The organism is Corynebacterium sp. MSK047 (assembly GCF_030232285.1).
GTDB lineage: Bacteria > Actinomycetota > Actinomycetes > Mycobacteriales > Mycobacteriaceae > Corynebacterium > Corynebacterium jeikeium_D.
The window spans coordinates 1-57,671 of sequence record NZ_JASPJI010000014.1; the positions used below are offsets into that span (position 1 = coordinate 1).

A 57,671-nucleotide genomic window follows, 5' to 3' on the forward strand; every position below is an offset into this window, starting at 1 on the left:
AGTCCACCAGCGCCGATGGTACTGCACTCGGGAGGGTGTGGGAGAGTAGGTCGCCGCCGGCATAAAAAGTTTATTGTTGTGGGTCGTGGTAGCCAGTTCCCGTGTGGGGTGGGCTGCTGCGGCCCACTTTTGTTTTCCCCACGAGTAAACAGAATTAACTAGCGTTTTAGTGCTGCATTTTGCTGTTCGTATGCTTATTCCTATGCGGCGCGCTACGTCGTCGCCGTTTTAATTGCTCCTCCCAGTCAGCTGTATCTTGGAATTCATGCGAGTGGGAATCGTGACTGGAGCATCTCGGGGCATAGGCGCCGTCTTCGCCGATAAACTCGGGCAGCTACGTCCGGACCTAGATGAAATTTGGTGTGTTTCTCGTAGCTACAACGATGATTCTTCCAGCGAGGACTCTGAGCGCTCTAGGAGCCAAGGTCCTCGTCTTCGCCATCTTCGTCTAGACCAGTCCGATGATGATTTTGGCGATAAAATCCGGAATTATGTCGAGCGCCATCACGCGACGATAGTTTACTTAATCCTCAATGCCGCGTATGCGAATTATGGCGATGTTAAAACCCAGGACTTTTCGCAGGCTGATCAAATGATACAGACGAATATTCGCGGTACGGTCGCAGCGGTTTACTCGCTAAACGATCTATTCGGAAAGAACGGCCACATCATTCTCATTTCATCGATCTCAGCTGTAGCACCAACTCCAGGATTAGCGGTATACACGGCATCGAAAGCGTTTATTCGGCATTGGGGTAACAGCCTTAGGGAGGAATTAAAACCTAATGGTGTAACTGTCACTATTTGCTACCCGGGAAAGGTTAAGACCACCGCTCTCCGGGACGTCGTTAAGCAGGCGAAGTCGGTGAAGTTGCGTCTTATGCCGGAGCAGAATCTCAATTATTTAGTGGTGCGCACGTTACGTGCAGCAGAGGTCGGTCGGGCGGAGGTAGCGCCCGGCCTATATGGCCTGGTGATGGCCCTATTCAAAACTGTGCCCGAACGTGTGTTGGCTCGATTCGCGCGGTTAGTTTGAGGCCGTCTAGATTCGCGGAATCAAACTTTCGTTTAACCCCCTGGGTTTAGTCTGTTTAGAAGCCAGTGTTATCTGAGTAGGCTACGAAGTATGCGTAAGTTATTCACAGCTGCTTCGGTCTATCTTGGTCTTGGTCTGTTTTCTGGCGTTTTCTATCGTGAATTTACCCGTGCGATGGATTTTGGGGATAAAACGCAGCTCAATACGCTGCACACGCATTTCCTTGTTCTTGGCATGATTTTCTTCTTGGTTGCGCTGGCATTGGATGGGCAATTCAATATTTCAGCTGTCAAGGGCTTTGATCGCTGGTTCATCGTTCAGAATGTCGGCATTGTTTGGACGATTGGCATGATGGTGGCTAACGGTATCGTGCACGTTGTTTCAGGCCCGGAGGCCTGGGGTGCGATGTACTCGGGAATTGCAGGGCTCGGCCACATAATCCTGACGGTCGGCTTTGTGTGGTTCTTTATGCTTCTCAATAAGGCGCTGAAGAATCGAGAACGCGAGGTTCGCAAGGCCAACGCGGCCGTATAAATTGCCAGCGGAAATGCGTGAGCCGGATAGCTGATTCAGCGTAGGCGATAAGGCGAAATAGAAACCCCGTGCAGAAACAATATCTGCACGGGGCGCTTTCAGGGTTAAACGACAGAAAGTGTGTCTGGATTCGGTGATTTGTAGTGGTTGACCTCTAGGTTTCAGAGAAATATATGCTCCGGGAGCATATATTTGGCTCCGGGACGGTAAATCCGCGGTGTGGCAGCAGTGATGTGCTACACGCGGCGTGGTGTGGTGTCGCAATGTCAAAGAACCAACCACGCTGCCACTGCGGCGATGAGATGAAACGCAACGGCACTACCAGCAAAGGAACTACGAGGTGGCGATGCAAACACTGCGGCGCGTCGAGTGTGAAGCGCCGCAGCGACATCACCAATTCCACGGTTTTTGCCGCCTTCATTGACCACCTGACCACTGGCGCCAGCCTCGATACCGTTGCCAGTCGTGTGGGATGCTCACCGCGCACACTGCAACGCCGCTTCGAACCCTTCTGGCTCGTTGACGTACCAGATCCCACCATCGGACATATCGGGCGGGTTTACGACCAGGTGTTTCTAGACGGCACATATACCGCCGGCGGCTGTTTGATCATTGCCGCAACTATCGACCATGTCATCGCCTGGCACTGGTGCAAACACGAAACCACGCGCGACTACCAACGACTTCTCGAGCGCATCGAAGCCCCACTTATCGCCGTTATCGATGGCGGCCAGGGAGCGTTTAGCGCGATCAAAAAGTGCTGGCCCACCACGAAAATCCAGCGTTGCCTCGTCCACGCCCAACGCGTTGTACGCCGCTACACCACCTCACGGCCCCGGACTGATGCCGGGCGCACCATCTACCGACTGGCGCTGAAACTGACCCGGATCACCACCCTGGACCAAGCAGCAGCATGGGGTGCACAACTGCACGAATTCTCCACGATCTACCGTTCCTGGATGGACGAGAAAACCACGGTCAAAGACCCTAAAACAGGTACATGGACCCGCACGTGGACACATCACAACGTGCGCAAGGCCTACAACAGCCTCAACCACCTCTGGCGCTCCGAACTGCTGTTTGTCTACCTCACCCCACCAGAAGGTGTGCTGGAGAAAAACCGGATTAAATCCACCACCAACAGCCTTGAAGGCGGCATCAACTCCCAGATCAAACTACTTGCCAGAACACACCGCGGCAGATCAGGCGAACGACAACGCCGCATGCTGGATTGGTGGCTCTACTTAAAAACCGAACTGCCCGACGATCCAGCACGAATCGCCAGGCAGTCCAACTGGGGCCAGGACCAACTCGCCAAAGTTTCCACCCTGACCCAACACGAGAACCAAGCCGACCACGAAACAGGACGACCAGCCCTCTACGACAACGCTATCGACACCGACTACACCCACTCAATCGGCATCCAGAAAGGCCAAATCTAACCCCCGCGCGACACGCCGAGCCAGACACACATTTTGTCGTTTAACCCCGCTTTCATATAACGGCGACTATTCGTCTGCGATAGCGGCCAGGGGCGGTGTCTTCGCGGCCTTCTGACCAGGGCCGAGAGCAGCAATAATGCCCACAAGCGCAGACCCAAGCAGCATGAGAACGATCTGCAGCCACGGTACCGCGATAGTATTCAGGCCCTCATCCTTCAGCACGGTCAGAAGTGACCAGCCGAGGAACAAGCCGAGGACAATACCTACAACCGCGCCGAAAATGGAGATTTCCACAGATTCCAGGCGAATCATCCGGCGAATCCCCGAGCGTTGCAGGCCGACGGCCCGAAGCATGCCAATCTCCTGGCGGCGCTCGACAACCGAGAGCGCGACAGTATTGATAATTCCCAGAATCGAAATGATGACCGCCAGGGCCAGCAGCGCGTAGACGATTCCCAGCATGACATCGATAGAGGCATTCGCCAGACCCGCAAACTCCTTAGCAGTCATCACCTGTACTACGAGGTAGTCCGCAACTGCGTCGCTAAGCTTTTGCTTCATTTCATCCATGGAGCCGCTGTCTGCCGCGATGGAATCAGAAATATCGACGTAGGTCTGGAAAGGCAACAGGTGGCTGCTTTTGACATATTTATGGGCGGCTTCGTCGGAGACCATAATCGACTGGCCTGGATCATTCGTGTCAGCAAAAATGCCGGTGACGGGGAGCCGTGTTATGCCGCCTTTGGAAACCACTGCGAGCTCAGTGCCAACGTTCCAACCATTCTTTTTCGCTGTTGATTCGCTGATGACAATTCCCGCATCCGGCTTGGCCAGATCGAGGGAGCCCTGTATGGCGCGAGTGCCGTACCATTTGCCGACGTTGGAGTTGAAAACTGACGCATTACTAGATTCCGGTCCGACTTCAGTTTGTTCGCCGTCGGAAGCTATCATCGTGCCGGCTTCTTCAGGCGGGATCACCAGCAGCGCGCCAATCGACAAGGTTGCGGTGTCGTCGACACCATCGATATCCTTCACCGCATCCTCGACCCCAAGCGGCAGGGCCGAATGTGCGGTCAGAGGTGGCGAGAGCACGAAGTCAGCCGTCAGATTGGTCTCTGACCACTCATTGACCGCCTCCTTCATGGACACACCGAACATGCCAATCACAGTCACCAGCGCAAGCCCGAGCGTCAGTGCAAACGATGTGGTTCCCGTTCTGCGCGGATTGCGGTGGGAGTTCGTCGCCGCAAGCTTGCCGACGGTTCCAAAAGGCGCACCTACGACGCGCCCCAGTCCTCCGATCAGAGGCATGGACAGCGCGGGGCCGACAAGCCAGACGGAGGCTACGGCCATCACTGCACCGACACCAACGAAGACGGCACGAATCTTGGTTTCTGCGTCGTTCCACTGCAATGCCCAGGCAATGATTGCGATCGCGGCGGACGCCAGCACAGTACCGGTCCACGTCCTAGCACTGAGGCTATTGCTGGTTGTTTGATCCCCAGAGCGCATGGCTTCTACAGGAGGGACCGCGCCAGCGCGGGCGGCCGGCGTCCAGGCGGCGATCATGGTGATGGCCACGCCGACAAGGAGAGGAACGATGACTGCCACCGGTTCGAATGTCAGGCCATCGCCGGGCATGGAGATACTCATGGCATCGAGAAGCATGAATAGCCCCTGGCTCAGCCCAAATCCCGTGATGACACCTAGTGCGGAACCGATGAGGCCAACAATGAATGCCTCCAAGAGGACGGACGCAGTGAGCTGTCGTCGTGAAGCACCGAGGGCGCGGAGGAGAGCGAACTCCTTCATGCGCTGAGTGACCAGCATGGTGAAAGTATTGGAGATGATGAAGATGCCCACAAGCAGCCCGATGAGCCCGAAAGCGATGAGGAAGTAGTTGACAAAGCTTAAGGCAGAGGAGACACGTTCGGAGGCCTCCTCGGCGAGCTTAGAGCCTGCCTCTACCTTGAGCTCGGGGAATGCTTCTGCGACATCACGGGTAAGCGTGGCAGCGTCAGTGGTGGAATCGGCGGCGAGGGTGAACATGTCCATATGGCTGTCTGCGCCGTAGAGCTCCCGCCACTGATTCTGGGTGAAAAAGACCGCGAGGTAGCCGGTTTCGTCGATGGAGGTATCAGCGATGCCGACAACCTTCACCGTCGCCCGCTCGAGACGGGTGGCCACCTTGATTTCAGTGCCGACGTGGAGGTTGCCGAGTTCGGCGGTGGTGGAGTTGACGACCACCTCACCTGGTGTTTCAGGCGCGTGCCCCTCGGTAACCGTGACCTTGTTGCCCACCGCTTCGGCCGCTGGATAGTAGGGAAGACCCATCGATGGCGAACCATTGGTTTGAATCGGCTTGCCGTCGGCTCCTGTGGCCGTAATGCTGTTGTTGGGATCGCCAATGTTGAGGGCTCGGACCCCGGGGAAGCTTTCGATTTCCTGCGCGGTTTCTTCGGTGAGAGCACCGGGATTGTCAGCTGGGGCCGTCACCACCACGTCGACACCGTCATAAGCGGTACTCATTGCGCCCTTAAAGGCCTTGTCCAGCGATGATGTGAACACAAATGCGCCGGTGATGAAGGCTGTGCCCAGCACGACCGAAATAATTGTGAGCACGAGGCGCAACTTGTGCGAGGTGATATTACGCCAGGCGACGCGGCTTAGCGTGGAAGACGATGATGCCATGGGGAGAGATGACCTGCCTTCCTAAAGATTCTCAATATCTGCCATGCGCGCCAAAATATCGGCGGGCGTGGGGTTGCGAAGCTCGTCAACCACACGGCCATCCGCGAGGAACACAACACGGTCTGCGTAGGACGCGGCGGTGGCATCATGCGTCACAATGACAACGGTCTGGCCGATGTCATCAACCGCATCGCGGAGAATCGTCAACACCTCACGGGATGAGTTCGAGTCCAAGTTTCCCGTCGGCTCATCGCCAAAGATGATCTCCGGCCGGCTGACAATGGCACGCGCACAGGCGACACGCTGCTGCTGGCCACCGGACAGTTCCGAGGGGCGGTGCGTAAGCCGTTCCTTAAGCCCGAGGCGCGTAGTGATTTCCTCGAACCACTGCTTATCCACCTTACGACCAGCGATATTGATAGGCAGGGTAATGTTCTCCGCCGCCGTCAACGTCGGCACCAGGTTGAAGGACTGGAACACAAAGCCCAGGCGGTCACGCCGCAGCGCCGTAATCTCCTTGTCCGACAGCTTCGACAGTTCCGTCGTGCCGATGTACGCGCTTCCCGACGTCGCGGAGTCCAAGCCGGCCATGCAGTGCATCAATGTCGACTTACCCGACCCGGACGGCCCCATAATCGCGGTGAACTCACCAGCGGCAAAAGAGATATCGACATGGTCCAGTGCAGTAACAGCGGCATTGCCGACACCGTACTTCTTGGTGAGCCCCTCAGCGTAGGCCGCCGCTGGTGGGGCGGAATGCTTCAAAGAAGACTCAGCGGATGATTTGGTGGGGCGTTTTGCATGCTTGGCAGACATGGGGGAGGGGCTCTCTTCTAATTAGATTTGATCAACGGCGAATTAATATCCGGCAGCGAAAGCGGATTGAAAACGCTGCGACGGGAATGGAACGTTCGTTGTTCCCCAGTCACGGGGTCAGCGAAACTCATTTCAACACAGACCAGGTGCAGGGGCTCCGAGGTATTCTCGGCCTCCAGCGGCAGAATCTCCGGGTAGTACTGGTCACCCAGGATGGGAAAGCCCAGTTCACTCAAGTGCAGCCGCAGCTGATGAGTGCGTCCGGTGATGGGCTTCAATTGCCACAGCGCAACGCGACCACTGTCGGCAGCGAGACCGTCGGCGTCCGAAGGCACGTCGACAAGCGAAATGCGCTCGATGATGGTGTGGGCGTTTGGCTCGCCCTCGAGAGTATAAGCCTGCATCTGGCCAGCAATTTTGTGCTGTCGTGTGCGCAATTCCAGTGGGGTCTCGGGCAGGGCTTCGCTGGCCGCGCCAGCGATGGGTGTAGGCGACGTCAGTGCGTGGTAGCGCTTAGTGACTTCCCCCGATGCGAAAAGCCCCTGGTAGGCGCCGCGAACCTCGCGCCGGGCGGTAAAGATGAGCAACCCCGACGTCAGCCTGTCGAGGCGATGCGCGGGAACCAACTCCGGATTACCCAGCTCCCGCCGCAGGCGAACCACAGCAGTTTCCGTAATGTGTCGGCCGCGCGGCATCGTTGCCAAAAACGACGGCTTGTCGACGACCACAAGGTTGTCATCTTGAAAGACAATCGGCATCGGCCCCGCGATTGTGCGCTCCGGTGCCGGGGTGCGGTAAAACCACATTTCCGCGCCGGGCTTCACCATGTCATCTGGACTGTAGGGCACTGAGTTGGCGCGAACGACGAGCCCATCTGCAAAACGCTTGGCCACAGCCGCGTCATCATCGTCTGGGTGGCGGTAGGTTTGACCTGCGATAGCGCCTGCGAGCAGATCCCACGCACGGGTGGGGGCATCGCCACGACGCCCGGGAGCGGCGATGCGGGAGGGGTTGAGCCCATCGCGAATGGGCAGTGGCATGCGACGCATACGGCTGACTTTAACAGGTGCCCCGGATTCACCCGGCGGGCAAGCGGAGCTGCTGGCGCAGGGCTGTGTTGGTACCGCCCCTAATGGCGTAGGTGGACAACATTCTGCCCTGTCGGTCGCAACATAATGGGGGTAGGGTGGAGGTGAAAGTAATAAAAGGGTTGGCTCGGAAGAGTTGACTAAATAGCAAAGCTTGTCCATTAAAATGGCGTCCAAGCAGGTGCGATAGGTGTAGCTGCGTTGCGGTCGGGCCGCGGAGAGCCAATTTTTATGGATCGCATAATAAGGAGGCAATCAATGCCAAGGCAGAACATCATTGTGTGCGCGGTCGATGGCTCGGAGGCATCCAAGACCGCCGTCAAGTGGGCCGCTAACACCGCAGTGAAGCGCGGTGAGCCGCTCCGTCTGGTCAGCAGCTACTCCATGCCGCAGTTCCTCTACGCAGAGGGCATGGTTCCGCCGCAGGAGCTTTACGACGATCTTGAGGCCGAGACCCTGGAGAAGATTAACGAGGCCAAGAAGATTGCCCTCGACTTCGCACCGTCGGTAGATGTCAGCCACCAGATTGAAGAGGGCAGCCCGATTGACATGCTGCTCGACCTGTCTGAGCAGGCAACCATGGTGGTTATGGGCTCTCGCGGCCTGGGCGGGCTCTCTGGCATGGTCATGGGTTCGGTTTCCGCCGCTGTTGTTTCCCACGCATCGTGCCCGGTTGTTGTTGTCCGCGAGGATAACCTGGTAACCGATGAGACCAAGTACGGCCCTGTCGTTGTCGGCGTCGATGGCTCCGACATTTCCGAGAAGGCAACCGAGTACGCATTCCGTGAGGCCGATGCTCGTGGTGCCGAACTGATTGCGGTTCACACCTGGATGGACATGCAGGTACAGGCTTCTTTGGCTGGCCTTTCTGCAGCTCAGAGCCAGTGGCAGGTTGTGGAAGAGGAGCAGAAGGCTCTGCTCGGCCACCGTCTGGAGAAGTACGCTAAGAAGTACCCGGAAGTGGCCATCAAGAAGGTTGTTACCCGCGACCGCCCGGTTCGTGCTCTGGCTGATGCCTCGGAAGGCTCGCAGCTGCTGGTCGTCGGCAGCCACGGCCGCGGAGGCTTCAAGGGCATGCTGCTCGGCTCCACCTCGCGTGCACTCCTGCAGGCGGCTGCTTGCCCGATGATGGTCGTCCGCCCGGAGACTGACGCCTAAAGCGCTCTTCGAGGAGACTGAGAAAAGACGCCGGTGCCGGTCGTCGAGGCGCTTTTAGCGCCGAGTGCAGAAACCGTTACCGAATATTTATAAGTAGAACCTAGCCGGTTTCCGACAGGCGTCGGGGGCCGGCTTTGGCTTATCCAAATGAGGGCTCTCGTCTGCATAAACCCCGTTTTCATGCAGAAAGTACAGATTTTATAAGAGTTTTCCTGTGGTTATCCGACTGTTATCTCGCTAGTTTCCCAGTGGCCGAAATGGCCTGATAGTGCTTGCAGTGTATGCAAGATTTTTCGGAAAGACTTATAGTTGAGTCAGAACGATTTCGGGAAAGGAATATCTATCATGAACGAGATTCTTCTTGCTGCCTCCTTTAGTCCTACTCTGGGCTTCGTTGGTTGGATTATCATCGGTGGTCTTGCCGGCTGGATCGGCTCTAAGATCATGAACACCGATGAACAGATGGGCGTCGTCCTGAATATCGTCGTTGGTATCGTCGGTGGTTTCTTGGGCGGTTGGCTGCTCACCCTGTTCGGTGTTGATGTCGCCGGTGGCGGAAAGTTCTTCAGCTTCCTCACCTGTCTGCTCGGCGCCGTGATCCTGTTGTGGATTGTCGGCATGATCCAGAAGCGCAAGTAAGCCAAGCAAAACAGCGCGACTATGCACGAAGCGTCGTAACGCTGCTATCTACTGGATAGTGAGCTAGAGCGCGGGGCATCTCATCAACACTGAGATGCCCTTTTTTTGTTGTGCGGTTGTCGTGACGTTGGCGTTCTGCGATTGTCGCGACATCTGTTGGGGGCGGCAATCATCGCACGCTAAAGTAGGACTAGAGGCTGAAAGACTGACTAGTTTGTTCTTTTACAAAATCACAGTCGCAGATACGCCTACAATGGAATATCACAGACTATGAACGCCCTGTTCAGTGCTCTGAAAGCAATGGCGCTAATGCCGGTGTTTGCGAGTAAGCAGCTGTTAGAACGGGGTGTGACTTTGGAAGGACGAGAGGTACTGCCGTGGCAGAAGCGACAACGGGCAAGGGCGCAAAAGGCGGCCGCGCTTCCTCTCGCCGTCGTAACCGCCCCAGTCCGCGGGAGCGCCTCCTGGCATCAGCGACAACTCTGTTTACAACGGAGGGTATCCGCGTTGTCGGCATTGACCGCATCCTGCGGGAAGCTGATGTGGCCAAAGCCAGCCTGTATTCGTTGTTTGGATCCAAGGACAAGCTAGTCATTGCATATCTGCAAGACCTCGACGCCAAATGGCGGGAGGCTTGGGAGCAGCGAGTGGCCTCTTTGGATACCCCGGCGGAGAAGATTCTCGCTTTCTTTGATCAGTGTATTGCGGAGCAGCCGGCAATCGACTTCCGTGGTTCACACTTCCAGAATGCGGCTAGTGAATATCCGCGGCCGGAAACGGAGTCGGAGCAGGACATCCGTCAGGCCGCAGCCGATCACCGTTCCTGGGTTTGGCAACAGCTACACACGCTGCTGACTGAAAATGAATCTAGTATGCCGTCTGCTCACGCAAATATGCTGTTGCTCTACCTCGACGGCGGCCTCGCGGGTGCCAAGATGTCCAAGGACCTGAACCCGCTGCAGATGGCGCGCGACCTGGCCCGTGACCTGGTCACGTAAATACTTAATTCTCGTTTTTAAACGCGCCCTAGTTCTCGCCTTTAACTCACGGGCTAATCTCGGAAGCGTTTCCAGTCCGACTCCTTTGAGCCGGTGGCCTTCTTAACCATATTCTTCGTATTCTGGCCGAGCAGCATTCCCAGGTTCTTTGCAATCAGAATTGGCTTCGGCCGCTTCTGCGCCTTTTGCGCTTTCTCGGCTTGTCGTTTCATGTCGTCCCGCACTTTAGCCAGGCCGGGAAGCGGCGGAACTATACCCGAGGAAATCTTCATATCCTGCGTCAGGGACGGCAAATTGTCCTGAGCACCAGGCCGCATCTGGGTCACCATGTAGCGAACCTTCGCAATTTTCAAAGCCTGGGCATATTCTTCTTCCTGCTTTGCTTTACGACGGTCCCGCGATTCCTTCTCAATAGCGGCATATTCGCTCTTATGCTGCTTTATCTTCCACGGAGCGAATGCGGATTTGATATAAAAGTGACGCTTGGCCTGCTTTAACTTCTTCTTTTCCTCCCGCTCCGATTCGTATTCACCCTTTTGGTGGTTTTGAAGAGTTCGGAAATCGTCCGTGAGCGGGTAGGTCTTTTCCACATAGCGGGTGAGAATAATATTTTGGGTCAGTGTCCAGAAGTTATTGGTGACCCAGTAGACAATTAGAGCCACAGGTGTTGGGCCAAAGAAACCCGCGAAGAGGATCATCAGCGGTGCGTAGATAAGCATTACGCGCATGAATTTGCTGAGGAATACACTGACGCTATTGGAATAGTCGAGAGTGCGCTGCAACCGGCGGTAGGAAATGACCAAGTTAAAACCGGTGAAAAAGGCCGCTGCCACGATGCCGATAATGCAGAAAGTTAACAGCGAATCATGATTGCCCCCGAGGATTTGCAGTTGCGCCGGGTCCATGCGCAGATATGCGGGTAGAGGCTGTCCCAAGAATGTCGCGCTCAGAAAGTCGGAGATCTCATCCTTAGAGATGAATCCGACATTATGAGACGCAGGCAGCCCAGGCCCCTCAGACGCCCGCAGCATGTGCCTCAGCATGCGAACAAGGCCCATAATCACGGGAATCTGGACGAAGAGGGGCGCCAGCATTACGGAGGTCTTAATTCCCTCTGCTTTGCGCATTTCCTTGCTGGCAAAGTTTACGTATTGTGGCGAGTTCGGCTCGATGCTCCTGCGGTAGCGCTCCTTGAGCATAAAAAGCTGCGGCCGTAGGTTGGCTGTCTTGCGCGCCGAGATAAATTGCTGGAACGCGAGAAACGCTAAAGCGCCACGCACCGTAAACACCAGCAGGAAGAGAGAAAGCGTCCAGGACAGAGAAGACGGCAGGTGAAATACTGAGGCCAGTAAAAGGTGCCACGCCTTAAGGACAAACGAGACCAGCCAAACAAATGGTTCCAAAATGACCACGGGCCGACTCCTCCATGTCAAGGATAAGAAAAGTAAGACAACCGGATGAGGCCGGTGTGCCAATTCCAGCCGCTATCCTAGCGACTCGAATTACCTGCCCCAACTTTAAAACAGGGCCCCGCTGTGGCGGGACCCTGTTTTAAAGATAGTAAAGCTGGGTGAAACCCAGTGGAAGGCAAATGGACCTGGGTGAGAACTAGTTAGCGCTCTCGTACTTTTCAATAATGTGCTTTGGCAGCGCACCACGGTCTGCAACATCCATGCCATTCTCTCGTGCCCACTGGCGAATCTTGCGATTGCGATCACGGGCCTCAGCGGCATTGGGATTAGCGGAAGAGCGCTTACGCGGAGCTACAACCGTGCTGTGATCAATGGAAGCTTTCGCAATATACGGTTCTAATACCTGCTCGAACTTCTCTGCATTTTCCTGAGAGAGGTCGAGAATGTAGTTCTTACCGCGGAAAGAGAAACGAACGACTTGGTGGTCTGCGGAATCAAGTGGAGTCCCATCGAGGTCGTCGATGTACTGAATTAGTTCGCGGCGTGCCATAGAATCCCTGCCTAAGCTTGGTGCTGAACTTGTAATAATGAAGAAGGCTTACGGTGAAACTTCAATACGGTGAAATTTCAAATTAATATCAAGCCCTATTTTCTTTCCCCCACAGTATAAGTGCAAAGAAATTTAATGTCTATTGACGATAATTGAGCTCGATTGTGCAACTTATATTGAATACATGGTTTGTTAATAATTCGATTAACTGTGCACAAGAACTTGGGGTAATAAAAAGACGGCCCTGCATGTTGTGCAGGGCCGTCGTGAACAGCAACTACGCCACTGAGGGCGCAATGCGGGGTGCGCTCTCGGTAGTCGTCGTAAAGCGAAAGGACGAGAAGGCGCTTAAGCCTGGGTCATGCCCTGACCCGGCTTGCCGCGGTAGGTAGCGGCGACGAAAAGCGGCTGGTTCGGTTCTTCCTTGACCTCGACAAGGCGGTACTCAGAGGTAACGTCCTCGCGGCCGAAGTAGACGGCAGTGTAGCCGTGGCGGTCGAACTCGAGGTAGTTGACGTACGGGTTCGCAGCCTTGAGTCCAGCGGTAGCAGCCAAGGAAATCGGGTTGTCCTGAGGCAGCTTCACAATGTCATCGATATTCGGGGCGCTGACGGAAGTACAGACAATCTCAATAGCGGCAATGCCGGCACTCGGGTACTCGCCCGGGACCTTCGGTACGTTGCAGTTCCAGGAGGAGTGAATATCGCCGGTGAGGAAGACAACGTTGTCGTAGCCTTCCTTATCCATGATGTTGATCAGCTTACGACGCTCAGCAGCGTAGCCATCCCACTGATCCAAGTTGTACGGCAGGCCGTCCTGAGGCAAGCTCAGCAGCTCGGTGACAGCGCGGGTGGCCTCCGGATCCAGCGGCGGAACCAGCACCGGAGTGAACATGACGGAGTTGCCCACGACACGCCACTTTGCGCTCGAGGAACGCCACTGGCCGAGCAGGTAATTGAACTGCTCAGAGCCGAGCATGGAGCGGTTCTCATCATCGGTCTCGCCAGCGCGGATGAACTTCAGCTGCTGGTCACGGTAGGTGCGCAGGTCCAGCATGGTCAGGTCGGCGAGATCGCCGAAACGGAAGCTGCGGTAGAGCTTTCCGCCCTGGGAGAACGGGACCGCGCGAACCGGCAGCCACTCCAGGTAAGCCTGGATAGCGGCGTCGCGGCGGGCAATGTAGTCGCCTTCGGTCTCCGGGTCGTGGTTCTCAGCGCCACTGTGCCAATCATCGTTGGCGACCTCGTGGTCGTCCCAGGTCACAATCCACGGCTTTGCGCGGTGAGCTTCCTGCAGGTCCGCATCGGTACGGTAGGTGGCGTAGCGCAGGCGGTAGTCAGCGAGAGAAATGATCTCGTGAGCCGGCTTGTGGTCACGAACCGGGCCCTTGCCGGAGTAGCCACCGGCCTCGTACTCGTAGATGTAGTCACCGACACACATGATGATGTCGATGCGGTCATTTTCCGCCATATCGCGGTAAGCGGAGAAGAAGCCACTTTCCCAGTTAGCGCAGGAAGTCAGCGCGATGCCCAGGTGATCTGGCGAGGAGTTCACCGGCGGCGCAGTGCGAGTCTGGCCAATCGGGGAAACCTGGCCCGCGTGATCACCAGCGGTGACGGTAAAGCGGTAGAAGTAGTAGGAATCAGCGGAGAGACCCTTGACATCGATCTTGACAGTGTTGTCAGCATCCGGGTCGGTGTTCAGGGCGCCAGAGGCAACGATGTTGCCGAAGCCCTCATCAGAAGCGACTTCCCACTTCAGTGCAACAGGACGGCCCTGGTTTGCACCTGCGGTATCGCCTGGGTGTGAGGTCACACGAGTCCAGATAAGAACCGAGTCCGGCAGTGGGTCGCCAGAGGCCACACCGTGTTGGAATACCTGAAAACCACCGGAACCGCCAGCATTAGCTGGGGACTGTGACTCAGGATTTGCCCCCGCACTGGTAGCGGGTGCCAGGCCGATGGCTCCGGCAGCAGCACCGGTAGCGCCGGCACGCAGTACGGCACGACGAGAAGGGGTGAATGGCTTTTGGGCTGTTGCGTCGCTGTACGAGACCGCACCGTTCAGATTCGAGGCTGCAGTCTGAGATTTATCTGAAGATGGCATAGCCCTCATTACAGTAGTTCTCAGTCCGTAGCGCCATTGGTGGGAAAAAATAGCCCGATACGGGGGTAATAAGAGCAAAAGCGCGACTGTTGCTGTTCAACAACAGTCGCGCTCAATTCGATGAATCTCGGCGAGTGGCCTCAACCTGAAGCGGCCGGGTTTACGCGCCCAGCTCCGAAATAATCTGGCGGTCCAGCGAATCCAGCTCCGCGGTAATGGAGTGGTGCGCGCGACGACGCTGCTCCGGGGTCATCTTCTCGGCAGTATTAATAGCATCAGTCATGACATCCAGACGCGAGTTGGCGTCCTTGATAAAACCATCGATGCCCTTGGCGCCCGACTTACGCAGCTCCGTCAGCGAACCGCGAGTAGCCTCAATGCGGGCCAGCAGCGGTGCACCGTGCCCCTGGTAACGAGCGGCATCATTAGCGGAAACACCGAACTTCTGCGCGGCCGACGAGTGTTCACGGCGCTGAATGGCAGTGATAGCGCGGTAGGCCAGCGGAACCAGCACCGGTACCAGCAGGCGCGCGCCACCGATCCACGACTTTGCCTTGTCCTTGTTGAAGCCCTGGCTGCGCTGCTGTGCCAGGATCTTCTCGGCCATCTTGGTCTGGTGACGCTGCTTGGCAGCCAGCGCCTTCTTCTCGTCCTTGGCACTTGCCTTGCGGATCTTCTCCGCGCGCTTCAGAGCACGGTTTTCCAGCTTGAGTTCCTTCTTACCGAGCTTTTCCTCAGAACGAACGCGGCCAGCGGCCTCCTTCAGCTCCAGCTTGTGCTGGTGCTTCTGGTCGCGCTTAGCGGCCTTGACCTCAGCCTTGTGTGCCTTGCGATTAAGTCGAGCTGCGTGGCGAGCCTCTTCCTTAGCCTTCGCCTTGGCAGCCTTCACCTGCTTGGCGGTTTCGCGCCGACGCTCACGGATGTCACCCAAGAAGCTCATTTTTTCCTTCGCCTAGTTGCTCGCAGATAGTCCCTCCGGAAAAGTGGGGCGGAAAACCCTTAAACCCCACCGCGCCGGAGTGCGCTTGCCAGATGCAGTGGCTGCATCACGATTCTTGCTATCCAAGCTTAACGTGAAACTTCCTACCGAGTGGCGATACGCTAATTCTCATTGTGACTGATTCATCCGTTTCGCGCCCGCTTCTCCACGCGAGCGACCTCATCGGCTGCCGCTACCGGCTGAGCCTCGACCTGCGCGAGGGGCGGCTAGTCGAACCTGCTTCTCACCAAGAGCACCGCTTGCCGACGTCCATCGCGTCCATCCCCGACCTGTACACAGTGGCCTCGGGGCCGGACGCTCACCTGGATACCCTTGAGGCCATCGCCCGCGGAGAGAACATCATCGCCGGTGGCGTGCTCATGCATGAGCGCCCGATTCCCGGTGGGGTGTACTCGGGAATCGACGAGATTTGCCACCCTGATCTGTTGGTCAAGGTCGATGATTCACCGCAGACGACCTCACCGACGTACATGCCGGTCCTGGTTGTCACACGGCATCTGCTCTCTGCGCGCAAACAGGGCCGGCGGCGTAAGCCGTCGTCAAGCAATGCGGCGCGTGCGGCGGCGATGCAGGTACGACTGCTGGGCGTTGACCGGCTCGGGCGTGATGGTGTGATGGGGCGGACCCTGCGTCAGGCGATGGTTGTCACGGATGAGTGGAAGCTACGGCATTACGGACCTGATGCTGTGAAGCTGGGGCAGGCGGCGGCGATGCTGCACCGGCTGGGCGTGTCCTGTGGCCTGGTGGGGGCGATTAGTGCCACCGGAATGAATCTGGATACACGGCATATCGTCATTGCTGATGAGGGTTCGCGCGTGGCCTCGTACCGGATGGCGTTGCGCGACGCGCGTGATGCCGTCGCTGCCACTCAGGGGCGACCGTCACGATTTACGCCGGGCACCTGGCCGCTGGCGCCGCGGCGCATCCGGGAGTGCCGAACCTGCCATCACCACGACCGTTGCTTCGATGAACTGACCGCAAGTGACGACATTTCCCTCCTTCTACCTGGGGATAAGTCCATGCGGTTGCGCAGCGTGGGCATCGACACGGTCACGGCATTGGCGCAGGCGAGTACCAACACTCCGCATGTCAGCAAGGAGCAGGTGTGGATGGCGAGGGCGCGGCTTGCCGACGTCGACGCGCTCCGGGTAGCCGCCAAGACATCGGCCCCGCGTGGCGATGTCGAGATGGACATCGATATGGAGGCGTATCCCAACGATGGCGCCTACCTGTGGGGAACCTGGGTGCCCGGGGAGGACTACCGTGGCTTCATCACCTGGGAGCCACCGGGGCCAGAGGGGCTCGGCGGCACGGCGGAGGCCAGGAATTTTGCGATTTTCTGGGATTACCTGATGCGGCGTCGAAATGCGGCGCATGAACAAGGCAAGACCTTCCGCGCCTATTGCTGGGCGGCAGAGGGCGAGAACTATTGGCTACGTCAGAGCGCTACCCGGTTCGGCGGCCAGGAATATGTGGTGCCCGCAGATTCGGCGGATTTGGCCACAGGTGATGTGGCTGGTTCCGGTTTCGAGGCAGCTGGCCCGACAAAGATTGTGCGGGTGCCGACCCGCGAAGAAGTGGACAAGTTCATTGCCTCGGAGGACTGGGTGGACATGCTGAAGGTCGCCCGTCGCCAGATCCTCTCCACCGTCGGCATGGGGCTGAAAGTCGTGGCCCCGTGGTCGGGCTTCCACTGGCGCGACGCCGATGTTGACGGCGAGGCATCGCTGGATCTGTATCGCATTGCGACGGCCACTGACCTCGACTTTGTCGCGGAACAGTCCTTTGAAAAGCTCACGCAAGCCGAGGCGCGCGCTATGCTGCTGCGCTACAACGGCGATGACTGCCGATCGGTAGCCCACGTCCGCGACTGGCTGGATTCACAGCGCGCGGCCGCGGACCTGCCGCATGGGGATGACCTGCCGGTTCCTTAGCGCGCTAACCACGCGTCCACGTGCCGCGCCGGGCGAACTTAGGTGAGACCTTCTTCATCGCAGCATTGCGAATGATGGCCGTGTTCTTGCGGGCTAACAGCAGCAACTGCTGTGTGCGCTCGGCACGGAATGTTGAGCGAGGCGATCGGTGCACATCGCGGAAAAGCCGCTTGGTCGCCGCCAGCTGATCCGGCGAACGCGTCGCCAGCTGTGCCAATTTCTCCTTGGCCAGCTCAAGCGCAGCGTCCTCCGTGTCCACGGCCCACGTCGCCAGACCAATCTCAGTTGCTTCCTTGCCGTTGAGTTCTTCGCCAGACATAGTCAGCCAACGTGCAGTATCGGCGCTGACCTCGTCGAGAATGGTTCGCATACCGGACATATCCGGAATCAGCCCCCACTTCGCTTCGAGGATTGACCACTTGGCATCGCTCGTCGTAATGCGGAAATCAGCACCTAGCGCAATCTGTAGACCACCGCCGTAACAGTGCCCATGCACCGCCGCAATGACCGGCACCGGCAGGCGTCGCCAGTCCCAGCAGGCGCGCTGGAACAGGTTCGTGCCGTGGATATCGGGGACGAATGAGCGCAGAATGCGCGAGGGCTTCTTAAATGCCGACGCGAAATCGAGCCCAGCGCAAAACGATTTGCCCTCGCCACGTAGGATCACGCCGCGCAGATCACGGTCAGTTGCCAGTTTCCGGGCGACGGCGGACAGCTCGGTCAGCATCTCAAGTGTTAGACCGTTGAGTTTGTCTCCGCGGTCCAAACTGACGACAGCGATTTTCGCCGCCTCTGAATCAGCTACGGCGAGGTGTTCATAGGTGACGTTGACATTGTTGCTGGTGCTCATGGGCACTAACGCTAAACGACGGCTACGTGTGCCGCCCGGGAAATACCAAAAGTGGTCTCAAACAAGACATAAAAAACCGACCCGCTGAGGGTAAGCCCCGTCAGCGAGCCGGTAAGCCATCTTTAGCGCGCGGCAGGGACGCGTAAAAAGTCGCGCGCTGTTAGCCGAGATTACTTGGCAGCTGCGAACAGCTCTGCAGCGTAATCCCAGTTGAAGACGTTCCAGACAGCCTTGACGTAGTCAGCCTTGACGTTCTTGTACTGCAGGTAGAAAGCGTGCTCCCACATATCCAGCAGCAGAACCGGCTTCAGGTTGATGGACAGGTTGCCCTGCTGATCAGTCATCTGCTCAATAACCAGGCGCTCTGCAATGGTGTCGTAACCCAGAACAGCCCAGCCGGAGCCCTGCAGACCCAGAGCAGCAGCGTTGAAGTGAGCCTGGAACTTCTCGAAAGAACCGAAGTCGCGCTCGATAGCCTCAGCCAGCTCGCCGGTCGGCTGGCCGCCACCGTTCGGGGACAGCAGCTTCCAGAACAGGGAGTGGTTGGTGTGGCCACCCAGGTTAAAGGCCAGGTCCTTGGACAGGCCGGTAACAGCTGCGAAGTCGCCGGACTCGCGAGCAGCGGCGAGCTTCTCCAGTGCAGCGTTGGCACCGTTGACGTAATTAGCGTGGTGCTTGCTGTGGTGCAGCTCCATAATCTCGCCGGAGATGTGCGGCTCCAGAGCGTCGTAAGCGTAATCCAGCTCAGGAAGTTCGTACTTAGTCATTAGGAAAATTCCTCCTCAACACGTTTTTAGGTTGTGCCGTCGATGGTACTCAAGATGAGTGGATGCGCAACCATTTAAGCAATACAATTAATGCGAAATTCATAAAAAATGCTGTTCAGGGATATCTGTCACAAGTTTATGAACGCGGCGGCTGAGTGCGGCGAATCCACTTACTCACGCGCTTGAAGCGCATTCCGGCTGCGCCACCCAGGTCGTCGTCAAGCGGAATGTCGAGGATGGAAGCCCACGTTGGCAACATTTCTTCCTCGTACCGGTGGCCGTGACCACCGGGGACGGTGACGGAGGCGAGGCCGTCGATAAGCACCTGCCAGAAGGTGACGAACGGATGCCAGCGCATGGAGGGGAGAACATCGCGGCCGACGCGCTCTGCAAGCCAGTCGGGGCGGCGCCAGGCCAGTGGGTAATCCCACCAAACGATGGGGTCAGAGGCATGCTGCAGGAATGCGACGCGCGGGAATTCCCACGGCCCGAACTTGGTGCCATAGAAGGAGTGGTACAGCTCGTCGGGGCGCGTAGCGAAGCGGATGTTTCGCCCCTCGTCGATGACTGGAGCGATTTCCGGAGACCCCTTTGTCCGACGGTGCGTCAGCTCTTTCCACATCGCGGAGAACTGTGGTGCGCCCGTCCAGACAGCACCGTCGACGCGTGCGAGCATGTCAGCGGAATTCTCGAATGCGCCGAGACCGCCAAACCCGCCGAGGGATTCACCGGCGACGTAGACCTTTGGCCGGTCGTTCTCCGGCATCTTGTCGACTTCCTGCAACACCCGATGGATAAGGGTGTGGCCAGCCGCGATTGGGGTTTCGTGGTCCGTTAGCCATGCCACTGGGGAGGGGAGGTCAGAGTACTGCAGAGCGACAGTGGCGCAGTTGCCAAGGGTCAAGAACTCTGCAGCCTGCGCCGACCACGGTGGCACCCAACCGGTGCCGGTGGTGGTGAAGACAACCAGATGATCGCGCCGAAACGCGCCGGTGCGGTGCATCTCGCGGATGATGAGCTCCGCCTGTTCCCGCAGAGAACGACCTGGCACCTTGCCCGCATAAATGCGGATGGGTTCCTGCAGTTCGGAGAGCGGCTTGCCAGTGACCACCGCCAAATCTCGGGCACGGGGGCCTTCGGCGACGAAGACGCGCCCCTCGGCGCCGAGTGCGTACCACGGCTCCAAAGACCATGGACTCCCGGAACGTTCCGGCTCCCAGGGCTGCATGCGGCCTGGAACTACCAGGGTATTCAGGTATCGGGACTTCTTGGCGATGGACTCCAAAGTCCGACGGATAAGCAGTCGATCAATGCTGGCGGCCACGGCACCACCGACGATGGCACCGCTGAGAACCGGGGCGAGACCGCGCGGCAGCCAGGGGCGGAGGTTGTCCCGCAGTAAGTCATAGCCGCGATTGGCCAGCGCGGAGAGCCCCCGAGTGGTCAGGTAGAGACCACTGGCAATCATTGTGGAGGCGAACTGGCTGCGTGCGGATTCCTGCTCATCCTTGCCCACCAGGCGGCCAATTTCGCGCTGCTGGGAAATGGAGCGCAGCCACAGCGCCGCGGTGGTGGCCGTGGTGGCAACATGCCAGGTCACGGCCAGTGCGCGCTCGTGTCGAGGTGCCGGCGCAAAGCGGCTGAGCGGAGTGCTGGCCAGACGCCGCATCGTCGTGTTGTAGCCATAGCCGATAGCCACCCCGGTGACATGGCCCGCCAGCTGTGCCAGGAAGGTCACAGTAACGGTGGCGATCCGAGTACGCGGCATCAGCGAGGGGCTAAAGGCAGCCCATGACGCAATTTCTGCACCAATTAGACCGGGGTTGGAGGGAATGCCCGCTCGCAGTGCGCTGCGGATAGTGCCAGGGCCGGTACCTAGGAGACGTTCGCGAAAGACTTTGGTCGCCATCAGACTGCCGGTGCCGACTGCGCCCAGCGCTTTGGCCATGCCAGCTGTGCCAGCGACTCCTGTAATTCCCGTTCGCGCTGCTCGTGCAGCTCGCACTGTCCTGGTGGTTTCGATTGGCTGAGCTACAGGTGTGTTGCCCGTAGACGCAATCGAGGGCGCAATCGAAGTAAATGCGCGACGCAGGAATCCCATAACTCCCATCATGGCAAAATTTTTTCCACGGGGTTTATTCATCTCGCGCCAGTTTTCCGCACAAAGCGTAGCCTGTGGGGTGTCGCAACGTTTTCCGAATCGGTTGAGAAGGATCCGAGGGCTATGAAGCTATCCACAGGAAATAAGGTCGTGCTGATCGGCGCTGGCGACGTCGGCGTGGCATATGCGTACTCACTGGTCAACCAAGGCACTGTCGACCATTTGGCAATCATTGACATCGACGAAAAGAAGACGATGGGCAACGTCATGGACTTAAACCATGGCGTCGTGTGGGCGTCGTCGCGCACCAAAGTCACTCAGGGCACGTACGCCGACTGTGACGATGCCGCGCTGGTAGTCATCTGTGCAGGCGCAGCACAAAAGCCCGGCGAGACTCGCCTACAGCTGGTGGACAAGAACATGAAAATTATGAAGTCCATCGTCGATTCCGTCATGGCCAGCGGTTTTGATGGGCTCCTACTGATCGCCTCCAACCCCGTCGACGTACTCACATACGCCGCGTGGAAGTACTCCGGGCTGCCACACAACCGTGTCTTCGGCTCCGGCACCATCCTGGACACCGCACGTTTCCGTTACATGCTGGGTGAATACTACGATGTTTCCCCGATGAGCGTGCACGCATACATCATTGGTGAACACGGCGACTCCGAGCTGCCGGTGTTGTCCAGCGCCAACGTTGCAGGCGTCAGTCTGTCCAAGCGCCTCGCCGCCGACCCCGCGCTTCACGACGAGCTGGAGGACATCTTCATCCGAACCCGTGATGCCGCCTACGAGATTATCGATGCCAAGGGCTCCACTTCCTACGGAATCGGTATGGGGCTGGCCCGCATTACGCGCGCCATTTTCCAGAACCAAGAGGTAGCTCTGCCGGTCTCCGCATACTTGCAAGGTGAATACGGTCATGAGGACGTGTTCATCGGAACACCAGCCATTGTGAACCGTCGAGGAATTCGCCGCGTTATCGAGCTTGAGCTGGACGAATACGAAAAGAAGCAGCTGGACAAGTCCATTCAGACGCTCCGAGATGTGCAGGATCCATTCTGGAAGTAACTGCTGGTAGCGAGAGTAGATGTCTTCTCGACATGCGCTTTCGGCCGTCTCATTTGAGAATGAGAATGCCCACCTTCTATTGGCCCGCGTGGCCGACTCTGGCCAACGCTTCGTCTTCAACACAGGAGTGCCTTCTCTATGGCAGCGCAGAGCCCTCAAGACACAGCAACTGACAACACTGAAAGCGGCGCGGCCGTACCGCGTCTGGATGACCTCATCAGCAAGGTCACTGATCTGATCACAGAGTTGGACGACGTCTCGGTGGAGGCTTCTGCACTGCTCGCAGAGGTGCCGGAAGAGCGCCGTCGGCACGCGGAAAACCTGCTGCACTACGCACACCTGCGCACAATTGACATCCGTGAGCTGCAAAACAGCTTGCACGACCTCGGCGTGACCAGTCTGACCACGGTGGAGACTTTCACCCGGGGGCGCCTTGAGCTCGCTCTCAACGCGCTGTTGGCGCTGGCGGGGCGCACCTCAGACATCGATGTCGCCCGCATTATTGCCGACGATGAGCGCGCGGATATTGCCCTGGATAACAACGCCACCGAGCTGTTCGGTCAGGAGCGCGCGGATGTCACTTCGCACATTATGGTGACCCTGCCCGCCGAGGCCGCCGACGATGCAGAGTTGGTGGAGAGCTTCGCTGCCGCTGGCATGGATCTCGCTCGCATCAACTGCGCCCACGACGGACCTGAGCAGTGGAGCCGCATGATTGACAACGTCAATGCTGCAGCTGAGAAGGCCGGTCGCCGCATCTTCGTGTCCATGGATCTGGCTGGTCCGAAGCTGCGCACGGGCGATATCGAACCGGGGCCGCGTGTGGGGCGCGCCCGTGTTGTGCGTGACGACGCTGGCACGGTCATCTCCAAGTCCAAGATTTGGCTGACTCCGCGACTGGATGAGCACCCCAAGCCAGCTCCGAGCGATTTGCCGGGGCGTCCCGCACTGCCGTTGGAAGCAGATCAGGGGTGGTTGGAACAGCTGCAGCTTGACGATGTCATTACGCTGCATGACTCCCGCTCGGCGAAGCGTCACTTCACCGTTGTGCGCATCGACACCGACTCCGAGGGCGAGGTCGAGGCTGTCCTCGCCGAGGGCGAAAAGAACGCCTGGATTGCCGAGGGAACACACCTGCGCAGCAACTACGAGGTCACGCGCGCTGGTGGCGTGCCACCGACCGTGCAAAAGCTGCGCTTCCACACCGGTGATGAGTTTATTCTCACCAGCCGCGAGGAAATCACCACCATTCCACGCACTGACGATGAAATTCCACGCGTCTCCTGTTCGCTGCCGTCTGCCGTGGCGGCTCTGAAGCCGGGCAATCCGGTGCTTTTCGACGACGGTGCGCTCGGCGCTGAGGTGGTTGAGGTCTCCGAGACGTCGTCAAGCGAAGATAGTCACGTCGATGCCCGGCTGCGTGTCCTGCGTACGAAGCCGAATGGTCAGCCGCTGGCGGCGCATAAGGGCATCAATCTGCCGAACACCGACCTGCCACTCAATTCGCTTACCGACGAAGACATTGAGCACCTGCGCTTTGTGGTGGAGCATGCGGATATTGCTGCGGTGAGCTTTATTCGCACGCAGGGGGATGCTGAGTACGTTTACAAGGTGCTCGATGAGATTGCGGCGGAACATGAGGCTGCGGGCCGCGAGGACCTGGCGTCGAAGGCTCGGAACCTGGGTGTTGTGCTGAAGATTGAGACTATTCCGGCATTCCAGAATCTGCCGGGAATCATCATCGCCAGCATGAAGCGCGCCAAGTCCGGTCTGATGATTGCTCGTGGTGACCTGGCTGTGGAGCTGGGCTTCGACCGTATGGGTGAGGTCCCAGGCCAGATTCTGACGCTGGCGCAGGCAGCCGGTGTGCCGACCATTCTGGGTACTCAGGTGCTGGAGAACATGGCCAAGGCCGGCCTGCCGTCCCGCGCGGAGATTACCGATGCGGCCTTCGCCCTGCGTGCCGAGTGCGTGATGCTGAACAAGGGGCCGCACATTACCGAGGCCATCGCGATTTTGAACAACCTGGCCCGGAAGATGGGACGTTCGCAGCGTAAGAGCCGCATCATGCTGCGGAAGATTCGCAGCTGGTCGGACTAGTGGCTGGGGTAGGGGCCGGGCTAGTTTAGGTAGGTTAGGGGGAGCGCACTTAAAAACACCGTGGGAGAAAAGACTGCGGAAGAAGCCGGCCGCGCGTACGAGAGGAGCCCTGCGGAAAATGTCTAATGAACAGGCAGAAAACGCGGGGTGGGCTGTGCCGCCGCAGTCTCCAAAACAGCAGCCACAGCAGTCCCCACCTCAGGTGGTGCTGCCACCGCAGCAGAACTGGCAGCCGACTGTCTCGGATTCGACTATCACGGGTGCGACGCCGCGCTGGAAGGCCGATGAGATTGTTCGCAAGCGCGCGGACAGCGTCTTTCGATGGGCGATGAGCGGCGCCGGAGTATTCGCCGCATTTACCGTTTTCGTCTGGATGAGCATCCTGAGCCCCGGTCAGGACCTAGTGGTTTCCCTCCTCGGTGAGTTTGGAGCATGGGCTTTCGGTCTCTGTGGAATGGTTTCCCTCATTGGGCTGGGTTTTTCGGTCTACAAGACCCTCCAGGTGCTGCGTGACCGCGCAACGTATGCTCGCCCACTGCTGTCGCGCACGGCAACGGATGTGCGCACGATGCACATGTGGCCAGTGCGCAACATCACGGGGCCCGTAGTCGCGTTGGCTGAAACAGGAGTCACTGCCGTAATGGGGCCAGGTCGCTTTATCTGGTACCTGGCCTGCGTTTTGTGGCCACTTGCAGTGGGGTGGTTTATCGCTGCCGACGTATCCCGGACATACTTCCAGGCCGGAATCATCACCGTTTTAGCTTGTGTGACGACTGCCCTCACAGCGCGGCTACTCGGCTACGTGTTGGCTCCCGAGGAAGTGCATCGCAACATTCCCGTTGGATCCGGTCGCGAACGCACCCAGCCCGGTTTCTGGTCCAAGGGCTTCATCCCCAGCGAAGCTACCGATGAACAAGGGGAGACGGGCGCAATGGCCGTCGACAAGCAGCTTTTCGAAGGAACGGCGAGCGAATTCGTCGACGATTTTTATAAGTAGCCCAGGCAGTCGCGAACTACGGAGAGCGAATAGGTATTCTGTGGCCTTGTGGGAAAGAAATCTCGTAAGAAGAATAATCAGGCCCCGGAGGGCATGAGCCGTCGTCAGGCGAAGCTGGCAGCCCGCGCTGCTGAGCGTGCAGCGCTGCTGGGTAATCCGCGTCCGTTCAAGGACTTCGACGAAGAGGCTGACATCGTGGCTGTCCGCGAGTTCGCTCCGGCTGTGGTCATTCCGGTCACGGTCGCTGACGCCGAGCGTGACATCAAGCTCTGCACCGTGCTGCCAGGCGGCGTTGCTGCCCTGACGCGTGCCGCTGACCAGGGCAATGAGGCTTTCGTCGCGCTGCAGACGCAGGCGCGCACCAATGACGGCGCTGCGGATCTCTCCCGTGCGCTGGCATGGGCCCGTGACGCAGAGCCGGGCCAGCAGCTCTCCTCCGCCACTGACGGCGAGGCCGCACCGCTTACCGACGTCCTGACCGCCGTGGATCTCGACAACCTGGAGGTCCACCAGGACTTCGAGTGGTGGATTCCCAAGGGCATTGAACGCACCCCGATGATCGAGCAGAACCTGGCCGTGGCTAACGACGCGATTCTCCCGTCATACCGCCTGGATGCGAAGGTCGCTGGTGCTGTGTGGTGGATTGATCCGGGCGAGCGCGCCCACATCCGCTGGGTGCGCCGCGAAGATGAAAGGCCACTGCTGGACGCCCTGGCACGCGTGCACGCTGCGGACAACCTTTCGCTGGGAGAGGGCACCAAGTTCGCTGGTGTCTTCCGCACCGATGGTCTGCTGGTGCCGGTCTGGGACCTGGATAACACCAAGCCGCACGACCACTGGATTGCCGCCGTGGAAGAGGCCGACAAGCGTATCGCTGAGGCGCTGGCCAGCGAAGAACCGCTGACCGCCGAAGAGCGCAAGTCCCGTGAGACCATCGTGTCCCGTCAGGTGACCATTCGGAACTAGGCGTAGCTGGTTTAAGAACTAACGCGTGTGGCTCAGCAAAATGCTAAGTCACACGCGTTAGTTGTCTCGAAAGCTATCCGAAGCTGTTTTAGCTGCCCTCTTGGCTATCTCAGCTCCGCAAAAAGTGCTGGCGCTTCGACTTCGTCCCAGAGCAGCACATTGCCCGCATAACCGGTGTCCATGGCGCCTGAGGTGGGCACGGTAAGAGAATCGGAACCGAAGAGCATGCGCAACATCAGCCAGGTCAGGTGCCAGACATGGTCACCATCGCCGACGAACACGGCCTTAGTGCCAGCATTGGCCAGGCGAATCCAGCGGTAGGGGTTGAGCCATACCGCAGGTGATTTCAGCCGTCCCATCAGCGCGCTCATGAACTCACGCTGCCGCTCTACGCGGTCCAAGTCTCCCTGGGCGGTAGCACGCGTGCGCACGTAACCCAGGGCGCCCGCGCCGTCGAATTTCTGGCAACCGGCCTGGATATTCAGGCCCGCCAGCGGATCGTCGATGGCTTCTTCAGGGCACATCTCGATACCGCCGACAGCATCGACGACACCGGCGAAACCGCCAAAGCCAATTTCGGCGTAGTGGTCGATGTGGATTCCAGTGTTTTTCTCTACGGTATCGATGAGCAACTGGGGGCCACCAAATGCGAATGCCGCATTGATCTTGTTCTTGTCATTGCCCGGGATATCCACGAAGGAGTCACGCGGGATACTGACCAACTTCGGCTTACCGAGCACCGGAATGTGGGCAATCATGATGGTGTCGGTGCGCTGGCCGAAATCACCACTGCCCGTCGACAGCTTGGCAGCATCTTCCTCTGACAGGCCCGTACGAGAGTCTGAACCGACGAGCAACCAGTTGGAGGACATCGTATTGGCAGGGCGGTCTGCCAGATCTGAGAACGCATCGACCCTGGTCAGGCGGATGTCGACAAGTGCCATCGTGACGACAAGGAAGATGACGAGAAGCAGGATGATGGATTTAAAGCGCAAGCGTGGCAGTCGCAAGCGTGGCATGCGGAACCCAGACCTGACGCCGGCGCCGTCACGACTGCCACGGCGTCCACCACGGCCAGAACTCGCTGCTTGTGGGGCACTGTAGTAGTCCTGTGACGAGCCGCGCGAGGAAGATTGGAAATCCGCATCCGGATTATATCCGGGTGGGGGAAACCGCGGATCGCTGCCAGCGCGTCCGCTACCGGCCCGGTTCATTGGTGGACGGGACTCAATGCGCGTTTCGTTCAGTGGCGCCTGCCGACGTTCCGGTTGCGGCCTAGACCTGCGCGGAGGCATAGGCGCTGGGCGGGCTGCCCCTGCCCTAGATGGGCGGTCGGAACGGGGCGGGATGGGGCGTCGTGAAGCGCCACGCGAATCGGCCTCACGGGGGCCGGCATGCTTCGGCGACGCCTCGTCCACACGGCGGTAGATGGGGCGGCCATAGCGATCTTTAAGCGGCCTACCGTATCGGTCGCGGGCAATGCGCGAGTCGTCGAAGTTGCCTTCCATACCAATAAAGAATAGGCAACGACAGTGGACTAAGAGAACCGAGACAGCAATACAAGTCTTGGTAGCGCTGGCGTTACCCTGCATGCGACGTGCTGAAAGGGGTTGGGAACGAAGAAGAATATGCTGGAAATATGTCCGCAATGAATCAGAACAACGAACGTGCAGTCAACGAGTCGGATGTTTATGTCAAGAGCCGACATGGTGTCCCGCGGGACTTCTTCGCCTGTGAGGCGGCGGGGCTGGGTTGGCTGCGCGAGGGTGAAGCTGACGGCGGTGCGCGCGTAGTGGAGGTGCTGGGCGTGAGCGGGCATGCGCTGAAATTGCGTCGAATTGAGTCGACGGTGCCGACTCCACAGGCGGCGTACGATTTCGGAAAATCGTTGGCCATTACCCACAATCTGGGCGCCGCTGGCTGGGGTGCCGGCCCCGATGGATGGGAGGGGCACGGCTACTTCGGTCCACTGGATCAGCCCCTGCAGATGGACCTGACTCCACGGGAGAGCTTCGGTGAATACTGGGCGAGAGGACGTCTACTGCCCGCGCTGGGAAAGTTGGAAAGCTCCTACAATAACCGTCAGCTAGATATCTTTGAACAGCTCATTGAGCGACTCTTGGCTGGAGATTTCGACAACGAGCCAGATGCTGCGCGTGTCCACGGTGACCTGTGGTGGGGAAACCTCATGTGGGATGCAAACGGCGCGATCTTGATTGACCCCGCGGCGCACGGCGGAGCCCGCGAGGAAGATTTGGCACTGCTGGCGCTATTCGGGGCAACACACTTCGACGAGATCTTGCGTGGCTACGAATCCGTACATCCCCTGCCGGATTTCGCCGAGAGCTGCGAACTCCATCAGCTCTACGCCGTGCTCATGCACGCGGTGCTTTTTGGTGGCGGATACGCCGGACAGGCGGCGGCAATGGCGGCGAAGTACGTGCGCTAGCTGGCGTTAGAAGCCTACAGCACGCTAGCCATCTCCAGTAGCTCTGCCTCGCCGCAGCGCACCGCACCGATGTTGACGCTGGTGGCGGGGAGCTTCGCATTGGGCGTGCTGCCGCTAGTGTCCGGCACAGCAATGGGCACGGACACGCTTGCCCACCCAGTCAGATTCCACAGCGACAACCACGGTGTCCACCGGGTTTGCTCGTCAAAGTCCTCCCACGGCGCCAACGCAGAGAAATGCCCAATACGCGGCGGATCAAACGCCAGCGTTGGCGTAATCACCGCATCGACTTCCCAACGCGACCTAATCGCGCCGGGCAGAGCCATCCGCTGCTGATGTGTCGCCGCCGCCTCTGCTGCGGAAATCTCCTGGCCACAGGAGCGAATCCACTGCACGATTTCGGAGTAGTCCGCGCGCGGTAATTTCGTGGCCATTCGCGTGATGGTCCGTCGAAAGATCTCGAACACGTCCGGACCTGCCGGATCATAGGGGCTGGGCACTTCCACCACGTCGTACCCGGCGTCGGCAAGACGGTCAGCCGCCGCCCACGCACCGTTTGCCCAGCGCTTATCGACGTCCACCTCAGCATGAAAAGGGCTGACAGTGACACCGATGCGAAGGGGGCGCTGGGGCCGTCGTAAAGCATGTGGGGTTGCGGAAAGTGGCACCCCGGCCAGCAGTGCTGCGTCATCGACTGTGCGAGTGAGGAAGGCGGGCGTGGAGAGATTTCCACCCGCAATATCATGTGCTGGCTTCAACCCAACGAGGCCACAGCAGGCGGCAGGCACGCGGATGGAACCGCCGCCGTCAGAGCCCAGAGCTGCGGGAACGACACCACTCGCGACAGCCACCGCGCTGCCGCCCGAGGAACCACCGGGAGTGCGTGGCGTGGTATCCGGCTGATTGGACAGCTGATTGGGCGCGGCGAAGTAGGGGTTTTCCGGGGCCGGGTAGCCAATCGGTTCGGTGTAGGCCGTCATCCCGACCTCGGAGGTATGCGTCGTCGCCGTGAGGACCGCGCCGCGAGCCAGCAGTTTCGCCACGGGTTCCGAGGTTTCGGTGGCGGTGAAAGCCAAGTTGGTCGAGCCCATCGTGCATTCGACCCCTGCGATGGTGAATAGGTCCTTGATTGCCACTGGCAGACCTAGGAGGTCACGCGGGAGTCCGTGGCTAGCGTGCCGGGCGGGTTCGGATTCGGCAGTGAGGCTGCGCGCGCGGTCGACAGCGTGCTCGGCCAAGGACGTGGCAATACCGAAACGGGCGGGATAGGTCGCGGCGTCGTCGGCAAGCGTGGCGAATTCCGAAACGATTTCCGATACCGAGATTGCGCCACTGCGCACGGCTTCAGTGAGGGCGCGGGCGGGCATCTCGGAAGAAGAGGTCATGCAATAAGTGTAGAAGCCCTCTAATCTGAGCTTATGACGACGGTTACTTATTTGGGTCCTGCGGGCACATTCACCGAGCAGGCGCTGTGGGACATGGCGCGTGCCGGCGAGATTGATCCGGCAGGGGAATCCGCGGTCAATGCGGTGCCGGTGGATAGCCCCGCGGCTGCGCTTGGAGCCGTGCGACGAGGGGAAGCGGACTTTGCCTGCGTGGCTATCGAAAGCAGCGTGGACGGTCCCGTCACACCAACTTTTGATGCCCTCGCCGCTGGGCCAGAGCTGCAGGTTTTTCGCGAAACCGAGGTCGGGGTGGTGTTCTCTATCCTGGTCCGTCCCGGTACGACGGCGGAACAGGTGCGTACTTTTACGACACATCCCGTAGCGTATCCGCAGGTCAAACAGTGGGTGGACGCCAACCTTCCGGGCGTGGAAGTTCACCAGGCCAGCTCCAATGCGGCGGCGGCCCACCAGGTCGCCGAGGGCACCCACGACGCTTGCGCAGCCCCTGCTCGTGCCGGTGAGTTGCTCGGGTTGGAAGCATTGGCCACTGAGGTCGCCGACGTGCGCGGTGCCCGCACCCGTTTCCTGCTGGTGGGGCGCCCCGGCGTGCCGACGCCGCGCACCGGCGCCGACCGCACCTCGGTCTCCTTCACGCTGCCGAACCAGCCCGGCACACTAATGCGTGCCATGAATGAGTTCGCAGTGCGACAGATCAACCTCACCCGCATCGAGTCACGCCCAACGCGCGAGCTCTTCGGCCTCTACCGCTTCTACATCGACTGCAACGGCCACGTTGATGATGCACAGGTTGCCGCGGCTCTCGCGGCACTGCACGAATACGCCGAAGATCTGCGCTATCTGGGGTCTTGGCCAGTCGCTGAGGGCGGTCGCCGCAGCATTATGACCCCGCCACCGGACATTTCCCAGTCAATTGAGTGGGTCGACGCGCTTAAGGAAGGACGAAGGTAAAACATGACACCCGCCGCGCCCGAAAATCCAGTTGGACAGCTGCCTTTCCTCGATGACCGTCCAGACCGCCCTGAATCTGTCATGCCGGTTGATTCCCAGCGCATCATTTTCATCCGCCACGGGCAGACCACCGGCAACATCAACCGCCGCCTGGATACCGCATTGCCGGGCGCACCGCTCACCGACCTCGGTGTGAGGCAGGCGCGCAGTCTGGGACGTCTTTTGCTTCCCGACGTGCACAGAATCGGTGACATCGTCACATCCCATGCCCTGCGTGCCCGCCAGACTGGTGCAGGCGCGGTCGCGAGTTTGCACCACCTGGGAGAGACTTCCGCTCGCATCCGCCATGAGGGTGGCCTCCACGAGATTCAGGCCGGCGACCTCGAGGGGCGCAATGATCGCGATGCGCACATGGAGTACATGCGTGCCTTCTACCAGTGGCTCAATGGGGAGCTGGAGTACCGCCTTCCCGGCGGTGAATCCGGTGCCGACGTGCTGAGTCGCTACCTGCCGACGCTACAGCAGCTGCTGGAGCAGGCAGGAGCGACAGGTGGTGAATCCAAGGAGTCGAAGGAGGGCGGCAACAAGGATGTCGTCATTGTCAGCCATGGCGCGGCTATTCGTCTGATTGGGCAGTATCTGACCGGGGTGAATCCGGAATACGCACTGCGACACCGCATTGCCAATACTGAGCGAATCGAGCTGGTTCCGAGCGCTGTGGACGTCGGCAAGCGTGCCGGCATTGAACCGGGCACGTGGGATGTGCGCCGCTGGGGCGACAGCGAGTTGCCTTAGACAGGCAGCTGGGCGGCGACTGTCACCGCTGGCCGTTATTGCTGGCCTTCCTGAATCTCGCGGCGCTTCTGAGCTGCCAGGCGTAGGCGTTCCGTGCGACGCTTGGATTCCTCTTCGTTGATTTCGTTGAGGAGTTTTTCTTCGTCATCATTGATGTTCAGTGCGGCGCGCCCGATGAGGGCAACAGCCGCAGCGGCGACGAAGCCGAACCACGCGTTGTCGATATCGGTGAAAATCATCAGAACGATAGAGACAGCGACGATGATGCCTGCAGCAGAGTCAACAATGTTGAGCTGGCGGCCCTTTTTCATCAGAGTCTGCAGCTCTTGATCGACACTTTGGTGCTGCGGTTTAGCCGGGGTGCCCTGTGAACTCTCGGGAGAAGTCTCAGCGGGCAGGTCTGCGAAGAGTGTTTGTAGTTGGGAGCGGGTTTTAGCGACTGCGGCAGCTTCGGCGCGCTTGGAGAATTCATCGACATCCAAGTAGCCGTCAGCGAAATGATTGCCGAGACGCTCCATGGCAGCGTTGCGCTCCCTATCGCCGACCCTGATTTCTGGCTTCTCGCTCGAGTTGTCGCTCATAGTTGCCAAGGCTACAGGGAAGAAAGCTGCCGTGAAGAAGTCGAGAGGGGCGAGGCCGTGCAGGAGAGCCGAACTTATCCGTAGCCGAGTCGGTCCAGATCCTCCTCCTCGAGGCCGAAATAATGCCCGATTTCATGCAGGAGAGTGACCCGAATCTGCTCCACCAGCTCCTCTTCGGTGTGACTGATACGGCAGAGCATGTCGCGGTACAGGCTGATTTGGTCAGGCGGACCCCAGTGGTTGTTAGAACGCTCGGTCAGAGGAATGCCCTCGTAGAGTCCCAGCAGTGTGGGCTCGTCGAGGTTATACGGGTGGACCTGGATGATGACCTGATCGAGCTGATCGAGAAACTGCGTGGGGATGCGGTCGATGGCCTCATCGACAAGCGCATCGAACCGCTCCGGGCTAACGTCAACCATTTATGGTGCTGCCTCGCAATGTCCTGTTGTTCTACTGTCCTGCGGGAGCGACTGCGTTATCCACAGTGCCTGCTTCAGCACCAGTACCGTCGGCACCGACCGCACCGACGTCACCTGTGCCAGCGCCAGCGCCAGCGTCACCCTGCTCCTCCCGCAGCGGATTGCGCGGCGGCGGAGCCACGGGCGGCTGGCCGTCGATAGTGAAGGACTCGTTAGCGTGGCCATTGAGAGTGGAGAACCCGCCCTGGCCATTGTCTTTAATCAACCAGCAGTTCACACTGCGCGAGCCAGCATTGAGCGACTCCTGCGACAGGGACGTCCAAAATGGCAACAGCGTTGAGTTATACAGCGGGTCGTCACCGCCGAGGTAATTCTGCGCGAGAGTTACACACTGTTCCGCGAGCACATCATTTTGCTCCTGGTCAGTGGGGACGTTGTCACCGAAATGGTCGCGGAGATTGACAATTCCCGTCGACTCCATCAGGTGATCTTCCACGCACGGTACCTGGCGGATGGCACCGCTTTCGTCCAACGTCACGCAGCGGCCACCCTCGAACACGCGGGACTGGTCCTGCCCGGCCGCAGGACCGGACATGTGCGCCGTGTTGCCGTCTTCATCGACGACCTGGATACCGCACAGGAAGGTTCGGTCACCCTTTTCCCACTGGCTAGGCGAAGGAATAATCGGCGCCGTGATAAATCGACCGTCCGGATCGTACTGGCCGCCCAGGTATTCAGTCACGGTGTTGCGACACACGCCATTTTGCAGAGCCACCAAATTGTCCGCTGTCGGGTAGTTGGCAGTTTTTGCGTATTGCCCCGGATGTTCCTCGTAGTCGGCGAGGTTCAGTTTCTTGGCGACCTCATAAGCGTGTGGCTGCTCACAGGGCACGACGCGGAAGTCAGAAACATTCAAATCTTCTGCCAGGTTCCAGTCCAGACAGTTGCCCGCGGTTGCGCTGGTGAACGCCGTCGTCTCCTTGTCAACGATGGTCGTCGTTGTCGACGATGACGCGCTTGCCGACGAGCCCTTGCCCCCAAGTGGCCCACTCGGTGGCTCGATGACTCCCGCTTGCAGCGCGAATGCCATTCCCGCGGCGCCGACCAGCATTGCCGTCGACAAAGCGCGCATTCCCCAGCTTCCACGAGAGTTACGGGAAGCGTGGGCATCGTTGCTGGCTGCGGAGGACGCACCAGCGCTGGCATCTGCGCCAGTACCTGCACCGGAGTCAGTGTCTGTGGCGGCAGCGTGCTCGCGATCCTGGTTCATATTGTCATCAGCCATAGTGACCCCATTGTGCACCGCCAATGAGCCTGTGGACAAGGTAACGCTCTGTCCGAGTTTGCTCAATAACTTCAAGCACTACAATAGTCCGGTATTTGTTCGCTACCCGAGGACACGAGTCTTGACCTGGACTGCACTACTCAGCCTGCTGGGCGTCCACATTATTGGTATGGCCTCACCAGGGCCTGACGTCTTCTTAATCCTGCGCCTTGCCACCAAATCCCGAAAGCACGCCATCGCAGCGGTTGCGGGTATCAGTACTGGTGCCACTATCTGGATGACCCTCACAGTTTTTGGGTTCGCAGCTGTCATCACCGCCAATCCTTTGCTGATGGGCGTAATCCAGCTCGTCGGGGGCTGTTATCTCATTTACATGGGCATCAGCATGGCCAAGGCAGGCATCAATACCCTCCGCGAACTGCGCGCCGGTGCCGCACCAGCGCTGGGAAGCGAGGCGCTCCGGTCGCCGAAGGCGACATTCCGTCAGGGCTTTTTCACCAATATGTCGAACCCGAAGATTGTTCTCTTCCTCACGGCAGTGCTTTCACAGTTCATTCCCGCAGGCGCATCCGTGGGGACGCTTGTGCTTTGTACGTTGGTGCTAATCGTCTCCCAAATCGCTTTCTTCCTATTTATCGCAATCGTGGTGTCGACGGATGCCGTCGTCAAGCGAATGGTGCTGGCAGGGCCGTGGATTGACACTGTCGCCGGCGTGATCTTCCTCGTCCTCGGCGCGCTGCTGGTCGCCTCAGGAGCGGAAGCGGCACTCTAGCAAGCCTTGTGCCTGCTTGCCGACGTAAACCAGGTACTCTAGGGGACGTGATTGATCTCAAATTTCTCCGCGAAAACCCTGAAGTAGCCCGCGAGTCCCAGCGCACCCGTGGTGAGGACCCGGCATTGGTCGATCAGCTGCTGGAAGCTGACGCTAAGCGCCGTGAGGTTATTGCCTCCACCGACGCGCTGCGTTCGGAGCAGAAGGGCTTCGGTAAGAAGATTGGTCAGGCGTCGAAGGAAGAGCGCCCGGCCATGCTGGAGAAGGCCAAGGAGCTTTCCGACGCCGTGAAGGCAGCCGAAGCGGAGCAGAAGGAAGCCGAGGCTGAGGTCGAGCGCCTGCAGTACCTGATTGGCAACATCGTTACGGGTGCGCCCGCCGGCGGCGAAGATGACTTTGTCGTGCTGGAGGAAATCGGTGAGATTCCACAGTTCGACTTTGAGCCCAAGGACCACCTGGACCTCGGTGAGTCGCTGGGTCTTATTGATATGGAGCGTGGCGTCAAGGTCTCCGGCTCCCGCTTCTACTTCCTGACCGGTTACGGTGCCATGCTGCAGCTGGCCATGATGAACTTGGCTGCTCAGAAGGCAACTCAGAATGGCTTCCAGCTGATGGTGCCGCCGGTGCTGGTTCGTCCGGAGACCATGTCGGGTACTGGCTTCCTCGGTGCGCACTCCGATGAGATCTACTACCTGCAGGAAGATGACCTCTACCTGGTCGGTACCTCGGAAGTCGCTCTGGCCGGCTACCACTCCAACGAGATTATTGACCTGTCGGAGGGGCCGCGTCGCTACGCTGGTTGGTCTTCCTGTTTCCGTCGTGAAGCGGGCTCTTACGGCAAGGACACCCGCGGTATCCTGCGTGTGCACCAGTTCGACAAGCTGGAGATGTTCTCCTACTGTCCGCCGGAGCAGGCGGAGGCAGAGCACCAAAAGCTACTGAACATGGAGCGCGAGATGCTGGCCGCGGTCGATGTTCCATACCGCATCATCGATGTTGCTGGCGGTGACCTGGGTGCATCGGCTGCCCGCAAGTTCGATACCGAGGCATGGGTGCCGACGCAGAACACCTACCGCGAGTTGACCTCGACTTCGAACTGCACGACTTTCCAGGCTCGTCGTTTGAAGACCCGCTACCGCGATGCCGATGGCAAGTCTCAGTACTGCGCCACCCTAAATGGCACGCTGGCCACGACGCGTTGGCTGGTCGCCATTCTGGAAAACCACCAGCAGGCCGATGGTTCTGTGGTGATTCCGGAGGCGCTGCGTCCGTTCATGATGGGCAAGGAAGTTCTCGAGCCGGTTAAGTAGGTTTTCGGGGCCTGGGCTGCGGGTTCCGCGGCTCGGGGCTGGTTGCTCGGTTGTTGGCCGGGGCTGGCATGGGGTCGGCGTGGGGTCGGGCTCGTTCTGCAGAGAAAGTGCCTAAGTTTATGACACTTTTCGGCCAATTTTTGGTTCGAATCTGTCATAAACTTAATCAGTTTCTGGTTGTGGTCGGGTCGGTGAGCTACGAGACGGTCGTTTTGTCCACGTCAAGACCAGTTTTCTATGTGGCATGGAGAAAATTCGCGAGAGAGTCTAAGCGGATTTCCTTCAGCTAAAGCCGTTGACTTATAGCTCTTTGTGCTGCAGTACTGCAATTGCAATGCCGAAAAGTACAACGGCGATGGATAATCCAGTGATCACCGGCTGCGGAGCAACACTTTGTCCCGCGAGAACCGCATCGGCTTGTTTCAGGATTCCCGCTGGATTCCATGAATCTGCAGGAGCCCAAGTACTTAAGACTTGTAAGAGCATTCCCGTGCCGACGGCTGCGCCAGCTGCGCCCACCTGAGAAAACGACGCTACACCTACGAGAAATGCGGCAGCCACGACAAGTGCCATTACGACGAACCACGTAAGTAGCGCATAGAAGATTTGCAGAATTTGGACGTCCCCGTAGATTGCGAACGTGATGGCAACGTTGAGTATTGTGGCGATGACGATTGTGGTTGCCGGAATAAGCAGCGCGCAAAGAATTTTGGAGACCATGAATTTCCATCGCGGCACATGACGGGTCAGACTAAATAAGTACGAGCCATCGCTGAGCTCGCTTGCTGCACATGAGCCAGAAACTATAGCTACAACCAGGAGGAACACCTGGTTGAGATCTTTAATCCATTGAGCATGAGCAGTGCTGTACGTCGGTTTAGGTAAGGTGTCAGCGATGGCAGCGAGTTCAGCCCCGCCTAATGTCTGGACAATCTCCTTTAAATAGTGGGCAATGAAAGGCCCCGAAACGGCGAGGAGCAATGCCGCGGTAGCTAGTAATGGGAGTCGCCATGTGCGCAAAATCTCTTCTGCATCTTTGCGTAACAAAGCTGGGAAGACTGCCTCTGTATGAGTCCGCGATGCAGTGGTCCTACACGGTGCGGTGGTAGTTTGAGGTGTCATTATTCTCTTCCGGTAGTCGCAATGAATACTTCTTCGAGGCTGCGGTGCTCTGGCTGAGAGCTTTCGACGACCCAACCGGAATGGTTGATTGCTGACTGCAGCCTTGATGAGGTTGAAGGTTTGTCTTGTGGGCCTGGGGAAACCACTAGATGCAGTCTCTCGCTTGTGGGGGTGAGCAGGTGGTTCAGAGGCCCCTCTGCGACGATTTTTCCGTCGTGCAAAATGCCAACGCGGTCACAAATCTTCTCCGCATCATTAAGTAAATGTGTGGAAAAAAGCACTGTGGCCTGGCCGCGGAGGGCTTTAATCATAGAGAGAACGTCGTATCGCCCAATCGGATCGAGTGCCGATGTTGGTTCATCGAGGATGAGTAGCTCGGGAGCGTCGATAAGCGCTTGTGCAATTCCCAAGCGTTGACGCATTCCTCGAGAAAAATCCATAACTCTTTGGGACTGTCCTGTGAGTTTCGCGAGGCTGAGCAGTAACTCAACTCGGTTATCGAGCACAGCGCCGCGGAGTCCGCAGAGGCGTCCGCAGTACTTAAGGAATTCGTCAGCTCGCATCCACGGATAGTAACTGGGAACGTCAGGGAGGAAACCGACACGCTTGGCGGTAGTTTTTAGTTCGCCAGAGTCGATGCTGGTCAGTCCTAAAATTGCCCTGATTGCGGTAGTTTTTCCAGAGCCATTGCGTCCGAGAAAACCATAGATTTCGCCGGGCTCGAGTGCGAGTGAAACTCCATCGAGCACAGTCTTTGAACCAAAGGATTTATGTAGGTCAGTGACTTCGAGCACGGTCATTATTCCTGCCTTGAGCTGTGCGATGAGTCGTTGGCATAGATTTTGTTAACGATGTCAGTTGCAGATTCCTGTGATTCTTCGTGGTAGTCAACTGTTTCTGTGCGGCTGAACCCAGTGGTCAGAAAAATAATTGGTCCAATGAAGTTCACGACTATGACGATGACCACCCATGCAGTTTTGGGAAAGTAGCGGATACGTTTTGCGGGGGTGCGGGCCAATACAACCAAAGAAAGTGTCAGCAGTACTAGCTGGACAATTGCGGCGATAATGATTACATACGACGGCATGATTTAAGCCACCCCAGCTTTCTTCCACGTAGCCTTCAGCCCAGCGAAGAGAGGTAGGGCAAGGCATGCGGCCGAAGCCGCGACCGATACCACGGCAACACCAGCTTGGACTAATGCCGGATTGGTCTTGGAGTTTTCTTCCGTGAGGACTCCGATCAGCTGAGATGGTGCAATTGTGCTTGCGAGCGCGCCTAGGGACGCAACACGCAGAGTATCTTCGCGGTCATCTGCCTTGAGCAGCGAAGCAGCTGAGAATCCAGCTCCGACCGTAGAAACCACGAAGGGAAGAAGCAGAGTTTCCTTCGGTGCTGTTTTCTGAACTGCCTTGCCGTTTAGCTTCCATTTCGTGTGGACTTCTGAAGGCAACTGCTTCCAGGACATAGCCAGTGCGACGCCGTGCGCAACCGTCACGGCCGCGGGGAGAAAAGCGGTCGCCTGCAGTGTGCGAGCTGGAATTTCAGAGATAACCTCACCGTCAATATCGTCCGGTCGGACAATCCCCAGCTTGGTCGCTACTGCGGCCCAGTTGATAGACCAGCCAAAACCCAACAGGTGAGGTTGGAGGATCCGCGGGTCGTCCATGTTCCACAGGGAAGCGCGACCGCTTTTGGTAAATACCCGAAGCGGTTTGGAGAGGTACCTGCGCAAGGTGTTTGGTTCGCCAATTTGTTCGGCTACGCAATTTGCGTAGTCGGTCGCCGTTCCCAGCTCTTCGGTCAGGTCCGCGTGGACGTCGTTAAGCTCTTGCAGAAGACTCTCCTGCTCGGCGATGATCGCCTTGCGTTGTGCGTGCGATATGCCGATTTCGCGCAGTTTGTGGTCAATGGCAGTGAGGTAGGTGTTCATTGGGGCTCCTCGGAAAATAGTGCGGTCATGTCGGCGGATAGATCGATGAAGTCCTGATGTAGTTGCGTGAGTGTTTGTTTTCCTTTGGCTGTCAGTGAGTAGTACTTGCGCGGCGGCCCTTTGGGGGATTCCTCCCAGCGATTGCTGATCAGGCCGTTGGTGGTCAGCCGCGAGAGTAGGGGGTAGACGGTTCCCGCGGGCGCGCTGAGGTGGGGGTAGGCGTTGAGCTTTGCGACGAGTGCCGCGCCATAGAGCTCTTCGCGGGAAATCAGCTTGAGAATGGCGAGCTCAAGTACCCCTTTCTTCAGTTGTGTTTGTGGACGTTTGGGCATTGCGTGGTGCTTTCTTTCCGGCGGTATGGAGGAATCTGCCCAGGCAGAATACTTTTCATACCTAGTACCTTGTAATACCAACTATACGCACAGTAGTTTGTATTGCCAAGTACTGCATGCTTTATACGGCGCGGAGAGGGCAGGGCAAAGAAAATGAGGGGCAATTGCCAGAAGGCAATCGCCCCTCATTCCACCGGGTTAGCTCTATGAAGAACTCGTAACTGCTAGGGAGTGGCTCGGTTCTTTTTTAGCGTTCAATTAGATACGCGCATCAAGCCAGGCAATAGCCGTCGCAATGGCCTCGTGCTGTGCCGGCTCGTTGAAGGTCTCGTGGAACTGGCCTTCGAACTCGATCAGCTGCTTGTCGGTGGACGAGATGCCGTTGTACCAGTCGCGCGAGAAGAACGGCGGCACAATCTCATCCTGGCCACCCATCATGACCAGGGTCGGCTCAACAAAGTCGACGGAGTTGGTGCCGTTGTAGGTGGCGGCAAAAGCCATCTGCTGAGCCATGCCGAGCGAGAGCTTGGAGTTGTTGTACGGATCAGTTTCGTACTCATCACGCACTGCCTGCGAAGAAGAGGTCTTCGAACCCAGCGGGTTGCCAAGCTGAATCAAGTCGCTGCCGGGTAGTGATGGCACGCGCATCTCGGTGCGGTTCGGCACTTCCTTGAGCATGCGAGTGTTGAATGTGGTCATGTCCTGGAATGGCAGGCGCTGGTAAATCGTCGGCTGCGCCTCGCGCTGGACATCGGTCATGGCCTCTGGGGTGATGGTCTCGCCCTCGTCTGTGCCACCGTAGGGGTTGAAAAGAGCGCCACCACCGTTGGCGACAATGCCATCGACACTGCCCGGGTACTTGATGCCGTGGAAGTCCACGGCAAGGCCGCCCATGGAGTGGCCGAGCAGGAAGGTCTTCGTGCTCGGGTTCTCCGCCTTGGCCTTTTCGACGAGCATGTGCAGGTCATCGACAAGCGAGTGGAAATCATCAATATGGCCACGGGCAACTGGGGTTCCTTCGACCTGGCCCGAGTGGCCGTGCCCACGGTGGTCAATGCGGTACACGTTGTAGCCGGCGTTCAGCAGCTTGCCGGTTACCCACTCGTAGCGACCCAGGTGTTCTGCAGCGCCATGCACGACGACGACAGTGGCTTTGGCATTCGGGATGGTGTTGGACTTCCAGTAAATCTGGGTGCCCTTGCCATCCTGTGAGGTCATGTAGCCGTCGGTGACCGTCACGTGGCGTCCGTCAACCGTAGTGGTTGGTGCCGGGGTGGTGGGCAGCTCGACCATCGCAGTGGACTGCGGGTCAGGAGTTGGCTCCAGTGGGTTCTTGATGAAGTCCGTTGGGGCTGCTGATGCTGCCGGGGTGGCAAGTGCCAGCGTCAGGGCGGTGGTCACACTCGCAGTGAAAAATGATGCGCGACGCATAATTGCTCTTTTCTGTTTTCAATCGAGGAGTGGATGATAGTTATAATAATTTTATTATAACAAACAAGCCCTGAATTTATAATAAAAATAGCCCGGAAAACCGAATAGGTTTTCCGGGCTATTTTTCGGCTCTTACGAGGACTTATTCAGGCTTCGGTGCCTCCTCAGCATCCGTATCCTCGATCCAACCGTAGGTGCGTTCAACGGCACGGTTCCACTGGTGGAACAGGCGATCGCGCTCTTCGGCCTCCATCTTCGGATGCCACTTCTTGTCAATCGTGATGTGAGCCTTGACCTCATCCAGGTTCGACCAGAAGCCAATGCCAAGGCCCGCAGCGTATGCCGCACCAAGAGCCGTGGTTTCAATGTTGTTCGGGCGTGTGACAGCGACATTCAGGATGTCGGACTGGAACTGCATGAGGAACTCGTTCATGGTCATGCCACCATCAACGCTCAGCGTTGTGATGTCCGTGTCGGATTCTGCGACCATGGCGTCGAGGACCTCGCGGGTCTGGTACGCAGCAGCCTCCAGCACAGCACGGGCAATGTGGTGTCGGTTGACGAAACGGGTCAAACCGACGATGACGCCACGAGCGTCCGGCTGCCAACGAGGTGCAAAAAGACCGGAGAAGGCCGGCACGATGTACACGCCGCCGTTATCCTTGACGCTCTTTGCCTTGTTCTCAATGGATGCCGCATTCGGAATCATCTGCAGCTCGTCACGCAGCCACTGAACAAGTGCACCGCCCATGGAGACGGAGCCCTCGAGAGCGTAGACCGGCTTCTCTCCCTCGACCTGGTAGCAGACGGTGGAGATGAGTCCGTGGTCAGACCACTTCGGCTTCTCGCCAGTATTCATTAGCATGAACAGCCCAGTGCCGTAGGTGTTCTTGGTGTCACCCTCGCCGAAGCAGCCCTGGCCGAACATGGCGGCCTGCTGGTCGCCGAGGATGCCAGTAACCGGTCGCCCTGCAAGAGAGCCACGGGCACGGATATGGCCGAAGTCGCCTACCGACGGTCGGATGTCAGGCAGCATCGACATCGGAATGCCAATTTCACGGCAAATGTCCTCATCCCACTCGAGGGTCTTGAGGTCCATCAGGAGAGTACGGGAGGCGTTGGTGACGTCGGTTGCGTGAACTGCATCTTCGCCGTTGTCGCCCTCTGCGCCACCGGTGAGATTCCACAGCAGCCAAGTATCGATGGTGCCGAAGAGTAGATCGCCAGCCTCAGCCTTTTCGCGAGCTCCCTCGACGTTGTCGAGAATCCAGCGCACCTTCGGGCCGGCTGGGTAGGAGTTGATACGTAGGCCCGTGGTCTCACGCCAGCGGTCAGCGCCTTCATCCCCCATGAGTTCCTTGCAGATCTCATTCGTGCGGGTGTCCTGCCAGACGATGGCGTTGTAAACCGGTTCACCAGTGTTCTTGTCCCAGACGACAGTGGTTTCACGCTGGTTGGTGATGCCAATTGCTTCAACATCCTCAGAAGGCAGGTCGACATCGGCGAGAGCTTCGCTGACTACTCGACGGGTGTTGGCCCAAATCTCCTGGGCGTCGTGCTCGACCCAGCCCTCTTCCGGGAAAATCTGCTTGTGTTCCATCTGCGCAACAGTGACGATCTCTGCGTCATGGTTGAAGATGATGCAGCGGGTGGAAGTAGTTCCCTGGTCAATAGCGAGGACGTATTTGCTGTGCATCATGGGGGATACTCCTAGAGAAATTGTGTGTGAATGTGAGTGTTCAGGCTTGCGATATTTTATTGTGCGATAACTCTCATATTTCCGTTATCCGATGGCAAAGGCAAGAGCGCCTGCAGCCACGGCTGCCAGCATCGGTGCGACAATCGGAACCCATGCGTATGCCCAGTTCGCATCGCCCTTGCCCTTAATCGGGAGCACGAAAGCGTAGGCCAAACGGGGGCCGAGGTCACGGACAGGGTTGATGGCGTATCCGGTCGGGGAACCAAGGGAAAGTCCAATCGACACAATGATGAACGAGACACCGAAGTAGGTCAGCGGACCAAGCTCGCCGCCGGCTGGGCCGAACAGGATGAATGCGAGCAGAACGAACGTCGCGATGAACTCGGTGACGGCATTCCAAAAGTTATTTGGGTGAACCGGCGCGGTGAAGAAGTTGCCGCCAGTTTCGGCATTCGCATTGGTTGGGTTGCCGTTTTCGTCGACACCATTGGCGTCGAACAGCTGCTTAAAAGCGGCCCAAGCCAGGATTGCACCTACGAATGCGCCCAACAGCTGACCTGCAACATAGTACGGAACCAGGTCCCATCCCAGGCTGCCCTTGATGGCCAGGGCAACGGTTACCGCAGGGTTCAAGTGCCCACCGGATACGTCGGCAATAGATGCACCAGCGAAAACAGCCATACCCCAGCCGAAGGCAATGCCCAACCAGCCTGCATTTGCAGCGCGGGTTGTCCGGAGGTTGATAGAAGCACAGACTCCGTTACCGAGGAGGATTAGAATGGCGGTTCCGAAAAACTCCCAGAGGAATGCCTGGGATCCTGTGATTGTCTCCATGAGATGTAGAAACTCTCTGTGAGTCGTGACCGGGCGAGGTCACGATGAATCTTGCAACGTAAATTCTTTGGGTATAAGAAATGCCGGCGAGAACGGATTTTTCGCCGGCACTTTTATTTCGACCCCATCAGTCCCTTGAAGTGCGAAGCCGTTTTCCCAAGAGGGAAACCTATTTCGTTGTGGCTACAGCGTTGGTGGCCATTTGAGCACTAACTCGTACGGCCACCGGCGGAGGGGAGGGGCGAACTAGCGGTCGAGGCTGACGTCGACATCCGCGCGAGTTTCCACTGCATGAGCAGCAATCTCGTTAGCGGCCTTGTCAGTCAGCTCACGTTCAGCTGCCAGGGTTGCTTCGACACGCTCGATGAAGACCTTGATCTCCTTCTCCATCGTGTCCTTGTCCCAACCCAGAGCTGGGGCAACCAGTTCAGCGGTGGCCCGGGCGCTGTCGACACCGCGGTGTGCGTACTCCATGGAGACACGCAGGCGGCGCTCCAGGATGTCGTCGAGGTGCATTGCGCCTTCGTGAGTCACTGCGTAGAGAACCTCAGCGCGCATGTACTGCTCAGCAGCCTCCAGTGGCTCGAGAAGGGACTTGTCCTCGGCTGTCGGAGCCAGAACCTCGTAGATGAGGGAGCCGTAACGGTTGAGCAGGTGCTCGACCTGCTTCTCGGTGATACCGAACTGCTTGGCCAGTGCTGGCTTCTGGTTGTTCAGTGCGTGGTATCCGTCAGCGCCGAGCAGCGGGACATCTGCAGTGACGGACTCCGGTACCTTGCGTGGGACGTCCTGGACTGCAGCGTCGATGGTGTCAGCACCGATGACGCGGTAGGTGGTGTACTTACCGCCTGCGACGGAAACCATGCCCGGGGCAACGTGGGCAACAGCGTGGTTGCGGGAGAGGTTGGTGGTGGAGTCGGAGTCGCCTTCCACCAGTGGACGCAGACCCGAGTAGACACCGACGATGTCGTCGTAAGTAATTGGACGGCGAACCTTGGCGTTGACGTGATCGAGGATGTAGTCGATGTCAGCGCGGGTAGCTGCCGGGTTGGCCAGGTTCATGGTCCAGTCGGTGTCGGTGGTACCGATAATCCAGTACTCACCCCACGGAATCACGAACAGGACGGACTTCTCGGTCACGAAGGTCATTGCCACCGAGCCCTCAAGAGCGGACTTCGGAATAACAATGTGGACACCCTTGGAGGTGTGGACGCGGAACTTGCCCGTGACGCCAGCCAGCTTCTCAATCTCATCGGACCAAATACCGGTGGCATTGACGAAAACGCTGCCGCGGATGGTGGTGGTGGCGCCGGTGTCGGTGTCAAGGAGCTTCGCGCCGACGATGCGCTCGCCTTCCTTCACGAAGTCGACAACCTGAGTGGAGGTGCGGACGTCAGCGCCGAAGTGAGCAGCGGTGCGCAGGACAGTCATGGTGTGACGGGCATCGTCAACCAGAGTGTCGTAGTAGCGAACGCCGCCGACCACGGCATCTTCCTTCAGTCCCGGAGCCTGCTTCAGGGTCCCCTTGCGGGAGTAGTGCTTCTGCATCGGAACCTGCTTGGCGCCACCCATGACGTCGTAAAGGAAGAAGCCCGATGCCATGAACGGGCGCTCCCACACGCGGTGGGTCAGCGGGAAGACGAAGCGCAGTGGCTTAACCAGGTGCGGTGCCAGGTGCGACATGGACAGTTCGCGCTCGCGCAGGGATTCAGCTACCAGGCGGAAGTCCAACATCTGCAGGTAGCGCAGACCGCCGTGGAACATCTTGGAGGAGCGGCTGGAGGTACCGCCTGCGAAGTCACGAGTTTCAATGACCGCAGTCTTCAAACCACGGGTTGCGGCATCGAGCGCAGCGCCAGCGCCTACAGAACCGCCGCCGATAATGACGACGTCGTATTGCTCGGTACCGAATTTCTCCCAGGTCTTTTCATGCTGTTCCTTATTTAGAACTGCAGATGGGGCGAGAGATGAAGAGGACGACATTTTCCAATCCTTCCCGGTGGGGGCGTTGATTTTTCGTCGAAGAGAATTTCTCGGCTCACGGCTCAGGTTACCAAAACTCGGCTTACTTGTAAGCGGTAACTTACGGTTACGTAGATATAAACAATGGGTCAAAAAGCCAAGAAAACCCGCCCCAAAATGTTGTCTGGTTTTCCGCAGGTAGATAGGTATGTTAATAGAGGTTTACTGCTTTTAGAATGAATGCCCGCCAGCGGAGCCCACCCCATAACGGGGGTGGTAAAAGCGACTATGGGGTGTACCGGGACTGTATGACAGGTGCGCAGTACGCGCAAGGGGGATGTGTGGGGATGTACCTGGTTTTACACAAAGACATGGGCCTGTAACGACATTTATTCATGGGTCTCAGATACCAGTACATATCGCCCCGCTAAGGGGTGCGAAAGATTGTAGAGTAAAGGCCATGTTCAAGGATCCTGTGTACTTAACGATTATCGGATTGGCGCGCACCGTTTTCTTTGCCCAAGGTTTGAAGTTCACCGTTAAGGGCTGGGAAAACGTGCCGAAAGACTCTGGCGCCGTTCTCGTTACTAACCACACCGGATACATGGACTTCACCTATGTCGGTCTTCCATTCCGCAAGCACCGCCGTTTTGTCCGTTTTATGGCGAAGAAGGAAGTCTTCGACCATTCGATCGCAGGACCAATCATGCGTGCTTGTAAACACATTCCGGTCGATCGCACCGACGGCTCCAAGTCTTTCGAAGAGGCCTGCGCAAAGCTGGAAAACGACGAGTTGGTAGGCATCTTCCCGGAGTCGACTATCTCTCGCAGCTTTGAAGTCAAGAATCTGAAGTCCGGTGCGGTGCGTATGGCGCAGCGCACCGGCAAGCCCATCATCCCAGTGCTGATTGTGGGATCCCAGCGCGTGTGGACGAAGGGGCACCCCAAGCATCTCGGTCGCAGCAATACTCCGATTCATATTACGGTTTTGCCGCCGTGGACCCCGGAGGGCGATCCGGCAGAGGCCACCGAAAAGCTACACGAAATCATGGATCAGGGTGTCCGTCAGCTCTGGGACGAGTACGCAGCTGAAGAAGGTCCCCTGCCGAAGGGCGCCTACTGGGTACCGGCTCGCCTTGGCGGCGGCGCACCGACTTTCGAAGAGGCCCAGGCAGAGGACCTGAAAGTCGAAGAAGAGCGTCAGCGTATCCGTCATTTGCGCGGTGATCTGGCCGCATTCAAGGAAAAGCTAGCCGAGTCGGCACGTGAATTCGGCGATAGTGCGCGTGAGTTCGGCGATCAGACCAGGCAGCAGTTCCTCGATGCCTCGCAAACGATGAGCGCGGAGTCTGCTCGCCGAAGGGAACAGACGACCGCCTTGTTGGCGCAGTTCCGTCAGTCTGTGGAACAGATGGCTGATGATGTTGTCGCCGGTGCTAAGGAGAGCAAGGAGTCCGTGCGTACTGCCACGGATTCGATGCGCGTGACCTTCCGCGAAGCGTACGTGCAACTAGAGAAGGCCTCCGCCTCCGGTGTCGAACAGACGCAGCAGACCGTTTACCGTCTTATCGGCCAGTCGATGATGATCCGCGACAAGCTTCCACAGCGCTTGAACAGGCTCATCACCGCTCAGCCGGAGACGTTCATCTTCGATTACCCCGCATCGCTTGCTGACGACGCGGGCAATACCAGCGAAGAAAACATGAAGGCCTTGCAGCAGCTCGGCGATGCCGGAGCCACAATCGTTGTTCTGCACGAACCGGGAGATAAGCCGAATCTATCGGCTTTGGAGTCGGTTGACCTGCAGGTCGTGGAACTCCCGGAGGGCGCCAGCAAACTGGACGTCACAAATGCGGTGGTTAGCACGCTGCGCAAGCAGGCTCGCAAGGAAGAAACCGCGATTCTTTTTGCCGGTCGCTCGAACTTTGAGGAAGCCACACAGCGTGTCGGCATGCCGGTAGTTACGGCCGATGCGGACTGGTCCCTGCTGAAGAACGCGGATTGGGTAATCGACACTGTCGAGCATGGGGGAGTAGCCGCAACGCTGCAGTTGTTGCACGACCGGTTCTGCGATGACGGTGAAGATGACAACAGTGAGGACGGCAAGTAGTTCGAAGTGACCGAGAGACTACACCCACTACTCGTAGCTTCGGATATTGACGGGACGTTCATCGACTCGCGGGAGCGGGTAACTCCCCGCCTGCGACAGGCCGTCACGCGAATGCTACGCCGCGGAACCCCGTTGGTGCTGGCCACGGGAAGGCCGGCTCGGTGGTTGCAACCAGTGCTCGAGCAGCTGCCGGTTCAGCCGTTGTGCGTGTGTGCCAATGGCGCCGTAATTTACGACTCCGGCCGTGATGAAGTGGTTGCCGCCAACACACTGAAGCCGGAGACGCTGCGATACGTCGTCAAGCATGCGCGCGAAGCGGCGCGATCCATCGGTGGAATCGGCATTGCGGCAGAGCGCGCCGGGACGTCGGCGAATGATGCCATCGATGAGCTTTTTGTGGTGGCGCCGTCTTATGACCATGCCTGGGAATCGGATGAGCACGGTGAGCTTGCTGAAGAGGCTGTGTTGTCGGAACCCGCGACGAAACTCTTACTGCGAAACTCAGATGTGAACAGTGCCCAGCTATATGAACTGGTCGCCCCCGCAATTGACGCGAGCCTGGCGCACGTGACCTACTCCATGCCGGACGGGCTTTTGGAGGTGTCCGCGCCGGGCGTGACTAAGCGCGCCGGGCTTGAATACGTATCTGAACTGGTCGGAGCGACCGCGAAAGATGTGGTCTGCTTCGGTGACATGCCGAACGATATCGAGATGCTGTCGTGGGCGGGCACGGGTGTGGCCATGGGCAATGCGGCTGACAACGTCAAGGAGATTGCAGACGAAATCACCGCCACCAATGATGATGACGGTGTTGCTCGTGTGCTGGAGCGCTGGTTCTAGCTAGCCTCGAGGTTTTTCCCCGCGCCAGCTGGCTGACCAGTGCTCGACAGCGTCTGCTTCGGGTTTACTGCAGCGTTTACTTCAGCTCGGTCTTGACTTCGCCGGTGGTGTGGTCGAAGGTGATTGAACCGTTCTGGAACTCAGCGCGCTCGATGTTTCCATCGACCACCTGGGTCTTCGTCGGAGCGCCCAGCTTGCCGACCTCGAAGCCTTGGCGGGCCCACTCATCAGCAATCTTGCCCCAGATAGCGTGAGCGCCGGTGGTGTCGGAGTCGGTGATTACGCCGTTGGAGAACTTCACGTAGCGCAGGGCATCGGCCTGGCCCGCATTGTTCGCCACGGTAGAACCGCTCTGGATACCGGACATCGCGTAGCCGAGAACCGAGCCCATTTCCTCGGAGACTTGGCGCCATTCGGCAGCCAGGTCGTTCTGCTCATTGATAGTGATGATCTGGTCAATCAGAACCGGCAGATCAGCAATCGACGGTCCGTTTTCAATCGAGCGTCCAACCGCACCCAGAATGGCATCGGCGGTCTGCCCCAGACCCGGTGCGCCGAGCATGCCCAGCGCCGAGGCCAGCATCGAACGTGCACCCGAGACTGTCTCCAGAGCTTGTGCCTTTTGCTGCTCGTCGGATGCGCTCGGCGAGGAGGAGTTGCTCTGCTCGCTTGCCGACGGTGCGGAGGAGTCAGCCGTAGCAGTGTCACTGGTGTTCGTGGCGTCGGTTGGCTCCGAGGTATCCGAAGTGCCCGAGGTGGTCGAGTCGGAGCTCGACGTTGTCGACGAAGTGGTGCTCGATGCGCTCGAGGACTTCTCGGAGGACGAGGTCGTGGACGTACCCGTGGATGCCGAGGTGGTCGAAGTGGTCGAGGTAGTAGAGGTCGACGTGCTCGACTCGGTCGATTCGCTCGACTGCGAGTCTGTGTCCTCGGCGGTCTTATCGTCCTTTTCATCCTGCGGAACGAGGAGATCAATCAAGCCGTCAGGGCCCTCATTATCAATCTTTCCGCTGGTGAGAGAGTTGTACTTCTTCTCGGCAATCGAGCGGATCTTGCTCATCTGGGCGTAGCCAGCATCACCTGGGCAGGTGGTGTTACCAACGTCGCGGTGCGCGAAGATTGTCGGCAGAGTGACCTGCTGACCGTATCCATACTTGGCGTAGCTGGTGCCACCCGAAGTCATCTGAATCTGGCCGGTCGGCTTAATGCCGGCGACCTTCAGGCGCCAACCAATCATATTGCCCACCGAGTTCAGTGCAGCCTCACTGGGAGCAACCGAAGAGTAATTACCCATCATGGAGATGCCGAAAGTACCGGTGTTGAAGCCACCTGCGTGTGCGCCCTGGACATTCTTATCCAGCCCACCGTAGCGGCCCTCGTAGATGTTGCCGTACTTGTCGACAAGGGCGTTGTATCCGATGTCGCACCAGCCCAGAGTCTGTGCGTGGTACTGGTAAATGCCGCGGACGATACCAGCGGACTGGCTCTCGGTGTAGTTGTTTGAACCAGCGGTGTGGTGCACGGTGGCACCGACAAGCTTGCTGTCGTAGTCCGCGCCCTTACAGCGGTTGTTTTCGTTGGCGCCCCAGCCGGCACGGGTAATGACCTTCGGCATGCCCGTGACATTCTTGGCATCCACAATTGGGTCGATGCCGGATGCAGCAGCCTGGCCGTCGATTAGCACTGCGTCGACCTGGTCGATCGGCAGTTCATCGGCGACCGGTTCGATGTCCGTCCACTTCACCGGGAGATTCGGCGAGTCCAGATTTGCAGCGTCGTTAGCGTTCGGAGCAGTCGGGTCATCGAGTGCGTCCCCAGGAGCTGCATCCGGAGTCTGCTGGTAGTCGGAAGCGGCTTCGGCGACATCCTTGGCCGCATCCGTAGCGGAATCCTTTGCATCCTCCACGGCCTTCTTGGCGCCCTCGGCATTAATCTCGTCGAGGTTGAGCTTGGACAAATCCAGCTTCTCAGCGCCCTTGATGTCCTTCAGATCCACGCCGGAACCCGGGCCGAAGATGTTGAGTCCGTGGGTGGAAACCTGAACACGCTTGGTTGGCTCGATGTAGATGAGCTCCGTTCCGTTCAGGCCGTTGCCATTGCCTTCAGCGGGGTAGTCCGGGTCAACGCTGAACCAGTCGGACCAGGAGCCGTCGGCGCGCTCGGCGCGGACGAAGCTGGCGATATCAGGGTCGCCGGCCCACGTCAGCGCAAACTGGGAAAACTCAGTATCGGAGGTAATTTCCTTGACGACACCGCGGTTGGGATGAGCCTCGTCAGCAAGCGACTGCGTTGCGATTGCTGCATCTTCGACGAGAACGGAGACGCTGTCTGCAAGCGACTTGCTCTGGACAACCGGGTCGATGGGGCCGGCGCCGTTTTCCTCGATGAGGTCATAAGCGGCACCTGCGCCGACAACGGCAACGGGTGTCAGGGCAAGGGTCGCCACGGCAGCGAGTACCAAGGATTGCTTGGCACCTGCGCGGCGATTGATGCGGCGGCGACTAAACACGGTAATAACTCCTGGGTGATTACGAAGATCTGGTGTTACACCACAAATGTGATGTGGTTATGCCTGGATTAGATAAGCGGGGGGGGCTTAGTTCTGAGGTGCGAACCAGGCCTGCGTAGCTTCGGCAGGGTTGGTTGGCAGGGATTCAGTTAGAAACTCACCAACAACCTCGCCTGGCGTGGGCGTTTCCACGTTTCCGAGGGAACCGCCATTGTCGCTCGACTCGCCGGTGCCCGGAATCGACGGAATGCTGGCGGCCTCTCCGTCCTGGTTGTTCGGATCCGTCGAGCGGCCGGCGATACCCGCTCCGCCGGCGCCATCAAACTTGGCTTTGGCTGCAGCGCGGATGGCATCCATCTGCTGGTAGCCGAAGGTGCCAGGGCATGAGGTGTAGCCGGTGTCGCGGTGGCCGAAGATGGCCGGGAGGTTCACGGTCTGGCCGGAGCTGTAGCGTGCCTTCGAGTAGCCGGCGCTGGTCAGTGCGGCGGTGGACATCGGATCGACGCCACCGACCTTCATGCGCCAGCCGACCATCTCGCCGAGTGCAGTGACGGCCGCATCCGGAATCTCCAGCTGGTCGTGATTGCCCATCACCGAAATACCGAAGGTGCCGTTGTTGAAGCCACCTGCGTGCGCGCCTTCGATGTTCTTGTCCAGGCCGCCGTAGCGCCCCTCGTAGATGTTGCCGTACTTATCGACCAACGCGTTGTAGCCAACATCGCCCCAGCCCAGCGTCTTTGCGTGGTAGGCGTAAATGCCTCGGACAATGGCTGGTCCCTGCGACTCTGAGTAGTTATTGGAACCCGCGGTGTGGTGGATGCACGTGCCCTTGAAAGTGCTGTAGGAGCTCGAACCGCTGCGGATGGACTCATCTGCGCCCCATGCTGCACGGCTGATTACATTTGGCGCACCGGCAATCGACGACTCGTACGCAACTGGCTGAATAACCTCGCCGACCTGCTCTACGCCGTCGATGAAAACTGCCTGGACGGCGTTGAGGGACAACGCGGCCGTAGCACTGACGAGGTGCTGCAGGGAACCGCCGATGGTTGCGAGGTCAAGATTGTCGATACCAATGATGTTGCGTGGATCTAGGCCCTCGAGGAGGTTCAGTCCGACAGTCGACACCTGCACGCGCCTGGTGGGCTCAACGAACAGCAGCTCGGTGCCGGACTGTCCGGAGTTATTCATCGGGCCGTGAGAATCAGCGTGGAACCACGGGCCAAAGCTGCCGTCTTCACGCTCGGCGCGAACGTAGAGCTGCAGGTTGTCATCGCCCGGCCAGGTCAGGGCGAACTGGGAGAACGGTTCGTCGCGGGTGATGTCCTTCACGAATCCGCGAAGCGGGTGCAGGGCATCGGTAATGGCATGCGTGCCGACGGCTGCGTCGTCAATCATCATCGTGACAGCGTCAACCAGCGGCGATGTCGAGATCTTGGCTGCGATGGGGCCTACGCCTGGGCTTTCAACCAGGGTAGGGGCCTGGCGAATGCCCCATGTTGCTAGTGGAGCTGCGGCAGTAGTAGCTGCCAGTCCATAGAGGAAGGTGCGACGGCCCATCGACGGGGCATTGATGCGACGGCGAGTTGGCACGGTAAAAGCTCCAAAAAAATGGGGTACAGGGTTATCGACCCGAGGCCTACCCCGGGGTCGAAGGGAAGGAAAGTTGCAAAGCAACAGAAAATTCTGAGGAGGATGTTACCAGTGTGACTAAAAAAATCTAGTGAGACATCTGTGTTTCCCCGTTAATTTTGGGAAAATTATCAAATAATGTGACCAAACGAACGTTGGGTTGGGCTCACGTGGACGTCGTAAAGCCCGCGTGTACACCCGCAAACCGGATGGAAATGCAATAGGTTTTAAGGCGTGAGTAGCGAAAAGAACATCACTGCCAATGAATTTGCTCCGAAGTCCCTACAGGACATCAAGGACAACACCTACGACCTCATCGTGGTCGGCTCGGGTTTCTTCGGTTTGACCGTTGCTGAGCGGACCGCCAATGAGCTGGGCAAGCGCGTGCTCGTTGTCGAGCGCCGCAACCACATCGGCGGCAACGCCTACTCGGAGGCAGAGCCGGAGACTGGCATCGAGGTGCACAAGTACGGTGCGCACCTGTTCCATACCTCTAATAAGAGGGTGTGGGACTACGTCAACCAGTTCACTGACTTCACCGACTACCAGCACCGCGTGTTCGCTATGTACAAGGGCACCGCGTACCAGTTCCCGATGGGGCTGGGGCTAATCAACCAGTTCTTCGGCAAGTACTACAGCCCGGACGAGGCTCGCCAGCTGATTAAGGACCAGACTGATGGTCTGGATCCGCGGGATGCGAAGAACCTTGAGGAAAAGGCCATCTCCCTGATTGGCCGCCCGCTGTACGAGGCCTTTGTCAAGCACTACACCGCCAAGCAGTGGCAGACCGACCCGAAGAACCTGCCGGCCGGAAACATCACCCGTCTGCCCGTTCGCTACACCTTCAATAACCGCTACTTCAACGACACCTACGAAGGTCTGCCTGTCGACGGCTACACCGCCTGGCTGGAAAACATGGTGACCTCCGACAAGATTGACGTCGTTGTCGATGCCGACTGGTTCGAGGTGCGTGACGAGCTGCGCGCTGTCTCCCCGGATGCTCCGGTCGTCTACACCGGCCCGCTGGACCGCTACTTCGATTACGCAGAGGGCAAGCTCGGATGGCGCACGCTGGACTTCGAGATGGAGGTTGTCAACACCGGCGACTTCCAGGGCACCCCAGTGATGAACTACAACGACGCAGATGTGCCGTACACCCGTATCCACGAGTTCCGCCACTTCCACCCGGAGCGCGATTACGTCAAGGACAAGACGGTAATTGTTAAGGAATACTCCCGCTTCGCCGATGATGGCGACGAGGTCTACTACCCGATCAACACCCCGGAAGATCGCGAGATGCTGGAGGCTTACCGCAAGCTCGCCGCAGCAGAAGCGCAGGAGAACAAGGTCCTCTTCGGTGGTCGCCTGGGTACCTACCAGTACCTGGACATGCACATGGCAATCGGTTCCGCACTGTCGATGTTCGACAACAAGATTGCGCCGTTCTTCAACGACGGCGAAGCAATCGAGCAGGAGCGCGGGCACTAGTTTGCCGCTTGCGGCTCCCGCGCTAGTATTGCGCGAGTGTCGCGCGAAGAAAACCAAACCGAAGTTCCCCAGCAGGGGCCATTGCTACAGCGTGTGAACAAGTTTCTCACCCTGCCAGTGGCTCCCGTAATTCTGGTTCTCATCGGTTCTCTCGGCACCCAGGCCGCGGCCGTGCTGGTCACTGGCATGCTTTCCACGGTCGGCGCGCCGGGCATATCGGGCCTGCGCATGACCGCCGCCGCCATCATCATGGTGGTTCTGTTCCGACCAAAGCTGTCCGGGATGACCCGCGCCCGCGCCATTAACATCGTGGTCTACGGCATCGCCATGGGCATGATGAGCATGATGATTTACGCAGCTATCGCCCGCCTCCCGCAAGGTGTCGCCGTCACCATCGACTTCCTCGGCCCCTGCGTCGTGTCTTTCCTGGGGCTGAAAATGTGGCGCTCCCGCCTGTGGGCCATCGTCGCTTTCATCGGCGTTGCCCTGATCGCCCAGCCCTCCAATGACCTTGACATTATCGGCATTGGTTACGCCGCAATCGGCGCAATCTTCTTCGGCGCTTACACGCTCTTCTCCGCCCGAATGGGCAGCACCGAAGGCAGTGGCATGCCAGATTTGGCGCTGTCAGTGGTCGTCGCAGCAATCGTGCTCGCGCCGTTTTCTGTTTCCGCAGCACCGCTTGTCGACGGTTCGATGTGGGCCACCATCGTTATTTCCGGGTTTATTGGCGCTGTTATTCCCTACGTGATGGACACCATCGCTGCGGGGATTGTCTCGGCGGCGGTCGTCGGCACGCTCTTTGCACTGGACCCGGTCATCGGCGCAATCCTGGGCTGGGCGTTTTCCGGTGACCGAGTGACTTGGTCCATGGCGCTGGGCATCGTGCTGATCGCGGTGGCTGGCGCGATTATTACCTGGCGTGGGGCGCGGGAGTCGCGCGAGCTGCAGGGGCTTGCGCAGTAAAAATGCGGATACCAGAACCCGCCGAAAAGTGGGGTCTCGACGTGTTCTGCTGGAAAACGACAGTGAATGTGGGTAAGTTTGTCGAAGACTTACTGTTTCTTAAGGTAATTCCCTGAAGAGGAAACACGCCTGATAGCTCCCACCGGCCGTGGGGAATCGCACATTGTGAGGAGAATGCACACGTGAAAATCACCTCTACTTTCCGTGGTTGGCGCCGAAAGGTTGCAGCCGTTGCGTCCGCAGTAGCTGTGGCTGCGTCTGCATTGACCATGGCGCCGGCAGCGAGCGCGGCAGGTGACCGAGGCTCGCTGCGTCCGGGTTGTGAATGGGATTCGTACCAGTACTTCACCCAGAAGTGCCAGGTTTATTCGCCGGCCATGGATCGTAATATTCCGGTTCAGATTGTGGCCTCTGCCAATGGCGGTAACAAGGCTCTCTACCTGCTAGATGGCCTGCGTAGCCCGGCTGATGCCTCTGACTGGGTGGAGCACGGTAACGCCCCACGTACTTTTGAGGGATCCAACGTCAACCTGGTTATTCCGGGTGGTGGCGGCGGTAGCTTCTACACCGACTGGAAGCGTCCATCGGTTAGTGTGCACGGCCCGTTTGTAAACATGTGGGAGACTTTCCTGACCCAGGAACTGCCGGTTTACCTTGAGCGTGAGTTCGGCATTTCTCGCACCGGTAACTCCATTGCAGGTCTGTCCATGGGTGCATCTGCTGCACTGTCGCTGGCATACAACCACCGAGACCAGTTCGGTCAGGCTCTTGCCTTCTCCGGTTACCTGCACACCACTGCGCCGGGTATGACCACTGCAATTGAGGCTGCTCAGCTGTCGGCTGGCTACAGCTCCTTCGACATGTGGGGTGCGCCTATGTCAGCGGAGCGTGTCCGCAATGATCCGTACCTGAACGTCGAGAAGATGAAGGGGCTGGATCTGGTAATTACCTCGGCAAATGGTGTTCCGGATGAGGTTCGCGACCCGAAGAACCTCTACCGGGTCGTCCCGAAGGCCGGCGGCGTTGCGCTGGAGTCGCTGTCCCGCTTGTCCACCCGCGAGTTTGAGTTGCGTGCTCGTACCTCCGGTCTGGATGCGACGTTTGAATACGAGCAGACCGGTATCCACGATTGGCCGACCTGGGATCGCAACCTCCAGAACTCCAAGGCCCGCATCGAAGGTTTCCTCGGAGCTTAAAACTAGAACCTGAACGAAAAGCCCCTATGCGCAGCAGATAGTCCGCAGCGCGTAGGGGCTTTCACATTCTGGGCCGTCGCTAGCGTGGCAACAAGAGGCAATCCGCCACGGGCACTAGGATGCTATGAGATAGAAACGTCGGTAACTTATCGGCGGCAACACCCCCGGTAGACCTTTCGGAAAGTGGTTGATACGTCTCATGGCATCACAGCCTGAACAAAAGCGGACACATACCCCGACAACGTCGTCAAGCCTTGCCGTTGAACGCCTGCAGCGGATTCTGCTGCCAAAGTTGGGTGAGCCCCGTGATGTCCGCTCGCTCTACTTGGTTGAGCCGGAGACTAATGCCGGTCGTGTGCAAGCGCATTCGCGCACGTCAGCCACTGTTCCGGCGGGTGATGAAGTTAGTTTTGAAACCTACTTCAATGCTTTTCCGGCCAGCTACTGGCGCCGGTGGACGAATCTGGACAATGTTGTCCTGCGCCTGGAGCTGTCCGGTACTGCGCGCGTAGACATTTATCGTTCGAAGATTGACGGTGCGCGCATCGCCGTGACCGGCGAAGTTGTCGGTGATCTGGGTGCGGCGGCTGAAGGCGCGGAAGCCAAGGTGGACGGCAAGGATGTGCACGTCTGCGAAATCCCAGTACCGCTGACGCAATTTGAAGACGGCGGCTGGATTTGGTTCGACCTCACCTGTGAGACGGACGTGGTAATCCACTCCGCAGGTTGGTACTCCGACATCGAGGCGCCGAGCCAGACGTACCCGGACGGCACAGAGCATCCGGCGCCGGAGGGGCGCGTCACTATCGGTATCCCGACGTTCAATCGCCCGACCGACGCAGTTGCTGCTCTTGAGGCGCTGTCCTCGGATCCTGAGGTCGATGCCATCATCGATGCTGTTTTGATGCCTGACCAGGGCACCAAGCACCCGGCAGATGAGCCGGGCTTCGATGCTGTCGCCGAGCACTTTGGTGACCGCCTGCGTATTTTCCCGCAGGGAAATCTCGGTGGTTCTGGCGGGTACTCCCGCATTATGTATGAGGCCCTGGGCGGTCCGGATTCGGATTCGAAGCGTGCGACCGATAGCCCGTTCATTCTCTACATGGATGACGACATCGCCATCGAACCGGATTCCATTCTGCGTGCGGTCGCTGTCGGCCGGTTCGCGAAGTCCCCGATGCTGGTCGGCGGTCAGATGCTGAACCTGCAGGAGCGCAGCCACTTGCACTCGATGGGTGAAGTCATCGGCCGCCATGACTTCATGTGGACTTCCGCTCCGCACGTCCACTATGACCACGACTTTTATGCGCACCCACTGCGCGATCGCGGGGAGCACGGCACTAACGCAACCGGTGAGGTTGTCGATTCGAAGGATCTTCACCGTCGCATCGATGTT

General features: G+C 58.5%; 48 protein-coding genes (1 of these 48 running past the window's edge). 22 read left to right on the forward strand and 26 right to left on the reverse strand.

Translation table 11 applies throughout. The features are described from left to right. The first annotated feature begins 280 nt into the window (after positions 1–280). From QP981_RS06860 to QP981_RS06870, 3 genes are all read left to right on the forward strand, one after another. The gene (locus tag QP981_RS06860; RefSeq protein ID WP_160309998.1) at positions 281–1,036 is read left to right on the forward strand and encodes an SDR family NAD(P)-dependent oxidoreductase; all 756 of its coding nucleotides are present in this window, start codon (positions 281–283) and stop codon (positions 1,034–1,036) included. Between the two features lie 90 nt (positions 1,037–1,126). After that, entirely contained in the window at positions 1,127–1,570 is a 444-nt protein-coding gene (locus QP981_RS06865) for a DUF2871 domain-containing protein (RefSeq protein ID WP_069359716.1), read from the forward strand. 263 nt (positions 1,571–1,833) lie between these two features. Continuing rightward, positions 1,834–3,012: an IS1249 family transposase gene (locus tag QP981_RS06870; RefSeq protein ID WP_048732261.1), complete on the forward strand. Its 1,179-nt coding sequence runs from the start codon at positions 1,834–1,836 to the stop codon at positions 3,010–3,012. Between the two features lie 66 nt (positions 3,013–3,078). On the opposite strand, the gene QP981_RS06875 is transcribed toward QP981_RS06870, so the two are convergent. The 3 genes from QP981_RS06875 to QP981_RS06885 are packed head-to-tail and all read right to left on the reverse strand — an operon-like array spanning position 3,079 to position 7,568. Then, entirely contained in the window at positions 3,079–5,703 is a 2,625-nt protein-coding gene (locus tag QP981_RS06875; RefSeq protein WP_284857695.1) for an ABC transporter permease, read from the reverse strand. 21 nt (positions 5,704–5,724) lie between these two features. Further along, positions 5,725–6,519 carry an ABC transporter ATP-binding protein gene (locus QP981_RS06880; RefSeq protein ID WP_172954627.1) on the reverse strand — a complete coding sequence of 265 codons (795 nt, stop codon included), beginning with the start codon at positions 6,517–6,519 and terminating at the stop codon, positions 5,725–5,727. A gap of 17 nt (positions 6,520–6,536) precedes the next feature. Further along, a complete protein-coding gene (locus QP981_RS06885; protein ID WP_284857696.1) occupies positions 6,537–7,568 on the reverse strand; it encodes a pseudouridine synthase in 1,032 nt (343 codons plus the stop codon). Positions 7,569–7,865: 297 nt separating this feature from the next. Here QP981_RS06885 and QP981_RS06890 point away from each other — a divergent pair, with 297 nt between their 5' ends. The 3 genes from QP981_RS06890 (at position 7,866) to QP981_RS06900 (ending at position 10,402) form a co-directional block, all read left to right on the forward strand. After that, positions 7,866–8,765 (forward strand): universal stress protein, encoded by a 900-nt coding sequence (locus QP981_RS06890; RefSeq protein ID WP_005510554.1) that lies wholly within the window; start codon positions 7,866–7,868, stop codon positions 8,763–8,765. A 345-nt stretch (positions 8,766–9,110) separates the two neighbouring features. Next, positions 9,111–9,404 carry a GlsB/YeaQ/YmgE family stress response membrane protein gene (locus QP981_RS06895; protein ID WP_048731285.1) on the forward strand — a complete coding sequence of 98 codons (294 nt, stop codon included), beginning with the start codon at positions 9,111–9,113 and terminating at the stop codon, positions 9,402–9,404. 377 nt (positions 9,405–9,781) lie between these two features. Beyond that, the gene (locus QP981_RS06900) at positions 9,782–10,402 is read left to right on the forward strand and encodes a TetR/AcrR family transcriptional regulator (protein ID WP_048731284.1); all 621 of its coding nucleotides are present in this window, start codon (positions 9,782–9,784) and stop codon (positions 10,400–10,402) included. Positions 10,403–10,455: 53 nt separating this feature from the next. Here the strand turns inward: QP981_RS06900 and yidC are convergent, their stop codons facing one another. From yidC to QP981_RS06920, 4 genes are all read right to left on the reverse strand, one after another. Next, on the reverse strand, positions 10,456–11,814 hold the full coding sequence (yidC, locus tag QP981_RS06905; RefSeq protein ID WP_284857697.1) for a membrane protein insertase YidC: 1,359 nt from the start codon (positions 11,812–11,814) through the stop codon (positions 10,456–10,458). Between the two features lie 196 nt (positions 11,815–12,010). Then, positions 12,011–12,364: a histone-like nucleoid-structuring protein Lsr2 gene (locus QP981_RS06910; protein WP_069359719.1), complete on the reverse strand. Its 354-nt coding sequence runs from the start codon at positions 12,362–12,364 to the stop codon at positions 12,011–12,013. 348 nt (positions 12,365–12,712) lie between these two features. Next, entirely contained in the window at positions 12,713–14,470 is a 1,758-nt protein-coding gene (locus QP981_RS06915; protein WP_284857698.1) for an alkaline phosphatase D family protein, read from the reverse strand. A gap of 160 nt (positions 14,471–14,630) precedes the next feature. Then, entirely contained in the window at positions 14,631–15,410 is a 780-nt protein-coding gene (locus QP981_RS06920; RefSeq protein WP_070602295.1) for a DUF6474 family protein, read from the reverse strand. A 173-nt stretch (positions 15,411–15,583) separates the two neighbouring features. On the opposite strand from QP981_RS06920, the gene QP981_RS06925 reads away from it, so the two are divergent. Further along, positions 15,584–17,404, forward strand: coding sequence for a ribonuclease H-like domain-containing protein (locus tag QP981_RS06925; RefSeq protein WP_284857699.1), 1,821 nt, complete (start codon positions 15,584–15,586; stop codon positions 17,402–17,404). Positions 17,405–17,408: 4 nt separating this feature from the next. Here the strand turns inward: QP981_RS06925 and QP981_RS06930 are convergent, their stop codons facing one another. The 3 genes from QP981_RS06930 to QP981_RS06940 all read right to left on the reverse strand — a co-directional run bounded on the left by QP981_RS06930 (position 17,409) and on the right by QP981_RS06940 (position 21,134). Continuing rightward, positions 17,409–18,254, reverse strand: a complete 846-nt coding sequence (locus QP981_RS06930; RefSeq protein ID WP_070628394.1) for a crotonase/enoyl-CoA hydratase family protein — start codon at positions 18,252–18,254, stop codon at positions 17,409–17,411. A gap of 170 nt (positions 18,255–18,424) precedes the next feature. Then, a complete protein-coding gene (locus tag QP981_RS06935; RefSeq protein ID WP_005510435.1) occupies positions 18,425–19,021 on the reverse strand; it encodes a superoxide dismutase in 597 nt (198 codons plus the stop codon). Positions 19,022–19,157: 136 nt separating this feature from the next. After that, the gene (locus tag QP981_RS06940; RefSeq protein ID WP_049193127.1) at positions 19,158–21,134 is read right to left on the reverse strand and encodes an alpha/beta-hydrolase family protein; all 1,977 of its coding nucleotides are present in this window, start codon (positions 21,132–21,134) and stop codon (positions 19,158–19,160) included. Between the two features lie 111 nt (positions 21,135–21,245). On the opposite strand from QP981_RS06940, the gene QP981_RS06945 reads away from it, so the two are divergent. From QP981_RS06945 to QP981_RS06960, 4 genes are all read left to right on the forward strand, one after another. Continuing rightward, positions 21,246–22,193: an L-lactate dehydrogenase gene (locus QP981_RS06945; RefSeq protein WP_016421677.1), complete on the forward strand. Its 948-nt coding sequence runs from the start codon at positions 21,246–21,248 to the stop codon at positions 22,191–22,193. A 138-nt stretch (positions 22,194–22,331) separates the two neighbouring features. Further along, complete coding sequence (locus QP981_RS06950) at positions 22,332–24,293, forward strand: pyruvate kinase (protein ID WP_049171694.1); 1,962 nt, start codon at positions 22,332–22,334, stop codon at positions 24,291–24,293. Positions 24,294–24,411: 118 nt separating this feature from the next. Continuing rightward, the gene (locus QP981_RS06955) at positions 24,412–25,290 is read left to right on the forward strand and encodes a hypothetical protein (RefSeq protein WP_150963515.1); all 879 of its coding nucleotides are present in this window, start codon (positions 24,412–24,414) and stop codon (positions 25,288–25,290) included. 48 nt (positions 25,291–25,338) lie between these two features. Further along, complete coding sequence (locus QP981_RS06960; RefSeq protein WP_284857700.1) at positions 25,339–26,256, forward strand: DUF5926 family protein; 918 nt, start codon at positions 25,339–25,341, stop codon at positions 26,254–26,256. A 104-nt stretch (positions 26,257–26,360) separates the two neighbouring features. Here QP981_RS06960 and QP981_RS06965 read toward each other — a convergent pair whose 3' ends face one another. Next, positions 26,361–27,764, reverse strand: a complete 1,404-nt coding sequence (locus QP981_RS06965) for an LCP family protein (protein WP_258225507.1) — start codon at positions 27,762–27,764, stop codon at positions 26,361–26,363. A gap of 131 nt (positions 27,765–27,895) precedes the next feature. Here QP981_RS06965 and QP981_RS06970 point away from each other — a divergent pair, with 131 nt between their 5' ends. Then, positions 27,896–28,705, forward strand: a complete 810-nt coding sequence (locus QP981_RS06970) for a fructosamine kinase family protein (protein ID WP_070602306.1) — start codon at positions 27,896–27,898, stop codon at positions 28,703–28,705. Positions 28,706–28,719: 14 nt separating this feature from the next. Here QP981_RS06970 and QP981_RS06975 read toward each other — a convergent pair whose 3' ends face one another. Next, on the reverse strand, positions 28,720–30,090 hold the full coding sequence (locus QP981_RS06975) for an amidase (RefSeq protein ID WP_284857701.1): 1,371 nt from the start codon (positions 30,088–30,090) through the stop codon (positions 28,720–28,722). A 33-nt stretch (positions 30,091–30,123) separates the two neighbouring features. Here QP981_RS06975 and pheA point away from each other — a divergent pair, with 33 nt between their 5' ends. Together pheA and QP981_RS06985 are read left to right on the forward strand one after the other, a co-directional pair. Next, complete coding sequence (gene pheA, locus QP981_RS06980) at positions 30,124–31,059, forward strand: prephenate dehydratase (protein ID WP_070602311.1); 936 nt, start codon at positions 30,124–30,126, stop codon at positions 31,057–31,059. 3 nt (positions 31,060–31,062) lie between these two features. Further along, a complete protein-coding gene (locus QP981_RS06985; RefSeq protein ID WP_070602313.1) occupies positions 31,063–31,854 on the forward strand; it encodes a histidine phosphatase family protein in 792 nt (263 codons plus the stop codon). A gap of 35 nt (positions 31,855–31,889) precedes the next feature. Here the strand turns inward: QP981_RS06985 and QP981_RS06990 are convergent, their stop codons facing one another. The 3 genes from QP981_RS06990 to QP981_RS07000 form a co-directional block, all read right to left on the reverse strand. Next, positions 31,890–32,435, reverse strand: coding sequence for a DUF1707 SHOCT-like domain-containing protein (locus tag QP981_RS06990; RefSeq protein WP_083296870.1), 546 nt, complete (start codon positions 32,433–32,435; stop codon positions 31,890–31,892). Positions 32,436–32,509: 74 nt separating this feature from the next. Further along, positions 32,510–32,854: a metallopeptidase family protein gene (locus tag QP981_RS06995; RefSeq protein WP_016421667.1), complete on the reverse strand. Its 345-nt coding sequence runs from the start codon at positions 32,852–32,854 to the stop codon at positions 32,510–32,512. Between the two features lie 31 nt (positions 32,855–32,885). Beyond that, on the reverse strand, positions 32,886–34,139 hold the full coding sequence (locus QP981_RS07000) for a septum formation family protein (RefSeq protein WP_284857702.1): 1,254 nt from the start codon (positions 34,137–34,139) through the stop codon (positions 32,886–32,888). Positions 34,140–34,260: 121 nt separating this feature from the next. Here QP981_RS07000 and QP981_RS07005 point away from each other — a divergent pair, with 121 nt between their 5' ends. Both QP981_RS07005 and serS read left to right on the forward strand, forming a co-directional pair. After that, on the forward strand, positions 34,261–34,911 hold the full coding sequence (locus tag QP981_RS07005; protein WP_049171671.1) for a LysE family translocator: 651 nt from the start codon (positions 34,261–34,263) through the stop codon (positions 34,909–34,911). A 47-nt stretch (positions 34,912–34,958) separates the two neighbouring features. After that, positions 34,959–36,221, forward strand: coding sequence for a serine--tRNA ligase (serS, locus tag QP981_RS07010; RefSeq protein WP_016421664.1), 1,263 nt, complete (start codon positions 34,959–34,961; stop codon positions 36,219–36,221). Between the two features lie 300 nt (positions 36,222–36,521). On the opposite strand, the gene QP981_RS07015 is transcribed toward serS, so the two are convergent. From QP981_RS07015 to QP981_RS07055, 9 genes are all read right to left on the reverse strand, one after another. Continuing rightward, positions 36,522–37,268, reverse strand: coding sequence for a DUF2705 family protein (locus tag QP981_RS07015; protein ID WP_049193142.1), 747 nt, complete (start codon positions 37,266–37,268; stop codon positions 36,522–36,524). Positions 37,269–37,342: 74 nt separating this feature from the next. After that, positions 37,343–38,143: an ABC transporter ATP-binding protein gene (locus QP981_RS07020; RefSeq protein WP_052317790.1), complete on the reverse strand. Its 801-nt coding sequence runs from the start codon at positions 38,141–38,143 to the stop codon at positions 37,343–37,345. Further along, on the reverse strand, positions 38,143–38,430 hold the full coding sequence (locus QP981_RS07025; RefSeq protein WP_016421661.1) for a PLDc N-terminal domain-containing protein: 288 nt from the start codon (positions 38,428–38,430) through the stop codon (positions 38,143–38,145). The genes QP981_RS07020 and QP981_RS07025 overlap by 1 nt, the downstream gene beginning before the upstream one ends. Positions 38,431–38,433: 3 nt before the next feature. Continuing rightward, a complete protein-coding gene (locus QP981_RS07030; protein ID WP_284857703.1) occupies positions 38,434–39,276 on the reverse strand; it encodes a DUF5808 domain-containing protein in 843 nt (280 codons plus the stop codon). Beyond that, positions 39,273–39,608: a PadR family transcriptional regulator gene (locus QP981_RS07035; protein WP_049190945.1), complete on the reverse strand. Its 336-nt coding sequence runs from the start codon at positions 39,606–39,608 to the stop codon at positions 39,273–39,275. The genes QP981_RS07030 and QP981_RS07035 overlap by 4 nt, the downstream gene beginning before the upstream one ends. Positions 39,609–39,866: 258 nt before the next feature. Next, positions 39,867–41,039 carry an alpha/beta hydrolase gene (locus QP981_RS07040; RefSeq protein WP_284857704.1) on the reverse strand — a complete coding sequence of 391 codons (1,173 nt, stop codon included), beginning with the start codon at positions 41,037–41,039 and terminating at the stop codon, positions 39,867–39,869. 142 nt (positions 41,040–41,181) lie between these two features. Beyond that, positions 41,182–42,738, reverse strand: a complete 1,557-nt coding sequence (glpK, locus tag QP981_RS07045; protein WP_016421657.1) for a glycerol kinase GlpK — start codon at positions 42,736–42,738, stop codon at positions 41,182–41,184. Between the two features lie 84 nt (positions 42,739–42,822). Beyond that, a complete protein-coding gene (locus QP981_RS07050) occupies positions 42,823–43,572 on the reverse strand; it encodes an MIP/aquaporin family protein (RefSeq protein WP_187401458.1) in 750 nt (249 codons plus the stop codon). A 246-nt stretch (positions 43,573–43,818) separates the two neighbouring features. Beyond that, positions 43,819–45,555: a glycerol-3-phosphate dehydrogenase/oxidase gene (locus QP981_RS07055; protein ID WP_016421655.1), complete on the reverse strand. Its 1,737-nt coding sequence runs from the start codon at positions 45,553–45,555 to the stop codon at positions 43,819–43,821. Positions 45,556–45,994: 439 nt separating this feature from the next. On the opposite strand from QP981_RS07055, the gene QP981_RS07060 reads away from it, so the two are divergent. Both QP981_RS07060 and QP981_RS07065 read left to right on the forward strand, forming a co-directional pair. Then, positions 45,995–47,644 carry a 1-acyl-sn-glycerol-3-phosphate acyltransferase gene (locus QP981_RS07060; RefSeq protein WP_070827508.1) on the forward strand — a complete coding sequence of 550 codons (1,650 nt, stop codon included), beginning with the start codon at positions 45,995–45,997 and terminating at the stop codon, positions 47,642–47,644. A gap of 6 nt (positions 47,645–47,650) precedes the next feature. Continuing rightward, positions 47,651–48,484 carry an HAD family hydrolase gene (locus QP981_RS07065; protein ID WP_049190951.1) on the forward strand — a complete coding sequence of 278 codons (834 nt, stop codon included), beginning with the start codon at positions 47,651–47,653 and terminating at the stop codon, positions 48,482–48,484. 76 nt (positions 48,485–48,560) lie between these two features. Here QP981_RS07065 and QP981_RS07070 read toward each other — a convergent pair whose 3' ends face one another. Both QP981_RS07070 and QP981_RS07075 read right to left on the reverse strand, forming a co-directional pair. Next, positions 48,561–50,993 (reverse strand): N-acetylmuramoyl-L-alanine amidase, encoded by a 2,433-nt coding sequence (locus tag QP981_RS07070; protein WP_284857705.1) that lies wholly within the window; start codon positions 50,991–50,993, stop codon positions 48,561–48,563. An 87-nt stretch (positions 50,994–51,080) separates the two neighbouring features. Further along, positions 51,081–52,586 (reverse strand): N-acetylmuramoyl-L-alanine amidase, encoded by a 1,506-nt coding sequence (locus QP981_RS07075; protein WP_284857706.1) that lies wholly within the window; start codon positions 52,584–52,586, stop codon positions 51,081–51,083. Between the two features lie 330 nt (positions 52,587–52,916). Here QP981_RS07075 and glf point away from each other — a divergent pair, with 330 nt between their 5' ends. The 4 genes from glf to QP981_RS07095 all read left to right on the forward strand — a co-directional run. Beyond that, positions 52,917–54,113 (forward strand): UDP-galactopyranose mutase, encoded by a 1,197-nt coding sequence (gene glf, locus QP981_RS07080; protein ID WP_070429935.1) that lies wholly within the window; start codon positions 52,917–52,919, stop codon positions 54,111–54,113. Positions 54,114–54,149: 36 nt separating this feature from the next. Next, a complete protein-coding gene (locus tag QP981_RS07085) occupies positions 54,150–55,079 on the forward strand; it encodes an EamA family transporter (protein ID WP_284857707.1) in 930 nt (309 codons plus the stop codon). A 182-nt stretch (positions 55,080–55,261) separates the two neighbouring features. Continuing rightward, on the forward strand, positions 55,262–56,275 hold the full coding sequence (locus QP981_RS07090) for an alpha/beta hydrolase (protein WP_049171829.1): 1,014 nt from the start codon (positions 55,262–55,264) through the stop codon (positions 56,273–56,275). Positions 56,276–56,474: 199 nt separating this feature from the next. Then, on the forward strand, positions 56,475–57,671 hold the 5' portion of the coding sequence (locus tag QP981_RS07095; protein ID WP_284857708.1) for a glycosyltransferase. The gene runs 864 nt beyond the window's last position; only the first 1,197 of its 2,061 coding nucleotides appear in the window; its start codon is at positions 56,475–56,477; the stop codon falls past the right edge of the window.

Excerpts from the sequence above, each read along its gene's own strand:
- QP981_RS07035 (WP_049190945.1), bottom strand. The coding sequence starts at position 39,608 with ATGCCCAAACGTCCACAAACACAACTGAAGAAAGGGGTACTTGAGCTC.
- QP981_RS07050 (WP_187401458.1), bottom strand. The coding sequence starts at position 43,572 with ATGGAGACAATCACAGGATCCCAGGCATTCCTCTGGGAGTTTTTCGGA.
- QP981_RS06910 (WP_069359719.1), bottom strand. The coding sequence starts at position 12,364 with ATGGCACGCCGCGAACTAATTCAGTACATCGACGACCTCGATGGGACT.
- QP981_RS06915 (WP_284857698.1), bottom strand. The coding sequence starts at position 14,470 with ATGCCATCTTCAGATAAATCTCAGACTGCAGCCTCGAATCTGAACGGT.
- QP981_RS07025 (WP_016421661.1), bottom strand. The coding sequence starts at position 38,430 with ATGCCGTCGTATGTAATCATTATCGCCGCAATTGTCCAGCTAGTACTG.
- QP981_RS06975 (WP_284857701.1), bottom strand. The coding sequence starts at position 30,090 with ATGACCTCTTCTTCCGAGATGCCCGCCCGCGCCCTCACTGAAGCCGTG.
- QP981_RS06970 (WP_070602306.1), top strand. The coding sequence starts at position 27,896 with ATGTCCGCAATGAATCAGAACAACGAACGTGCAGTCAACGAGTCGGAT.
- QP981_RS06965 (WP_258225507.1), bottom strand. The coding sequence starts at position 27,764 with ATGGAAGGCAACTTCGACGACTCGCGCATTGCCCGCGACCGATACGGT.
- QP981_RS06940 (WP_049193127.1), bottom strand. The coding sequence starts at position 21,134 with ATGATGGGAGTTATGGGATTCCTGCGTCGCGCATTTACTTCGATTGCG.
- QP981_RS06875 (WP_284857695.1), bottom strand. The coding sequence starts at position 5,703 with ATGGCATCATCGTCTTCCACGCTAAGCCGCGTCGCCTGGCGTAATATC.
- QP981_RS07060 (WP_070827508.1), top strand. The coding sequence starts at position 45,995 with ATGTTCAAGGATCCTGTGTACTTAACGATTATCGGATTGGCGCGCACC.
- pheA (WP_070602311.1), top strand. The coding sequence starts at position 30,124 with ATGACGACGGTTACTTATTTGGGTCCTGCGGGCACATTCACCGAGCAG.
- QP981_RS06955 (WP_150963515.1), top strand. The coding sequence starts at position 24,412 with ATGTCTAATGAACAGGCAGAAAACGCGGGGTGGGCTGTGCCGCCGCAG.
- QP981_RS06945 (WP_016421677.1), top strand. The coding sequence starts at position 21,246 with ATGAAGCTATCCACAGGAAATAAGGTCGTGCTGATCGGCGCTGGCGAC.
- QP981_RS07020 (WP_052317790.1), bottom strand. The coding sequence starts at position 38,143 with ATGACCGTGCTCGAAGTCACTGACCTACATAAATCCTTTGGTTCAAAG.
- QP981_RS06890 (WP_005510554.1), top strand. The coding sequence starts at position 7,866 with ATGCCAAGGCAGAACATCATTGTGTGCGCGGTCGATGGCTCGGAGGCA.
- QP981_RS07000 (WP_284857702.1), bottom strand. The coding sequence starts at position 34,139 with ATGGCTGATGACAATATGAACCAGGATCGCGAGCACGCTGCCGCCACA.
- QP981_RS06895 (WP_048731285.1), top strand. The coding sequence starts at position 9,111 with ATGAACGAGATTCTTCTTGCTGCCTCCTTTAGTCCTACTCTGGGCTTC.
- QP981_RS06920 (WP_070602295.1), bottom strand. The coding sequence starts at position 15,410 with ATGAGCTTCTTGGGTGACATCCGTGAGCGTCGGCGCGAAACCGCCAAG.
- QP981_RS06865 (WP_069359716.1), top strand. The coding sequence starts at position 1,127 with ATGCGTAAGTTATTCACAGCTGCTTCGGTCTATCTTGGTCTTGGTCTG.
- QP981_RS06870 (WP_048732261.1), top strand. The coding sequence starts at position 1,834 with ATGTCAAAGAACCAACCACGCTGCCACTGCGGCGATGAGATGAAACGC.
- QP981_RS06990 (WP_083296870.1), bottom strand. The coding sequence starts at position 32,435 with ATGAGCGACAACTCGAGCGAGAAGCCAGAAATCAGGGTCGGCGATAGG.
- QP981_RS07040 (WP_284857704.1), bottom strand. The coding sequence starts at position 41,039 with ATGCGTCGCGCATCATTTTTCACTGCGAGTGTGACCACCGCCCTGACG.
- QP981_RS07055 (WP_016421655.1), bottom strand. The coding sequence starts at position 45,555 with ATGTCGTCCTCTTCATCTCTCGCCCCATCTGCAGTTCTAAATAAGGAA.
- QP981_RS06880 (WP_172954627.1), bottom strand. The coding sequence starts at position 6,519 with ATGTCTGCCAAGCATGCAAAACGCCCCACCAAATCATCCGCTGAGTCT.
- QP981_RS06935 (WP_005510435.1), bottom strand. The coding sequence starts at position 19,021 with ATGACTAAGTACGAACTTCCTGAGCTGGATTACGCTTACGACGCTCTG.
- QP981_RS06930 (WP_070628394.1), bottom strand. The coding sequence starts at position 18,254 with ATGAGCACCAGCAACAATGTCAACGTCACCTATGAACACCTCGCCGTA.
- QP981_RS06885 (WP_284857696.1), bottom strand. The coding sequence starts at position 7,568 with ATGCGTCGCATGCCACTGCCCATTCGCGATGGGCTCAACCCCTCCCGC.
- glpK (WP_016421657.1), bottom strand. The coding sequence starts at position 42,738 with ATGATGCACAGCAAATACGTCCTCGCTATTGACCAGGGAACTACTTCC.
- QP981_RS06995 (WP_016421667.1), bottom strand. The coding sequence starts at position 32,854 with ATGGTTGACGTTAGCCCGGAGCGGTTCGATGCGCTTGTCGATGAGGCC.
- QP981_RS06950 (WP_049171694.1), top strand. The coding sequence starts at position 22,332 with ATGGCAGCGCAGAGCCCTCAAGACACAGCAACTGACAACACTGAAAGC.
- QP981_RS07030 (WP_284857703.1), bottom strand. The coding sequence starts at position 39,276 with ATGAACACCTACCTCACTGCCATTGACCACAAACTGCGCGAAATCGGC.
- QP981_RS06985 (WP_070602313.1), top strand. The coding sequence starts at position 31,063 with ATGACACCCGCCGCGCCCGAAAATCCAGTTGGACAGCTGCCTTTCCTC.